The organism is Scandinavium sp. UTDF21-P1B (assembly GCF_040750395.1).
Lineage (GTDB): Bacteria > Pseudomonadota > Gammaproteobacteria > Enterobacterales > Enterobacteriaceae > Scandinavium.
Genome location: NZ_JBFLVD010000006.1, coordinates 1 through 56,622 on the forward strand (window position 1 = coordinate 1; position 56,622 = coordinate 56,622).

Here is a 56,622-nt window from a genome sequence, read left to right on the forward strand (position 1 = left end):
TCGCTGGACGTTACGCAGCAAACTGCCAGAACTGGTGCGACAGGAGTTATGGGGTGTGCTGCTGACTTACAACCTGGTGAGATACCAGATGGTAAGGATGGCGTTCGAACTGAAAGGCGATTATCTGCCTTATCAGCTGAGCTTTAGTGGCTCAATAAGTGAATTAACCCGGATGCTGATAACGTTGCCATGGGCTTCACCGGGTAAGATGCCGGGTGAGTTGAGAACGTTGTATGAGAAAGCAAAATGGCTGGTATTACCGGGAAGAAGAGAGCGAAGTTACCCTCGGGAGTTAAGAGTAAAGTCCCAGAAATACCCGGTGAGAAAAACTGCTGATCACCTTAAGTGACCAGCATTAGGGAAATGCTCCCGCCTTTTTTTGTTTAATCCTGGCGCAGCACCTTGTGCCCGTATTCCAGCAGCGCGTCCGTCACCCGGTGCATCATGCGGCTTTCCGGCGCGAAGCGGTGCCAGTAGAGCATCCGGCGCTGGAACAGGCCCGGCGTCAGATCGATAAGTTCACCACTGTCGAGCTCGCGCTCAATTTGCAGATGCGGGATCATACAGCAGGTGGTGCCCTGGCGGGCAAGCTGCACGAAGGCCTCCGAGGAGTTCACGATATGGCACGGCACGCTGCCCGGCGGCAGATCGAAGTGCTGTTGCAGGAAAGCCTGATGCATATCATCAAGATGGTCGAACGCCACCACCGGCGCTTTCAGCAGGGCAGAACGCGTTACGCCATTCGGGAAGTAGCGTTGCGCAAACGACTTTGAGGCGACGAACAGATAGTCGAGCGCGCCAAGCTGATCGACCAGGCAGCTTGGTAGCGCCTGTGGCTGAATACTCACCGCGCCGACCACTTCCCCACGGCGCAGACGTTCCTGTGTGCGGGTTTCATCTTCCACCTGAATATTGAGGCGAATCGGCGAATCGGAAAGTACGGTGGAGAGAGCGGGCAGAAGCCAGGTTGCAAGACTGTCGGCGTTGACCGCCAGCGACAGCAGCAGCGGCGTGGAGCCGGTTTGCTCGTCGCCAAGCCACTCTTCTTCCAGCAGCTCCACCTGACGCAGCAGCGCCAGCAGCTTTTGCCCTTGCTCGGTTGGACGAGGAGGCACGGTGCGCACCAGCAACGGCTGCCCGAACATGTTTTCCAGCTGTTTAATACGCTGTGAGACGGCGGACTGGGTGATACACAGCTTTTGTGCGGCGCGCTCAAATCCGCGTTCCCGAATAACCGCATCCAGCGCCTGTAGTGTTCTGTAGTCCGGACGTTTCATTGCTGTGACTGACTCCTCATTTTCTGTTACCCGCACTATGACATAAATTTACGTTTGATACAGGCCCCAAATTGGGCCGCGCCCGCCGGGCCGTGCAGGGACATTTGTGTGGTGAATAGTCTATAATGCGCGGCATCCCATCACATCACAGGCAAAAATCATGACGCAGGATGAACTGAAAAAAGCAGTTGGCTGGGCAGCACTTCAATACGTACAACCCGGGACCATCGTCGGCGTAGGCACGGGGTCGACCGCCGCGCACTTTATCGACGCGCTCGGGACGATGAAAGGTCAGATTGAAGGTGCCGTTTCCAGTTCGGACGCTTCAACCGAAAAGCTAAAGAGCCTGGGGATCCACGTTTTTGATCTGAATGAAGTGGATCGTCTGGGGATCTACGTTGACGGCGCAGATGAGATTAACGACCACATGCAGATGATCAAAGGCGGCGGCGCGGCGCTGACGCGTGAGAAGATCATCGCTTCCGTTGCGGATAAATTCATTTGTATCGCTGATGCTTCCAAGCAGGTGGCTATCCTCGGAAAATTCCCTCTGCCGGTAGAAGTCATTCCAATGGCGCGCAGCGCCGTGGCGCGTGAGCTGGTGAAGCTGGGCGGACGCCCGGAATACCGTCAGAACGTCGTCACCGATAACGGCAACGTTATCCTGGATGTTCATGGCCTGGAGATCCTTGATGCTGTGGCGCTGGAAAACGCCATTAACGGCATTCCTGGCGTCGTGACCGTCGGCCTGTTTGCCAACCGTGGTGCGGACGTGGCGCTGATCGGCACCGCCGATGGTGTGAAAACCATTGTGAAATGATCTGACGGGGGCGGTGCTCGTCCCCGTAAAAAATTTTCGCCAGGTTAAATTTGGTGACTTGTGTCACATAATCTGGCTACACCTGTTTAACAATCTACGCCATCATTCCCACCCAGCATTTTATGCTGCCATTTCGCGCTGAATGACTTTTCCTCAGGACGTCGACGCAAACGTTCATATTGCCGCAATAGTTTTTTTTGATATGTTGGCTTGGGTGAGCATCGTTCGTTCACCACAACATCGATACAAGACAGACAGGGCGGGGAAATGGCTAAGGTATCACTGGAAAAAGACAAAATTAAGTTTCTGCTGGTCGAAGGCGTGCATCAAAAAGCACTCGATAGCCTTCGTGCGGCAGGCTACACCAACATTGAATTTCACAAAGGCGCGCTCGACGCTGAGCAGCTCAAAGAGTCGATCCGTGATGCCCATTTCATCGGCCTGCGCTCCCGTACTCAGCTGACGGAAGAGATTATCCAGGCTGCGGAAAAATTGGTTGCTATTGGATGTTTTTGCATCGGTACCAACCAGGTTGACCTCAACGCGGCAGCAAAACGCGGCGTTCCGGTATTTAACGCACCTTTCTCGAACACGCGTTCCGTCGCAGAGCTGGTGATCGGCGAACTGCTGCTGCTGCTGCGTGGTATTCCTGAAGCCAACGCCAAAGCGCACCGTGGGATCTGGAACAAACTGGCCGCTGGCAGCTACGAGGCCCGCGGTAAAAAGCTGGGCATTATTGGCTACGGTCATATCGGCACTCAGCTTGGGATTCTGGCGGAATCGCTGGGGATGCACGTTTTCTTCTACGATATCGAAAACAAGCTGCCGCTCGGCAATGCCACCCAGGTTCAGCATCTCTCCGATCTGCTGAACATGAGTGATGTGGTGAGCCTGCACGTACCAGAGAATGCTTCCACCAAAAATATGATGGGCGCTGAAGAGCTGGCGCTGATGAAGCCGGGTTCACTGCTGATCAACGCCGCGCGCGGCACCGTGGTGGATATTCCTGCGCTGTGCGATGCGCTGGCGCGTAAGCACCTGGCGGGCGCGGCCATCGACGTATTCCCGACTGAGCCGGCGACCAACAGCGATCCGTTCACTTCGCCGCTGTGCGAATTCGACAACGTGATCCTGACGCCGCACATCGGCGGTTCCACTCAGGAAGCACAGGAAAACATCGGTCTGGAAGTGGCCGGTAAACTGTCGAAATACTCAGACAACGGTTCCACGCTTTCGGCGGTGAACTTCCCGGAAGTGTCGCTGCCGCTGCATGGCGGTCGTCGACTGCTGCACATCCACGAAAACCGTCCAGGCGTGCTGACCGCGATTAACCAGATTTTCGCCGAGCAGGGCGTAAACATCGCCGCGCAGTACCTGCAAACCACGCCGCAGATGGGTTACGTGGTGATCGACATCGAAGCGGAAGAAGATGTTGCTGAGAAAGCGCTGCAGAGCATGAAGGCCATTCCAGGAACGATTCGCGCTCGTTTGCTTTACTGATTATTATTTTTGCCCGGCGGCACGTTGCTTGCCGGGCCTACGAATTTTGTAGGTCGGGTAAGGCGAAGCCGCCACCCGACAATTCGCTCACCAGTACCAGAGCTTCGAAGGAGTGACCACCGCAGGCAGCGGAATATCCCATTTCTCTACCGGCAGGGCATCGACCTGCTGACAATCGTGCGCATAGCCGACCGGCTGTAGTCCATGCTGCTGCCAGTTTTGCAAAGTGCGATCGTAAAACCCGCCACCCATTCCCAGACGCTGCCCCTGTTGGTCAAATGCAACCAGAGGCGTAATCAGCACGTCCAGCTCGCTCAGCGGTAACACGTCGCGCACGTCGAGCTTTGGCTCGTGGATTTTTAGCCGGTTGACGATCAGATCAGACTGCGGGTGATAATGAAGAAACAGCAAATTGCCGGAAGAGAAGGGATGGAGCACCGGCAGATACACTTGTTTACCGCTCTTCCAGAGTTGCTCAATCAGCGGCTGCGTGTCGAGTTCACCGTCGAAGGAGAGAAATACCGCCACGGTTTTTGCCATCACCACGGGAGGATAAATCATCATGCGGTGGGCGGCCTGCCCGGCAAAAAGCTGCTGCTGGTCTGGCGTGAGCGCACGACGACGCTGCCGGATTATCTGGCGAATGTTTTGTCTGGCTGAAGAAGTATCAGAAACGAGTGTCATGATTGAAGCAGAAGGTAGGGAATCTCCGAGATGCCGCCGCAGGCTGTAACCCTTGAACCCTTGGTTCAAGGTGAATGTGTCGTCACAGTTTTAAGGCTTCTCGGACGAACCGAGCATGCTCACCAACCGTGGAGCGCCACATTCTTGTGGTATGAAATATCGGCTCAGGGGACTGGCCCGCTTGCGAACATCTCAGAGAAATTTTGTCTTCAGGGTCACTCTACCATAGTTAACCATGAAGTGTTATTCAAAGTTGGGCGCCGTCTTTTCGGTTGTGCGACCCTGATCAAGAAGTGCCTGTTCAATGGTCTGCTGGAGCATCCGAATTCGGGTTTCCATACTGGCCGCGTAATCGCGCGTTTTTGCTCTTTCCTGCGTCAGCTCATAGCTGATATTCAGGGCGGCGATAAACACCAGCTGCTCAGTATTTGTGACTCTAGTGCGTTCTTTCAGATCTTGCAACCGCTGATTCAGATCGTCCGCGGCCTGATTCAGGGCATCCCTTTGTTCAGGCGGGCAATTCACTCGCAGTGAACGGCCAAAAATTTGGATATCGACGGGTTCTGCAGACATGCCACCTTCCTGCTGTTTGACTGCGCTACCTCCACAGCCCGCACCGGGGCCCGCGAAGGGGCGACACTATAGCTACTCTGGCGTGAGCACACAAGCCCTTTTCTGGTTCACCAGGGTCCAAAGTGGTAGCATAACATGAACTTTCCCCCAACGACGACGAATGCGCATGTCTATACAGAACGAAATGCCTGGTTACAACGATGTGAACCAGTTACTTAACCAACAGGGTGTAGGCTTAACGCCTGCCGAAATGCATGGTCTGATTAGCGGCATGTTGTGCGGTGGTAACAATGACAGCAGCTGGCTGCCGCTGGTCCATGACCTGACCAACGAAGGTCTGGCGTTTGGTCATGAGCTGGCCGAAGTCCTGCGAAAAATTCACGCCTCAACCAGCGATGCGCTGGAAGATGAAGGCTTCCAGTTCCAGCTTTATATGCCTGACGGCGATGAGGTCAGCGTTTTCGATCGCGCGGATGCGCTGGCGGGGTGGGTGAACCACTTCCTGTTGGGCCTTGGCGTCACTCAGCCGAAGCTGGACAAGGTGAAAGGCGAAACCGGCGAAGCCATCGACGATCTGCGCAACATCGCCCAGCTCGGCTATGACGAAGATGAAGATCAGGAAGAGCTCGAAATGTCGCTCGAAGAGATCGTCGAGTACGTGCGTGTCGCCGCGCTGCTGTGCCACGATACCTTCACGCACCCACAGCCAACAGCTCCGGAAGTACAGAAACCAACCTTACACTAATAACAAGCATGCTCAGGAGGGTGTCATGACTCAGCAGGAATACCTTCAGCGTCGGCAGAAGCTGCTGGCGCAGATGCCAGCGGGCAGCGCGGCGCTGATTTTTGCCGCGCCGGAAGCCATTCGCAGCGCCGATACGGAATATCCCTATCGTCAAAGCAGCGATTTCAGCTACTTCACTGGCTTTAACGAGCCCGAAGCGGTGCTGGTGCTGATTAAAAGTGATGACACTCACAACCACAGCGTGCTGTTCAACCGTGTGCGAGACCTGACCGCAGAAATATGGTTTGGCCGTCGCCTCGGCCAGGACGCTGCCCCGGCCAGGCTTGGCGTGGATCGGGCGCTGGCGTTCAGCGAAATTGACGAACAGCTTGATCAGTTGCTGAACGGGCTGGAGGCGGTGTATTACGTCCAGGGCGAATACGAATACGCCGATACCATCGTATTTAACGCGCTGGAAAAGCTGCGCAAAGGCTCACGGCAAAACCTGAAGGCTCCGGCGACGCTGGTGGACTGGCGGCCGCTGGTGCACGAAATGCGCCTGTTTAAATCACCGGAAGAAATTGAGGTGATGCGCCGCGCCGGTGAAATCTCCGCACTGGCGCACACCCGGGCGATGGAAAAATGCCGTCCGGGCATGTTTGAGTATCAGCTTGAGGGTGAAATTCACCACGAGTTTAACCGCCACGGCGCGCGCTATCCTTCCTACAACACCATCGTTGGCGGCGGCGAAAACGGCTGTATTTTGCATTACACCGAAAACGAATCCGAACTGCGCGATGGCGATCTGGTGCTAATCGATGCGGGCTGTGAATATCTCGGCTACGCCGGGGATATCACCCGTACTTTCCCGGTGAATGGTAAATTCACCCCGGCACAACGTGAAATCTACGACATCGTCCTCGAATCGCTGGAAGCTGCGCTGAGCCTCTATCGTCCAGGCACGTCCATGCAGGAAGTCACCGGCGAAGTCGTGCGGATCATGGTGTCCGGTCTGGTAAAACTCGGGATCCTCAAAGGCGATATCGATCGGCTGATTACCGATAACGCGCACCGCAAATTCTTTATGCATGGCCTCAGCCACTGGCTGGGCATGGACGTTCATGACGTCGGTGAGTACGGTCCGGATCGCTCCCGCGTGCTTGAGCCTGGCATGGTGCTGACCGTTGAGCCTGGCCTGTACATCGCGCCGGACGCTGATGTACCAGAGCAATACCGGGGCATCGGGATTCGCATCGAAGATGACATCGTCATCACCGAAAACGGTAACGAAAACCTCACCGCCAGCGTCGTTAAGCGCGCGGACGATATTGAGGCGCTGATGTCGGCGCAGCAATCATGAGCGTCATTATCGTAGGCGGCGGTATGACCGGCGCGACGCTCGCGCTGGCGATTTCGCATCTCAGCGCAGGCAAAGTGCCGGTCCACCTGATTGAGGCCGTTGCGCCCGATTCACAGCAGCATCCGGGCTTTGACGCCCGGGCAATTGCGCTGGCGGCAGGCACCTGCCAGCAGCTGGCGAGAGTGGGGATCTGGCAGGCTATCCGCGATTGCGCGACGCCAATTCGGACCGTTCACGTAAGCGATCGCGGCCATGCCGGATTCGTGACGCTGGATGCCGAAGATTACCATCTGCCCGCCCTTGGGCAGGTTGTGGAACTGCATGACGTCGGCCAGCGCCTGTTTAGCCTGCTTCGTAAAGCGCCGGGCGTCACGCTGCATTGCCCGGCTCGCGTCAGCGGCTTCTCCCGCACTCAGGAAAACGTTGAGGTCGCTCTCGATAATGGCCAAACGCTGACGGGCCAACTGCTGGTCGCGGCGGACGGTTCCCGCTCTGCACTTGGCGAGCAGTGTGGTATTCGCTGGCAACAGCAGCCTTACGAACAGCTGGCGGTGATTGCCAACGTCACGACTGCCGTGCCTCATGAAGGACGCGCGTTTGAACGTTTCACCGAACACGGCCCGCTGGCGATGCTGCCAATGTCTGATGGACGTTGTTCGCTGGTGTGGTGCCATCCGCTTGATAAGCGCGACGAAGTACTGGGTTGGTCCGATGCCCGGTTCTGCAATGAGCTTCAGCAGGCGTTCGGCTGGCGTCTGGGGCGTATCACGCTTGCGGGCGGCCGTAACGCGTATCCGCTCACGTTATCCACCTCTCAGCGTTCGGTATCACACCGCGTGGCGCTGGTGGGAAACGCTGCACAAACGCTGCATCCGATTGCCGGTCAGGGCTTTAACCTGGGCCTGCGCGATGTCATGTCGCTGGCAGAAATGCTGGCCCGGGCGAGCGATCCGGGTGACTATGCGCTGCTAAGCCGCTATCAACAGCGCAGAACAAACGATAAAAACGCGACCATCGGCGTCACCGACGGTCTGGTTCATCTCTTCGCCAATCGCTGGGCTCCGCTGGTGGCCGGGCGAAATATAGGCTTGATGGCAATGGAATTATTCACTCCGGCGCGCGATGCGCTGGCGCAGCGTACCCTGGGTCAGGTAGCGAGATAAGGAGTTTTCAGTGCAAAGTGTTGATATCGCTATCGTGGGCGGAGGCATGGTCGGTCTTGCGGTGGCTTGCGGTCTACAGGGCAGCGGGCTGCGCGTGGCGGTCATTGAGCAGCACCAGCCTCAGCCCGTCGCCGCTGACTCAGCTCCTCAGCTTCGCGTTTCCGCCATTAATGCGGCCAGTGAAAAACTGCTTGCGCGCCTTGACGTCTGGAATGACATTCTGGCTGAACGCACCCGCTGTTACCACGGAATGGAAGTCTGGGATCGTGACAGCTTCGGGCGTATCGAGTTTGATGGAGAAAGCCTTGGCTACAGCCATTTAGGGCACATCATTGAAAACGGCGTGATCCACCATGCGCTGTGGCGTAAAGCGCAAAAGAGCAAAGATATTACGCTGATGGCGCCCGCCGAACTGGCGCAGGTTGTCTGGGGCGAAAACGAAGCCTTCCTCACGCTGAAAGATGGCAATATGCTGACGGCGAAACTGGTCATCGGCGCGGACGGCGCTAGCTCCTGGCTGCGTAACAAAGCGGATATTCCGCTGACCTCATGGGATTACCGTCACCACGCGCTGGTGGCGACCATTCGCACCGCCGAGCCGCATCAGGCAGTGGCTCGCCAGGCGTTTCACGGCGAGGGTATTCTGGCCTTCCTGCCGCTCAGCGATTCGCACCTGTGCTCCATCGTCTGGTCGCTGTCGCCGGAAGAAGCCGCAAAAATGCAGCAGGCCGACGAAGCCACGTTTAATCAGGCGCTGAACGTGGCATTTGATAATCGCCTTGGGCTTTGCGAAGTGGAAAGCGAACGTCAGGTCTTTCCGCTGACCGGGCGCTATGCGCGCCAGTTTGCCGCTCACCGTCTGGCGCTGGTTGGCGATGCAGCTCATACCATTCATCCGCTGGCCGGGCAGGGCGTTAACCTGGGCTTTATGGATGCCGCGGAGCTCATTGATGAGATCCGTCGCCTGCATGCGCAGGGGAAAGATTTCGGCCAGCACTTCTACCTGCGCCGCTATGAGCGCAGCCGCAAGCACAGCGCCGCGCTGATGCTCGCCGGCATGCAGGGCTTCCGTGAGCTGTTTGCAGGTGCTAATCCTGCCAAAAAGCTGCTGCGTGATATCGGTCTCAAGCTTGCCGATACGCTGCCGGGCGTCAAGCCGCAGCTGATCCGTCAGGCGATGGGTCTCAACGATCTTCCTGACTGGTTACGTTAAGCCGGTCACACTTCTCAACCCGGCCACAGGGCCGGGTCTCCTCACCTCATTTGAAATAATCTAATTTCACGTCCTATTTCGCATTAGTTTTATTCATGTCATGAAAATGCGACTACGGAAAATCAGCCCAATTTTCCGCAGTAAATATCACCTTGTACCAAACCATATGGCTAAATGTTAATTTTATGTGGCATTAGTCGCAGAAAAGCAGTCGATCGTTCTGTTATGTTTTCGGCTCTTTTTGGTCATAAGCTAATCTGATGGATGGCTTTCCCTTATGGTTTACCGCGGTTTTCAGTGGTAACGTCAGGCAAAAGAGAACGTTTGCGTCGATGCCTGGATGGGCGTCGATGTCCGGCTTCGTGGCCGCGTTGGCGTCCACAAAGCTGCAACTGCCCCGCTTATTCGATGAGGACAAGATGGCTCAACAGACGCCTTTGTATGAACAACACACGCTGTGTGGCGCGCGCATGGTGGACTTCCACGGCTGGATGATGCCGCTGCACTATGGCTCGCAGATTGATGAGCACCATGCAGTGCGCACCGGCGCCGGCATGTTTGATGTTTCTCACATGACGATTGTCGATCTGCACGGCAGCCGTACCCGCGAGCTCCTGCGCTATCTGCTGGCAAACGACGTAGCCAAACTTACCCAGCCTGGCAAAGCGCTCTACACCGGCATGCTCAATGCCTCCGCCGGGGTTATCGACGATTTGATCGTTTACTTCCTCACTGAAGACTATTTCCGCCTCGTGGTGAACTCTGCTACCCGCGAAAAAGACCTCGCCTGGATCACCCAGCACGCTGAGCCGTACGGTGTGGAAATCACCGTGCGTGATGACCTGGCGCTGATTGCCGTTCAGGGGCCGGACGCGCAGGCGAAAGCCGCCAGCCTGTTCAGCGATGAGCAGCGTAAAGCGGTGGAAGGCATGAAGCCGTTCTTTGGCGTACAGGCAGGGGATCTGTTTGTCGCGACAACGGGCTACACCGGTGAAGCTGGTTATGAAATTGCGCTGCCCAATGAAAAAGCGGCTGAGTTCTGGCATGCGCTGGTGGAAACCGGCGTCAAGCCTTGTGGTCTGGGCGCGCGCGATACGCTGCGTCTGGAAGCTGGCATGAACCTTTACGGGCAGGAGATGGACGAAGGCATTTCTCCGCTGGCGGCCAACATGGGCTGGACCATCGCCTGGGAACCGGAGGCCCGTGATTTTATCGGCCGCGAGGCGCTGGAGTCGCAACGCGAGCACGGCACCGAAAAACTGGTGGGCCTGGTGATGACCGAGAAAGGCGTGCTGCGCGGCGAGCTGCCGGTACGTTTTACGGATGCTCAGGGCAACCAGCATGAAGGCATTATCACCAGCGGCACCTTCTCTCCAACGCTCGGCTACAGCATTGCGCTGGCCCGCGTGGCTGCGGACATTGGTGAAACCGCCGTGGTGCAAATTCGCAACCGTGAAATGCCGGTCAAAGTGACCAAACCTGTTTTTGTACGCAACGGTAAAGCCGTTGTGTAATCGATTATTTTTTTCTGGAGAAATGTGAATGAGCAATGTACCTGCCGAACTGAAATACAGCAAAGAACACGAATGGCTGCGTAAAGAGGCCGATGGCTCTTACACCGTGGGCATTACCGAGCACGCACAGGAGCTGCTCGGCGACATGGTGTTTGTCGATCTGCCGGAAGTGGGTAAAACCGTTTCCGCAGGCGATGACTGCGCCGTGGCGGAATCCGTAAAAGCGGCGTCCGATATCTATGCCCCAATCAGCGGCGAAATCGTGGCCGTCAACGACGAGCTGAGCGATTCTCCTGAGCTGGTCAACAGCGAGCCGTATGCCGCAGGCTGGATCTTCAAAATCAAAGCCAGCGACGAAGGCGAAGTGGCTGCTTTGCTGGACGCCTCGGCGTACGAAGCGCTGTTAGAAGACGAGTAAAACTGTGCCGGATGGCACTGCGTTTATCCGGCCTACGGTAGCCGGGAATGCGTCAGCGTCACCAGACTTTGTAGGCCCGGTTTGTATGTAGGCCCGGTAAGCGCCAGCGCCGCCGGGCAGTTCATTTCAGAATCACCGATTCACCGCACGTTCCAGGAACCTTCGCTCATGACACAGACGTTAAGCCAGCTTGAAAATCGCGGCGCTTTTATCGAACGCCATATCGGCCCGGATGCGGCTCAGCAGCAGGAGATGCTGAACACCGTCGGCGCAGAATCATTAGACGCGCTGACCGGGCAGATCGTGCCGCAGGACATTCAGCTGGCGACGCCGCCGCAGGTCGGTGACGCCACCACAGAATTCGCGGCTCTTGCCGAGCTGAAAGCTATCGCCAGCCGCAACAAGCGCTTTAAGTCTTACATCGGCATGGGCTATACCGCTGTACAGCTGCCGCCGGTTATTCTGCGCAACATGCTGGAAAACCCGGGCTGGTACACCGCCTATACTCCCTATCAGCCGGAAGTGTCTCAGGGTCGCCTGGAAGCTTTACTGAACTACCAGACCGTTACCCTCGATTTGACCGGGCTGGATATCGCCTCCGCTTCACTGCTGGACGAAGCGACCGCCGCTGCCGAAGCGATGGCGATGGCAAAACGCGTAAGCAAGCTGAAAAATGCGAACCGCTTCTTCGTGGCTGCCGACATTCACCCGCAGACGCTCGACGTCGTGCGTACCCGTGCTGAAACCTTCGGCTTTGAGGTGATTGTTGATGATGCGGAAAAAGCCCTCGACCATCAGGACGTCTTCGGTGTGCTGTTACAGCAGGTGGGCACCACCGGCGAAGTGCATGACTACAGCAAACTGATCGACGAGCTGAAAGCTCGCAAAGTTATCGTCAGCGTCGCGGCGGATTTCATGGCGCTGGTGCTGCTGACGGCACCGGGCAAACAGGGCGCGGACATCGTGTTCGGTTCCGCGCAGCGCTTCGGCGTGCCGATGGGCTACGGCGGCCCGCACGCGGCATTCTTCGCGGCAAAAGATGAATTCAAACGCTCCATGCCTGGCCGTATTATCGGCGTGTCGAAAGACGCTGCCGGCAACACCGCGCTGCGCATGGCGATGCAGACCCGCGAGCAGCACATCCGCCGTGAGAAAGCGAACTCCAACATCTGTACCTCCCAGGTGCTACTGGCAAATATCGCCAGCCTGTACGCCGTCTTCCACGGCCCGGTTGGCCTGAAGCGTATTGCCAGCCGCATTCACCGTCTGACCGACATTCTGGCCGCAGGCCTGCAACAAAAAGGTCTGAAGCTGCGTCACGCCCACTATTTCGACACCCTGTGCGTGGAAGTGACCGACAAAGCTGCTGTGCTGGCACGTGCCGAAGCGGCAGAGATCAACCTGCGTAGCGATATCCATAATGCCGTCGGCATTACTCTTGATGAAACGACAACCCGCGAAGACGTGCTGGCGTTGTTTGCCGTGCTGCTGGGCGACAACCACGGCCTGAACGTGGAGACGCTGGATAAAGACGTAGCGCACGACAGCCGCTCCATTCCGCAGACGATGCTGCGTGAAGACGCGATTCTTACGCATCCGGTGTTCAACCGCTACCACAGCGAAACCGAGATGATGCGCTACATGCACTCGCTGGAGCGCAAAGATCTGGCGCTGAATCAGGCGATGATCCCGCTGGGATCCTGCACCATGAAGCTGAACGCCGCCGCAGAGATGATTCCGATCACCTGGCCGGAATTCGCCGAGCTGCATCCGTTCTGCCCGGCCGATCAGGCGGAAGGCTACCACCAGATGATCAACCAGCTTTCCGACTGGCTGGTGAAGCTGACCGGCTATGACGCGCTCTGCATGCAGCCTAACTCTGGTGCGCAGGGCGAATACGCGGGCCTGCTGGCGATTCGTCACTATCATGAAAGCCGTAATGAAGGCCATCGTGATATCTGCCTGATCCCAAGCTCAGCGCATGGCACCAACCCGGCTTCCGCGCAAATGGCGGGGATGCAGGTTGTGGTTGTTGCGTGTGACAAACAGGGCAATATCGATCTGGTCGATCTGCGTGCGAAAGCTGAGCAGAACGGGGCAAACCTCTCCTGCATCATGGTGACTTACCCGTCTACCCACGGCGTGTACGAAGAGACAATCCGTGAAGTGTGCGACATCGTGCATCAGCACGGCGGTCAGGTGTATCTCGACGGCGCAAACATGAATGCCCAGGTTGGCATTACTTCTCCGGGCTTTATCGGCGCGGACGTCTCGCACCTCAACCTGCATAAAACGTTCTGCATCCCACACGGTGGTGGCGGCCCGGGCATGGGCCCGATTGGTGTGAAAGCACATCTGGCGCCGTTCGTACCTGGTCACAGCGTGGTGCAAATTGAAGGAATGCTGACCCGCCAGGGCGCCGTTTCTGCGGCACCGTTCGGCAGCGCCTCCATTCTGCCGATCAGCTGGATGTACATCCGTATGATGGGTGCGGAAGGGCTGAAGCAGGCAAGCCAGGTGGCGATCCTCAATGCCAACTACATCGCGACTCGCCTGAAAGAAGCCTATCCGGTGCTGTACACCGGGCGCGATGGCCGCGTGGCGCACGAATGCATTCTCGATATCCGTCCTCTGAAGGAAGAGACCGGCATCAGCGAGCTGGATATTGCCAAGCGCCTGATCGATTACGGTTTCCACGCGCCGACCATGTCCTTCCCTGTCGCCGGTACGCTGATGGTGGAACCAACGGAATCCGAAAGCAAAGTGGAGCTCGATCGCTTCATCGATGCGATGCTGGCGATTCGCAGTGAAATCACCCGCGTGAAGCAGGGCGAGTGGACGCTGGAAGATAACCCGCTGGTCAACGCGCCGCACACGCAAAACGAGCTGGTGGCCGAGTGGCATCATGGCTACAGCCGTGAGCTGGCGGTGTTCCCGGCAGGTATGGCGAACAAATACTGGCCGACGGTTAAGCGTCTTGATGACGTTTACGGCGACCGCAATCTGTTCTGCTCCTGCGTGCCGATGAGCGAATATCAGTAATCGGGCTGGTGTAGTACTGTAGGCCGGGTAAGGCGAAGCCGCCACCCGGCTTTTTTATTGGGAGAAAAGAATGGGTATAGCACTGGTCACCGGCGCGAGCCGGGGCATCGGCAGGGCGACGGCGCTACAGCTGGCGCAGGAAGGCTACACCGTCGCAGTGAACTATCATCACAACATCACAGCTGCCACGCAGGTGGTGAATGAGATTGTCGAAATCGGTGGAAAAGCGTTAGCCGTACGGGCGGATATCAGCGATGAATCGCAGGTGATGACGATGTTTGACGCGCTAGACCGGGAAGGCGAACCGCTGACCGCGCTGGTCAACAACGCCGGGATCCTGTTTCAGCAAAGCACTATCGAGAACCTCACCGCCGAGCGCATCAACCATGTACTGGGGACGAACGTCACCGGCTATTTTCTTTGCTGCCGTGAAGCGGTGAAGCGAATGTCCCATAAGCACGGTGGGAAAGGCGGGGCGATTGTGAACGTCTCTTCCGCTGCATCGCGGCTGGGTGCACCGTTTGAGTATGTCGATTATGCGGCTTCCAAAGGCGCGGTCGATACGCTGACGACGGGGCTGGCGCTTGAGGTGGCGGCGCAGGGGATCCGCGTCAACTGCGTGCGCCCGGGCCTGATTTATACCGAAATGCATGCGTCTGGCGGAGAGCCTGGTCGAGTCGATCGCGTGAAGTCGATGCTGCCGATGCAGCGCGGCGGACAGCCGGAAGAGGTGGCGCAGGCTATCGTCTGGCTGCTGAGTGAGAAAGCTTCTTACGTGACGGGAAGCTTTATCGAAATGGCAGGCGGGAAATAAATGCCCGGTGGCGCTCAGCTTACCGGGCCTACAATTTTGTAGGCCGGTGCAAGCGTAGCGCCGCCCGGCATACCCGTATCCGTAGGCCGGATAAGGTGTTTACACCGCCATCCGGCAAAAATTAAAGATTTTCGCCGTTGCTGGCAATCACTGCCTTGTACCAGCTAAAGCTCTTCTTGCGCGAACGTGACATATCGCCGGTGCCGTCGTCGTGCTTGTTCACGTAGATAAAGCCGTAGCGCTTGCTGTACTGTCCGGTGGTGAAGGAGACGCAGTCGATGCAGCCCCATGGCGTATAGCCCATCAGCTCCACGCCGTCGTGGGTGACCGCCTTCATCATCTCTTCCACATGGGCACGGAGATAGTCGATGCGGTAATCGTCGTTGATGCTGCCGTCTGCCTCAACTTTATCGTATGCGCCGAAGCCGTTCTCCACGATAAACAGCGGTTTCTGGTAACGCTCATAGAGCTCGCACAGCGCATAGCGCAGGCCAACCGGGTCAATCTGCCAGCCCCAGTCGGACGCCTTTACGTGTGGGTTCGGCACGCTGCCTTCGAAGCCTGAAATTGCATCGCCGCTGCCGCCTTCAGCTTTTACCGCGTTGGTCATGTAATAGCTGAAGCCGAGGTAATCACAGGCACCTTCGCGCAGGATCTGCGCATCGCCTTCTTCCATTACGATGTTAAAGCCGCGACGCTCCCACTCGTTGAGGACGTAGGTCGGGTAGTAGCCGCGCAGCTGGACGTCGGTGAAGACATAGCGCTCACGCATGGATTCCTGAGCAAACATCATGTCTTCTGGTTTGCAGGAGAACGGGTAGAGCGGCACCATCGCCAGCATGCAGCCGACCTGCATGTCGGCATTGATCCGGCGCGCGGCTTTCACCGCCAGGGCGCTGGCAACAAACTGATGATGCAGCACCTGATACATCACCTCTTCCGGATTATCGTGTTCGGTGTAGACCACGCCGGAGCAGCAGTAGCCGAAAAGCGGCGCGCGCCAGTTGCGCTGGTTATTGATCTCGTTGAAGGTCATCCAGTATTTCACTTTGTGCTTGTAGCGCTCGAAGACCACTTCGGCGAAGCGCACAAAGAAATCAACCACTTTACGGTTGGTCCAGCCGCCGTATTCCTGTACCAGGTGCAGCGGCATCTCAAAGTGGGAAAGGGTAATGACCGGTTCGATGTTGTATTTCAGCAGTTCATCGAACATATCATCGTAGAATTTGAGCCCTTCTTCATTGGGTTGGGTTTCGTCACCTTTCGGGAAGATTCGTGTCCAGGCAATCGACGTACGGAAACATTTGAAGCCCATTTCAGCAAACAGCTTAATGTCTTCTTTGTAATGGCTGTAAAACTCCACTGCTTCGTGGTTCGGGTAGTATTTGCCCGGCACTACTTCCTGAGTGATTTCACGCGGCACACCGTGTGCGCCACCCGTCAGCACGTCGCAGATGCTTGGCCCTTTGCCGCCTTTGTTCCAGCCGCCTTCAACCTGATGCGCCGCCACCGCGCCGCCCCATAAAAAGTCTTTCGGTAAGGTTAATTTTTTCATCTTTATCGTTCCCGTGATATTGCTTATTGGGATCGAGTCTAACAAAGGAGATATAAATGTCACGATATAACAAATTCACCCGCAGGTAACTTGTTACATCCGAAAAACAGGGCGTTTTTTTATGCCAGTTTCTTCGCCAGTTTTCGTCCGAGGGTCTCGAGAATATAAATGACAGGAATTTGCGTTGTAATATCGTAAACGCCACCGATGCGAACCGGTGATATATGCCAGGAGATATTATAGTCGGCAAGTTTTGCCAGTCGGGAGTGCTCGTGGCTGGTGATGGAGAGCACCTTGCAGCGGTGAAGACTGAACTGACCGGCGAAGCGCAGGATCTCTTCCGTTTCCCCAGAAACGGAAAGCACAATTGCCAGCGCATTTTTGGCCATGTCATTCGTCACGGGAAAATAAGGGTCGTCAATATGGTTACTGAATTTCCCAACGTTTGAGAAAAATCGTGCGCCATATTTGGCTAACGCACCCGAGGTGCCCGCGCCGACAAAAATAATGCGTTCCGACGCCAGAATAATATCAACGGTGTCATCAATCAGTTTATCAAACTCATCATTATTAATACTTTTGAAAAAGCTGATCATTTCACTGGCAGCAACGTTACTTTGCTGCGTGTCATTTTGTTCCAGATAAAGCTTAAAGCGAACGCGAAATTCAGAATAGCCTTCACAGCTTAGCTTCCGGCAGAAGCGCAGCACCGTGGTGGTCGAGACACCCGCCGCGTCCGCCAGTTCGCGAATCGTCATATACATGACTTTGTCACGGTTTTTAATAACATACTGGTAGACCATCATCTCAAGATTGTTGAGACTGGCGATGGCGGCGTGGGAAAAAAGGCTCACGTTGGCAGGCACTCATCCGGCAAATTCAATACAGGAATCATATCATGGCCCCGAACGACATCACTTTTTTTCAGCGCTTTCAGGAAGACATTCTGGCCGGACGTAAAACCATCACGCTTCGCGATGCCAGTGAATCGCACTTTAAGGCCGGAGATGTGTTACGGGTGGGCCGCTTTGAGGACGATGGCTATTTTTGCACCATTCGGGTGACGGCTACTTCGCAGGTCACGATGGATACGCTGACGCAGCAGCATGCGCAGCAGGAGAATATGACGTTGACGGAGCTGAAATCGGTGATAGCCGAAATCTACCCGGGCCAGCAGCAGTTCTATGTGATTGAATTCGAGCGCATTTGATTTTAAGAAACATCTGTGAGGCGAAAATTAACTATAACTTTCTGATTTAAAAATGATTGTTGTTAAATGTATTTTTATTTTAGCGAACAGGTGTTCACTGGAATCATTCTCAGTTAGGCTAGTGATGCGTTAACGACTTTTCCTTTCGGAGCTCAGCATGGTTAGCAAACCACTCATTGCACAGGGTTACTCACCGGCGGAGGAAATCGCCAACAGCATCAGCCACGGTATCGGGCTGGTGTTCGGGATCGTTGGTCTTGTTTTACTGCTGGTTCAGGCGGTGGATGCAAACGCCAACGCTATGGCGATTACCAGCTACAGCCTGTACGGCGGCAGTATGATCCTGCTGTTTCTGGCCTCGACGCTGTACCATGCGGTGCCGTATCAGCGGGCCAAGCTGTGGCTGAAAAAATTCGACCACTGCGCTATCTATCTGCTGATTGCAGGAACGTATACGCCGTTTCTGCTGGTCGGGCTGGATTCAGCGCTGGCGCGCGGATTAATGATTGTTATCTGGAGCCTGGCGCTGCTCGGGATCCTGTTTAAGCTGACTATTGCACATCGCTTTAAAATTCTGTCGCTGGTGACCTATCTCACGATGGGCTGGTTATCGCTGATCGTGGTGTATCAGCTGGCGGTGAAGCTTTCGGTCGGTGGCGTTACGCTGCTGGCGGCAGGCGGAGTAGTCTATTCGCTGGGGGTGATTTTCTACGTCTGCAAGCGCATCCCATACAATCACGCCATCTGGCATGGCTTCGTACTCGGTGGGAGCGTGTGCCATTTCCTGGCGATTTATCTTTACGTCGGGAAGGTTTAAGCCGTTTTCAGGCGAAAAAAATCCCGATCGTCAGCCGTATACGCTCTGACGATCGGGCGGTCAATGACCATTAACAACACCAGGGGTTAATGCCAGCGACCAAAAGGCCAAAGGCACTAATTCAGACACAGGGTTAATTCAGTCGATAGGCCAGGGTATCGATTTCAATTTCAGGCGACTCGCTCAGCGAGTTGAGCACATAATCCAGCGCGTTATGCACACCCCAGATATCGATGTAGTCATAACGTTCCTGAGCGGATAGTTTCTGCGCGTGTAACTCACGCAGGCGGGCATAGTCATACCACTGACGCACGCTGCCATGGCGGTGATGCCAGTCGTGGCAGACCAGAGAGCCCTGGACAAACAGCATTCGGCAGGGCAGGTGCACAAACAGGTGCATTGCAACCCACTGGCCCCAGTGCCCCCAATGCTTAACGCTGAAATCGGGCGGGCACTTCGAGCCGCAGAATCGTGCCAGGCAGTTATTGATATGGCTGTCGCGCACCGACTCTCCTTCCTGACGTACTCGCCACACGTGCTCCGTCAGCAGATGCATCAGCGAGGCCATCTGGTAAAGCACAATAAAAGGCATCAGCAGAATCAGGAGCGTGCCGAGCGGGCCCGCGAAGTAGCCCAGCACACCCAGCGTGGCGAACCAAACCAGCGTCATCATCAGACGATAAAACGGCACGCCAACCAGGTTGGATTTCACCCGGCCATACAAAAACACCAGATGGAATTTCGGGCTGATTAACGTCAGCAGCAGGCGGGCGTACAGCGCGGGTTTCGTTTTGCCGGGCGTGAAACCGAGCTGATAAATCGCCGCCAGATCTTTATCCTCGAAGGTAGAAAACTCGCGGCCATGGTGTTCGTAAACGTGGAACTGGCGATAGGACTCATAAGGCTGAACGATAAACAGGGTCGACAGGACTTCGCACAGTGCCTTATTCACCTTCTGCGATTTATACAGATGACCGTGGACGCCATGGTGAATAATGGTTGCCACGATGTAGCGGGCGCCGGAAACGGAAAAAAGCGCGCCAACCAGCCAGCAGAGGATTTGTCCGGCGGTGTTTTGAATGTGCATTGCAGAAAGTGTGGTCAGCGCTACGCCCAATGCTACCCAGCTTAGTGACCACATTACCATTTCGGTTGAGCTGCTTTGCCAGAGAGGCTTGCGCTCTGGCAGCTCTTTTCCCGTAAGCCACGTCCACACGCCCTGTAAAGGCAGAATTTCATATGAACGCCTGATTTCCGTAGACTGGTGATATCCTTTAACTGGACGGCGCATAATCACTCCCGTTGTGACCTATTGTAGAAAATGGTTAATGAGATAAAACACTGCGAGGCTTAATAATACCGCGCTGACAATATTGCGGATTAATAAGGCAATAATGACGCTGGATATCGCCCCGAGAAAATACGGGTTGAGCGGGAATTCACGCACCACACCGTGATCCATCAAAATAATCGGCCCGCAAATTGCGGTCAGTAAACAAGGTGCGGAATACTTAAGCGCTTTATTAATAATGACCGGTATTTTCAGCGGTACATTCGGTTCCAGAAACACATAGCGATTAAAAAAGACGATGGCGGCAAGGGGCAAAATCAGAAACCAGCTCATTGTTTCTCCTTAATCATCGCCGAGATAGCCACGGAAGAGAACATGCCCGTCAGGCCCGCCAGAACGATGGCGCCCTCTACCTGGCAATAGCTCAGGATCATCGACAGCACCAGTGAAATGCCGACGCCCGCCAGGGTACTTATTTTTTTTATCATCGGCACCACAATGGTAATAAACGTGGCAACGATGGAATAATCGAGATGGTACTTATCAAGGTCAGGCACAGAAGAGGCCATGACAATACCTATCAGGCTGAAAATATTCCACGACAAATAAAAGGTCAGCCCGGCGCCGATCATATACCCCGGCGTTAATTCTGTTCGCTTATTTTTTGTTTCGCTGAGGGCGAACAACTCATCGGTTAACAGAAAGCCAATTGGCAGGCGTAATTTTGTTTTCAGGCATGAAACAAATTCCCGCAGCGTCAGGCCATAAATAAAATGCTGAGAGGTGATAAAAAAGACCGAGACAATAATCGTTAATACGCTCGCGCCGGTCATGGTTAGCCCGAGCGTCACCAGCTGTGCCGCACCCGCGAAAACAATCGCTGACATACCCACGCTTTGCCAGAACGTCAGGCCAGCCTGGATAGCCATCGAACCCGCAAGGATCCCCCACGGGATCACGGAAACGCAGAGCGGCAGCATTTCTACTGCGCCGCGCATGAAGGATGAACGCGGTGAACCTTGCAGCTCATTGTACGCGCTGGACTCAACGATGGCTTTTCTCATGGATTACGCTAACTGGCTGTAACTGACGTGCCGTTAACGCTATCGAACCTGCGAAGGGGTGTATTGAATGTTATTGCTCAGCCTCAGGCCTTAATAAATTCGCCCGGCGTCAGGCCAATGGAGTTCTTAAAATGGCGGTGGAAGTGGCTCTGATCGGTGAATCCACAAAGGATTGACGTATCAAGAATAGTGAGCCCCTGGCGCAGCAGCGTGCGGGCTTTTCGCAGCCGGGCCTGTACCAGATAAGCGTGGGGCGTCATCCCCGTAATGAGCTTGAACTGGCGCAAAAAATGCCAGTGGCTGAGCCCCGCCAGCTCGGCCAGCCGGGTCAGAGTATGGTCCTCTTCCGGACAGCTATCCATGAAGTCTTTCGCCCGCAAAATGCGTTGGGTTGCCGCAGGTAATTCAAGAGGGGGCTTGCGGGTGCGGCTATAGCGGACGCTAAGGAGGGTGAGCGACGAAAGTAGCAGAGTCTCCTTCAGCAGGTTGTTCCCTTCTTTATCGAGCATGCTAAAGGTCAGCAAAAGTTGCTCTGAAAGCCCAGGGTCGTGGATCACGGCATCCGGAAACCAGGGCACAAAATCTTTGCCGTCAGGCACCTGACGCAGAATGTTGTTCAGCATATCCGGGTGCGGATAGATCGCGCGATAAGCCCAGCCGTGCTCCAGCTCAGAGCTGCCGGTGTGCACGTCATCGGCGTTGACGATGATGATGTCTCCGCGAGGAGCAACGTGCTCTGCACCTGAACGATAAAAGCGCTGTGCGCCCTGGTCGATGACGCCGATGCAGAACGTATCGTGGACGTGACGGGCGAAGCGCTGCTTGTAATAGCGTGCCTGAAGCATGTCGAGGCCACCGAGGGCATCAACGCGGTGGAAATGGGTTTGTTCTTTGATTTTTAGTTTCATTCACCCCTCCGCCTTCGCTTTGTATAAAATTGCTGTCGCCGGGACGAAATATTCCCGGCGATGAGTCAATTACGCCTCTTCGAGTGAATACGGGAGGGGTTCAATGCGCAGTGAACCGGCATCTTCACGCACGCGGAAGACGCTGTCTGGCTCCATATCGTTATTCATGACTGCCTGAACCCGCACGCTACCGTCATCTAACTGAACGGCGGCGAGCACGGTACCGGTACGACGCCAGTTTTCACCCATTTTCAGTTCAAGATCTTCACCGGCTTCCGGCACGCGGCTGGCGCTGCCTGCCAGGGACCAGAGTGCGCGCTTGTTAGCGCCACGGAATTTGGCGCGAGCGACCATTTCCTGACCGGTGTAGCAGCCTTTCTTAAAGCTGATGCCACCGAGCGCCTGAATATTGGTGGCCTGAGGAATAAACTGCGCGCTGTTCGCGCTGTCGATCACCGGCAGGCCAGCCTCAATATTGAGGGCCAGCCACTGCTGGCTGTTGTTCAGCGCCGCTTCGCCGCGCAGCGCATCCGTCACGCGTTGTGCAGTCTCTTCACTGACAACCAGCAGGAAGCGCTCGGCAGGGTGTTCGAACCACAGCAGAGTGCTGTCGCCGTCACGCGCGGCCTGGTTTTCGCCGTCTGGCAGGGTGGAAAAGAGGTTTGCCAGCGCCGCACGGGCCTGAAAACCGGCTACGCCCAGGAGTACTCGTGCATTGTCTGGCACGATACTGACTTTGGAAAAGATGGCGTATTTATTCAGCTCGGTCAGCTGAGCGTCACGTACGTTTCGGCGTTCAATCCAGGCAAAGCCTTCTGGTTCGCGGAACAGGCGTAAATTGCTCCACATTTTGCCTTTGGCATCGCAGTGCGCCGCCAGTAAGTGCTGATGGTCCGTCATTTGTGCGACGTCCGCTGTCACCTGGCCTTGCAGATAGCTTTCGCTGTCTTTGCCGGTAATGGTCGCCAGCGCCCAGTCATCAAGAGACATCAGCGTTAACGGCAAACGGGCAGAAGAAGAGGGCTGACGAGGAGGAAAAGGAGTAAAAGCCATAATCATGTCCTGAATAGCTTAACGCAGTGTTAATGACTAATGGTAAAAGAGCTATTGCGCATTGCAAGCGCTTTCCGAAGACCATTTGTGCCATTATTCTGTTTCGCGAGGCGGCGTGGAAAATAAAGTAATTCCATGTAATCAATGTGGAATGTCTCTGGAATTGCGCCGCAATAAGCAATATTCCTGTAAAGTAAGTGAAAAAAACGCGTTAAACTACTCAATATCGACTGTCAGGAAGGACAACATGGACATCAACAACAAAGCCCGTATTCATTGGGCGTGCCGTCGGGGAATGCGTGAACTCGATATTTCGATCATGCCCTTTTTTGAGTACGAATATGAAACGCTCAGCGACGACGATAAAGCGCTGTTTATTCGCCTTCTGGAGTGCGACGACCCGGATTTGTTTAACTGGCTGATGAATCACGGCAAGCCAGCGGATGCTGAACTTCAGCGGATGGTGCAACTTATTCAGACACGGAATCGGGAACGTGGTCCTGTGGCAATCTGATCTACGCGTCTCGTGGCGCGCACAGTGGGTCTCTTTATTACTCCACGGTATGGTGGCGGCTTTTATATTGCTGATACCCTGGCCGTTGAGCTATACCCCGTTGTGGCTTCTGCTGCTGTCGCTGGTGGTGTTTGACTGCGTTCGCAGCCAGCGGCGTATTAATGCCAGCCAGGGTGAGATCAAACTGCTGATGGATTCTCGCGTGCGCTGGCAAAACCAGGAGTGGGATTTGCTCGGTACGCCCTGGGTGCTCAAGAGTGGGATGATGCTACGTTTACGTCGGATTGATGGACGCAAGCGTACGCACCTGTGGCTGGCGGCGGACAGCATGGATGCCGGGGAGTGGCGGGATTTGCGGCGGACCATTTTGCAACAGCCCGCTCAGCAGTAGCGGTATATCAGGAGAACTGCTCGGCCATTTCGCCGAGGATTTGCTCGCACCAGGCCTGAATGCGGTCGTCGCTCAGGTCATACTGGTTGGTTTCGTCCAGCGCCAGGCCGACAAACAGCTGGCCGTCCGCGATGACGGGTTTCGGGCTGGTGAATTCGTATCCTTCCGTTGGCCAGTAGCCAATGAATTTCACCGCCTTGCCGGCAAGTTTGTCATGCAGCATACCTAACGCATCCAGGAACCACTCGCCGTAGCCCAACTGATCGCCCATGCCGTAAAGCGCCACGATTTTCCCATCAAGATTAAGGTTATCCAGCTCAGCCCAAATAGCTTCCCAATCCTCCTGGATTTCACCAAAATCCCAGGTCGGGATGCCGAGGATCAGGACGTCGTACTGTTCCATCAGCTGTGGGGAATCGTCTTTCAGGTTGTGCAACGTCACCAGCTCTGCGCCAATAATGTCGCGGATCTTCTCCGCGGCCATTTCGGTATAACAGGTGCTGGAGCCGTAAAAGAGGCCAATTTTCATCGCGAAAACTCTCAGTGCTTGCTATGACTTTGCGCTAGTGTATCAGAAAGGTATTGCCTTAAGGCATAATGAGGCCGTTGGCTGGCTCCAGGAGGCACATATGGAAAAGGATCTCGCGCAAATCGAACATTTTCTCGATGCGCTTTGGCTGGAGAAAAACCTCGCCGAGAACACGCTCAGCGCCTACCGCCGCGATTTAACGATGCTCATTGAATGGCTGTACAAGCACGGCCTGAACAGCGAAACAGTGCAGCACACCGATCTGCAACTTCTGCTGGCAGAGCGTGTCGAAGGGGGCTATAAGGCCACCAGCTCGGCCCGTTTGTTGAGCGCCATGCGTCGCTTTTTTCAGCATTTGTATCGCGAAAAAGTACGCCAGGACGATCCGAGCGCGCGGCTGGCTTCGCCGAAGTTGCCACAGCGTTTGCCCAAAGATCTGAGCGAAGCACAGGTTGAAAGATTGCTACAGTCACCGCTGGTTGACCAACCGCTTGAGTTGCGCGATAAAGCGATGCTCGAAGTGCTTTACGCCACGGGCCTGCGCGTGTCGGAACTGGTGGGGCTGACGATGAGCGATATCAGCTTACGCCAGGGCGTGGTGAGGGTTATCGGTAAAGGCAACAAAGAACGGCTGGTGCCGCTCGGTGAAGAAGCCGTGTACTGGCTGGAGAATTACCTTGAATACGGTCGGCCCTGGTTGCTAAACGGTGTGTCGATTGATGTGCTGTTCCCGAGCCAGCGCGCCCAGCAGATGACGCGTCAGACGTTCTGGCACCGCATCAAACACTATGCATTGCTTGCGGGCATCGACAGCGAAAAGCTGTCGCCCCACGTGCTGCGGCACGCCTTTGCCACGCATCTGCTCAACCACGGCGCGGATTTGCGCGTGGTGCAAATGCTGCTGGGGCACAGCGATCTTTCAACAACGCAGATTTATACGCACGTTGCTACGGAACGGCTGCGGCAACTTCATCAACAGCATCACCCTCGTGCGTGAGCTGAAAACGAAACAGACAGGAAAGGTTATGAAAAAAGGTTTAGCGATGTTCTCTCTGCTGGCGGCTGCACTTTGCGGTACCGCTCAGGCTGACGATGCCGCCATTCAGCAGTCGCTGGCGAAGCTGGGCGTGCAGAGCACGGACATTCAGTCATCCCCGGTTGCAGGCATGAAAACGGTGCTGACCAACAGCGGCGTGCTGTACGTGACCGAAGACGGGAAGCACATCATCCAGGGACCAATGTACGACGTCAGCGGCGCAAGCCCGGTCAACGTGACCAACAAGCTGCTGATGGGCAAGCTGAACGCGCTGGAAAAAGAGATGATTGTCTACAAGGCTCCGCAGGAAAAGCATGTGATTACCGTGTTCACCGACATCACCTGCGGTTACTGCCACAAGCTGCATGAAGAAATGAAAGACTATAACGCGCTGGGTATTACCGTGCGCTATCTGGCTTTCCCGCGCGCAGGCGTGCAGAGCCAGCCTGAGCAGGACATGAAAGCCATCTGGTGCGCGAAAGATCGCAACAAAGCCTTTGATGACGCCATGGACGGTAAAGGCGTTCAGCCTGCCAGCTGTGACATCAACATCGCCAACCACTACGCACTGGGCGTGCAGTTTGGCGTGAACGGCACGCCAGCCGTTGTGCTGAACGATGGCTACGTGGTTCCGGGCTATCAGGCGCCGAAAGAGATGAAAGCCTTCCTCGACGAGCATCAGAAACAGACCAGCGGTAAATAAGCGGCGTGAAACAGCAGATACAACTTCGCCGCCGGGAGGTTAACCTTTCGGCGCAGCTGCCTGCGGATCTCCCGCCATTGCTTCAGCGGCTTTACGCCAGCCGTGGCGTGCTGAGCGCGGCCGATCTGGAACGTAGCGTTAAAGGAATGCTGCCGTGGCAGCAGCTCTCCGGCATAGAGAAGGCCGTTGAAATGCTTTATGACGCTCTCCGTGAAGGCGTGCGGATTGTCGTGGTGGGTGATTTTGACGCTGATGGCGCAACCAGTACCGCGCTTAGCGTGCTGGGGCTGCGCCAGCTTGGCTGCAGCAATGTCACCTACCTGGTGCCGAACCGGTTTGAAGACGGCTACGGTCTGAGTCCGGAAGTGGTCGATCAGGCCCACGCGCGTGGCGCACAGCTCATTATGACCGTCGACAACGGCATCTCTTCTCACGCAGGTGTTGAACGCGCCCATGCGCTTGGCATTCCCGTGCTGGTGACCGATCACCACCTGCCGGGCGATACGCTGCCTGATGCAGAAGCCATCATTAACCCAAATCTGCGCGACTGTGATTTCCCGTCGAAATCGCTGGCGGGCGTTGGCGTCGCTTTTTATCTGATGCTGGCGCTGCGCACCCACCTGCGTGATAAAGGCTGGTTTGAGGCGCAGGGCATTGCCATTCCGAATCTGGCTGAGCTACTGGATCTGGTAGCCCTTGGCACCGTGGCGGACGTCGTGCCGCTGGACGCCAACAACCGCATTCTGACGTGGCAGGGCCTGAGCCGTATCCGCGCCGGGAAGTGTCGGCCCGGCATTAAAGCGCTGCTGGAAGTCTCAAACCGCGATGCGCAGAAGCTGGCGGCAAGCGATCTTGGCTTTGCGCTTGGCCCGCGCCTGAACGCAGCTGGTCGCCTGGATGATATGTCCGTTGGCGTGGCGCTGTTGCTCAGCGACAACATTGGCGAAGCGCGGCAGCTGGCCAACGAACTGGATGCGCTGAACCAGACGCGCAAAGAGATTGAGCAGGGCATGCAGGCGGAAGCGCTGACGCTGTGCGAGAAGCTTGAACGCAGCAGCGAAACGCTGCCGGGCGGTCTTGCGATGTATCATCCAGAGTGGCATCAGGGCGTGGTGGGTATTCTGGCTTCACGCATTAAAGAGCGCTTCCATCGCCCGGTGATTGCGTTTGCCCCTGCGGGTGACGGCACGCTTAAAGGCTCTGGCCGTTCGATTCAGGGTCTGCACATGCGTGATGCGCTCGAGCGGCTCGACACGCTCTGTCCCGGTATGATGATCAAGTTCGGTGGGCATGCGATGGCGGCTGGTCTGTCGCTGGAAGAGGCCCGCTTTGACGAATTCCAGCTGCGTTTTGGCGAGCTGGTGACCGAGTGGTTAGATCCGGCACTCCTGCAAGGCGAAGTGGTGTCCGACGGTCCGCTTGCGGCGTCTGATATGACCATGGAGACGGCGCAGCTGTTGCGCGATGCGGGGCCGTGGGGGCAGATGTTCCCGGAACCGCTGTTTGACGGTCGCTTTAAGCTTCTTCAGCAGCGCCTGGTGGGTGAGCGACATTTGAAGGTGATGGTGGAGCCGGTGGGCGGTGGTCCGCTGCTGGACGGTATCGCGTTTAACGTCGATACCGCTTGCTGGCCAGACAACGGCGTGCGCGAAGTGGAACTGGCCTACAAGCTGGACATCAACGAGTTTCGCGGAAACCGCAGCCTGCAACTGATCATCGACAATATCTGGCCAATTTAGCGTCAGGATTCCCTATAAAAAAGGGCGGAGATCCGTTAAAATCCCGCTCTTATCACCGCATTTTGACAAGCCCAAAAAAAGATAATCGACCATGTTTGAAATTAATCCGGTAAAAAATCGCATTCAGGACCTCACGGAGCGCTCTGACGTTCTTAGGGGGTATCTTTGACTATGATGCCAAGAAAGAGCGTCTGGAAGAAGTAAACGCCGAGCTGGAACAGCCGGACGTCTGGAACGAACCTGAGCGCGCACAGGCGCTGGGCAAAGAACGTTCCTCGCTGGAAGCCATCGTCGACACGCTCGATCAGATGTCTCAGGGGCTGGAAGACGTCTCTGGCCTGCTGGAGCTGGCCGTTGAAGCCGATGACGAAGAGACCTTCAACGAAGCCGTCGCCGAACTCGATCTGCTCGACGAAAAACTGGCTCAGCTTGAATTCCGCCGCATGTTCTCCGGTGAATACGACAGCGCCGACTGCTACCTTGACATTCAGGCAGGCTCCGGCGGTACCGAAGCTCAGGACTGGGCCAGCATGCTGATGCGTATGTATCTGCGCTGGGCGGAAGCACGCGGTTTCAAAACAGAGATTATTGAAGAGTCCGAAGGTGAAGTCGCGGGTATCAAATCCGTGACCATTCGCATTCAGGGCGAATACGCATTTGGCTGGCTGCGTACCGAAACGGGCGTTCACCGCCTGGTCCGTAAGAGTCCGTTTGACTCCGGCGGTCGTCGCCACACGTCGTTCAGCTCCGCGTTTGTCTACCCGGAAGTCGATGACGACATCGATATCGAAATTAATCCAGCAGATCTGCGTATCGACGTGTACCGCGCCTCCGGTGCCGGTGGTCAGCACGTTAACCGTACAGAATCTGCGGTACGTATTACCCACATTCCAACCAACACCGTTACTCAGTGCCAGAACGACCGTTCGCAGCATAAGAACAAAGATCAGGCCATGAAGCAGATGAAAGCGAAGCTGTACGAGCTGGAAATGCAGAAGAAAAATGCTGAGAAGCAGGCGGCGGAAGAAAACAAATCGGATATCGGCTGGGGCAGCCAGATTCGTTCATACGTACTGGACGATTCCCGTATCAAAGACCTGCGCACCGGGGTTGAAACCCGCAATACGCAGGCGGTACTGGACGGCAGCCTCGACCAGTTTATCGAAGCTAGTTTGAAAGCAGGGTTATGAGGAACCAAAATGTCTGAACAACAAGCACAAGGTGCTGACGAAGTCGTTGATCTTAATAACGAACTGAAATCCCGTCGCGAGAAGCTTGCCGCGCTGCGTGAGAAGGGCATTGCCTTCCCGAACGATTTCCGTCGCGATCGTACCTCCGACCAGCTGCACGCCGAATTTGGCGCGAAAGAAAATGAAGAGCTCGAAGCGCTGAACGTTGAAGTTACCGTGGCCGGGCGCATGATGACCCGTCGTATCATGGGTAAAGCCTCTTTTGTGACGCTGCAGGACGTTGGCGGCCGTATTCAGCTGTATGTTGCGCGCGACGATCTGCCAGAAGGCGTTTATAACGACCAGTTCAAGAAATGGGATCTGGGCGATATCCTGGGCGCGAAAGGTAAACTGTTCAAAACCAAGACCGGCGAGCTGTCTGTTCACTGCACCGAGCTGCGCCTGCTGACCAAAGCCCTGCGCCCGCTGCCGGACAAATTCCACGGCCTGCAGGATCAGGAAGCACGCTACCGTCAGCGTTACCTGGATCTCATCTCTAACGATGAATCCCGCAACACCTTCAAAGTGCGTTCCCAGATCCTCGCCGGTATCCGCCAGTTCATGGTGGGTCGCGACTTTATGGAAGTGGAAACCCCAATGATGCAGGTGATCCCGGGCGGCGCGTCCGCGCGTCCGTTCATCACCCATCATAACGCTCTGGATCTCGACATGTACCTGCGTATCGCGCCGGAACTGTACCTGAAGCGTCTGGTGGTCGGTGGCTTCGAGCGCGTGTTCGAAATCAACCGTAACTTCCGTAACGAAGGTATCTCCGTTCGCCATAACCCAGAGTTCACCATGATGGAACTCTATATGGCCTACGCAGATTACAAAGATCTGATCGAGCTGACCGAATCCCTGTTCCGCACCCTGGCGCAGAATATTCTCGGCAAAACTGAAGTGCCTTACGGCGACCAGACGTTCGACTTCGGCAAGCCGTTCGAGAAACTCACCATGCGTGAGGCGATCAAAAAGTATCGTCCTGAAACCAACATGGCTGACCTGGACAACTTCGACGCGGCGAAAGCTATCGCGGCTGAGATTGGCATCAAGGTTGAGAAGAGCTGGGGTCTGGGCCGTACCGTGACCGAGATCTTCGAGGAAGTGGCGGAAGCGCACTTGATTCAGCCAACCTTCATTACCGAATATCCGGCAGAAGTTTCTCCGCTGGCCCGTCGTAACGACGTGAACCCGGAAATCACTGACCGCTTTGAATTCTTCATCGGTGGCCGTGAAATCGGCAACGGCTTCAGCGAGCTGAACGATGCAGAAGATCAGGCGCAGCGCTTCCAGGATCAGGTTGACGCGAAAGCGGCAGGCGATGACGAAGCGATGTTCTACGACGAAGACTACGTTACCGCGCTGGAACACGGTCTGCCACCAACGGCGGGCCTGGGCATTGGTATTGACCGTATGGTTATGCTGTTCACTAACAGCCACACCATTCGTGACGTGATCCTGTTCCCGGCAATGCGTCCAACGAAATAAGTCACTTTGCGTGATGAAAGCCCGGTTTGCAGAAGCCGGGCTTTTTTTATGGACGAGTCGACCGCCCTGTACACAGTTAATGCATGCTAAACATTGGCATGGCGGCAAGGGCTGGTATCATAGGCCATCCGATTGACCAACACCGAGGATTTGCTGTGCGCGCAGGACGCCTGATGAAAAAACCTATACGCCTCTTTCTGTGCCTGTTTATCGGGCTGGTTCTGGCTGGCTGCTCCGGCAGTAAATCAGGCTCTGACGGCAGCTACAGCGGGTCGATGTACACCGTTAAACGCGGCGATACGCTGTCGAAGATCTCCCGCATGACCGGTACCAGCGTGCGCGACCTCGCCCGGATGAACGGCATTTCACCGCCGTACACCATCGAAATCGGACAGCGCTTAAAGGTTAACGGCAGTTCCGGATCGAAGAAATCTTCAGGCGGTAAAACAGCGAAAGTCACGCCGTCTTCTGCCGTGCCGCAGTCGTCCTGGCCGCCGGTCGGGCAGCGCTGCTGGCGCTGGCCAACGAGCGGGAAGGTTGTTCTGCCTTACTCCACTGCCGATGGTGGCAATAAAGGCATTGATATCGCAGGCTCGCGTGGTCAGCCGATTTATGCGGCGGGCGCCGGGAAAGTGGTGTACGTAGGTAGCCAGCTGCGTGGTTACGGCAACCTGATCATGATTAAGCACAGTGAAGATTACATCACCGCTTATGCGCACAACGATAAAATGATGGTCAATAACGGTCAGTCGGTAAAAATCGGCCAGCAAATTGCCACGATGGGCAGCAGCGACGCCGATGCGGTGAAGCTGCATTTCCAGATTCGCTACCGTGCCACCGCCATCGATCCGCTGCGCTATCTGCCGCCTCAGGGCAGCAAACCGAAATGCTAAGTGCTCAGATTATCACCACTTAATAGTCGAAAGGCTTGTCAGTGAAGGCGTTAGGTTTATAATGCCTTCACCTTTTCGAAGGCACTCCCTGAGCGGGTGTAGTTCAATGGTAGAACGAGAGCTTCCCAAGCTCTATACGAGGGTTCGATTCCCTTCACCCGCTCCAGATTTCTCCCCTTGTGGCAAAACTTCGTTAAACTCGTTCCGCTTTCAATCAGTTATTTACTACAGGTTGTCACGTTACGGCATCGGCTTGCTGCGTTTACGGCGCATATTTTCATTGAGCGCCTCCGGAACCTGAAAGACAAGTACGATATTGCTGGTGAGCGGATGTACTCTGACAGATACCCGAAAAAATAACCGGTAGCTGTCAGATAAAGTCTGAACGAATGCGCTCTATGGGATAAGTAATAATTTGCCCGTTGTTTTTCTGCTTTCCATATCAGCATGCGCCTGTGCGGCATCAGCCAGTGCATATTCCTTCCCGATGCTGACTTTGAGGGTTCCCGCAAGTAGCCAGTCAAACAGGATATTCGTATGTTTTCTCAACAATGCTGAAGTATGAACGTGATGGTTAAACGTTGCGTAGCCTATTTTGATACTTTTAGGAAGGCTCATAATATCAATTTTATCCGGGGCTCCCAGAATGGGCCCGTACCAGCAAAATGTGCCAGCAATCCTTAAGGCGTTCAGTGAATCCTGGAATGTGACCGGGCCGGAACCATCATAAACGACATGTACGCCCTGACCCTCTGTGAGACGTATAACTTCGGCGGCGAACGTTCCTTTCGTATCGACGATAACATGATCGGCTCCAGCCTCTTTAGCCATGGCGACTTTACTCTCAGAGGATACGCGACCAATAACCCGCCCTCCACGGTGCTTGATTATCTGGGTCAGCAGTAAACCAACACCACCAGCAGCGGCATGCACCAGAGCAATATCACCGGGCTGTATTGGGTAAAACTCGGTAGCGAAATGGCTGGCGGTCAACCCCTGCATCATCACAGACGCTGCTGTTTTATCGTCAATGCTATCAGGAATTAAAACCAGGGCGGAGGCTGGAATGACCACTTCCTCAGCATAGCTCCCTGGTGCATAAACCCAGGCAACCCTTTGTCCAGGCACAAACTCACTGACGTCGTCACTCGTACGCAATATTACCCCGGCACCTTCTACTCCAGGGATTCGGGGCCAGGGGATGTCCTGCCATACCGTACCTTTCCTGACACCGATATCCATGAAATTTACGCCAGCTGCACTGACCCTGACCACGACTTGCCCGCTGCCAGGCTGTCGTTCCGGGCATTCCTGATATTTCAGTACTTCTGGTCCACCAGCTTGTTCTGTCACTATCGCTTTCACAAGTTACACTCCTGTCTTGAACAATCATTCCAGAATTGGGTAAAAAAACAGGCTCATTTCAGAGCCTGGATTGCCAATGTCTTTATCACATGAAGGCTGCTTTCATCTGCTCCTCCACGAGCGGCCATTCTGATCCCTGCAATATTCGCAACCAGAAACAGGGCTACCTGCTCCGGAAGCGTGCTGGAGGAAATATCACCTTCAACTTGTGCCTGACTGATTTTACCTTTCAGTACTTCAAACATCCCTTTTGCTGCCCGATCGCGTATCGCCTGAAGATCGGTTTCGCGATTAGCAAACTCACTGATTGAACTCAGTCCAAGACATGGAGAGGTGGCTTCAGCGATCACCCGTTCCAGCATCGCCTCAATGCCATTGATAGCGCTTCCCTCTTTTTGCAGCATGGAAATATGCGCGGCGGTTTCATCTGCCGAGTACCTCTCGACCGCTGAACAGTAAAGTTGCCACTTTCCACCAAACGTATCATAGAGGCTCTGCCTGCCTATCTTCATCGCTGTTGTCAGCATTTGGGCAGACGTCGCAGCGTAGCCGTATTCCCGAAATACGGCAATTGCCGCATTCAGCGCGACTTCAACATCAAATTCTTTATATCTGGCCATGGAAAGGAGTGTAGCCAATTCTGGAATCATCAGTCAATAATACGTTGTGAACGTTTTGCATCTTTACTATCTTAAGTCTTCTTATGCGCTACCTTGTGCAATGTGAACCTACAGGCAAAATTTTATCTTCATGGGTACAGGCCTTTGCTCGCCCGGGCCGTACAGATATGCGCGCTCATCACTTCCATGGCAGGACCTCTCAGGGATCAAATATCCCGGCATACCATTACCGGCAGCACCAGCCCCTGAATCATCCAGCTGCCGGGTTTAACCGGCGTTATCCAGAAGAAGTTGATGCTGTCCATCATCAGCTGATTAATGATATCCGCAGGGGCGGTATCGTCCGGCGTTTTTTGCATCTGCTTGCCATGAATATGGTAGATATTGCTGTTATCCACCCGCTCAAGCGTCATGTTATAGCGTCTGTCGATGGCATAGTTTTTTTCCGGCATCAGCATCACTCCTTTATCAAACGCCGTGAGCGAACTTTCCGAGTTCATCAGCAGCAGCGTCGTCATCCTCAGTTCTATATAGTTGCCGTCAGGGTAAGTTTTCCGGGTAACCACGTCCGATTCACACTTGAGTAAAGGGGGCGTACTCTTCCATAAACCAGGCAGCGCAAAGTATGTCACTACCGTTAACAACCCTGCCAGCAGAGCTCCGGCTACCAGGAATTTTTTGATCACGGCCTACTCCCCCGTCAGACTACGAAAGGATATGCAGCTGCGATAGCCTGAATGGGAGTCCTGCAGGAAACATACTCCCATAAAAGAATTCTGCAGATTAATTTGATGAAACGTCGATAAATAAACATCAGCCGCACGCTGCAGACAGTTTATTTTGTTGTTTATTAGCCCTCTGGCCGCCTCTTCAAGAGAGTGATTGAGATCTGCTCCATTGTTTTTATTCATCACGTATATTGCACACTGATGGAAATGTCCGGCATAGGAAAGGGAGGGATCCTGCGGCAGCGTATTGCGGCTCATCCATTGCGTTACAATGCTCGACACAACGGCGCTCAGAATAATCATTAGTAATATTAGAAGAATATTTCTTACATTCTTGCGCAGCCAGTTAGAGGGAGTCTGTTCGTATAACGATTTACCGTCTGCTGTCGCCTCTTTTTTTGGCCGCACGGTATGGTGCTGGATATGCGCCGAGAGGCTAAACCCTTTCCCTCTTACCGTTGTAATTAAAGAAGGATCGTGTTCAAGCATGCGAAACGCTTTACGAATTTCACTGATGGCAACGTTCAGGCTGACGGAAGAACCCGAAAAGCCGTGATCCTCCCAGACGCGTTTAATCAGCTCATCGCGCTCCAGTAGCTTGCCATTATTAAGGATAAGAACATGCAACAATCTGGCAGCCTGATTCGATAAGCGAACAGCGGTTTCCTCGACACCTTCGAGTAAAATTGTGCCGGTATCTACTTCGTAAAGCATTGTATAGTCAATGAGATATTTCATGCGTTGCGTCTTAGTTAAAAACCGTGGGCATAAAGCGCGGCTAGTATTTAGGACAAAAATACGTGGGTCAAGGTATCAGCAACCAGGAAAAAATCTCTTCATGGCAATAGCATTTAAAGTCCAAAGATAAAATTTCACCCAGAGATTGTGTGGATGTTCTAAACAGATTAATAATAAAGTTTTAATCTTCTCATAAGATTATTATTCTTATGATTTCAATAAGTAAGAATAATGTTTTGTATTTTGAGATTATTATGCATGATTATGTTGTCGGGTCGCAGCAGCCCAGTACAGACGGCATGCGACTCAAAAATGGGTTTTCGGTACATTAAAATAGTTTCTCCGCGTGATTAATAATCGATTCTGGCTCTCCGAAGCCAGGCGGTTTAAAGCGCGGATAAATAATTTTATGAAAGGTCACACTGCAATCTTTTTTACCGGAAAGTTCGACCCTGGTATTTGTAAAATTAAATCGTATTCTGGAGTTTCTCATGCTTAAGAACATTATTTCCTTAACCGTACTGGCTGCGGCAATGACCTCTGGCGCGGCAACCGCCGCTGACCAGGCTGCGGGTGGCGTAATCAATTTCTCTGGTGCCATCACCGACACGACCTGCACCATCAACGGCGGCAAAAGTGCTGACTTTACGGTTGCCCTGGCGCCAATCTCCGTATCTGATGCGGGCACTACCGTTGGGCCGATCACTAAAAACAAAAAATCTTTCTCCCTGACCTTCTCCGGCTGCTCACCTGCGGCAGGTACCGCCGGTACGCCTCTGAAAGTCTATTTCTCCTCCGCGGATAACATCTCTACTGATGGAAAATACCTGCTGAATAATAGCGTCAACGAAAGCGACGCTGGCGTAGCTCGCAACGTTGGCTTCTCACTGGCAGAGCCGTCTTCCTCAACGCCAATCCCGCTGAATCAGCCTTACACCACCAAGGTAATGGGTGATAAAACTGCGCCGGATGCCGAAACGCTGACCCTCGACGTGTATTACTACAAAACCAACAGCGATGCGGCAAAAGTGGGTTCCCTGAGCTCCAATGTGACTTATACCGTTTCCTATCTGTAATTGTTTTTCCGCCGGGCCCGGTTCCGGGCCTGGTTAATAAGGTTTTATCATGCGCACTCTTTATCTTCTGGCTACCATGCTGCTGGCGTCAGGTTCTGCATGGTCCAATGTTATTATTAACGGTACCCGAATTATTTATCCTGAAAATACCAAAGAAACGGTTGTTCAGCTTATTAATAACGGGGACGATCCTTCCCTGGTACAGGCATGGATTGACGATGGCGATATTAATTCCACGCCAGAAACGGCAAAAGTCCCGTTTCTGCTCACGCCACCGGTCGTAAAAGTAAACGGTCATAACGGGCAGCAGCTGCGTATTAAAAAATTACCGGCTAGCCTTCCTGGCGATCGTGAATCCGTATTTTATCTGAACGTGCTGGATATTCCTCCCAAGCCTGAAAATATGCAGGGCCTGAATACCATGCAGCTGGCAATTAAGTCACGAATTAAGGTTTTTTATCGTCCGACAGCCCTTAAAGGCACGCTCGAGCAGGCGATAAATCAACTCAGGCTGAATGCCGATGCCCGCGGTTTCACCATTATCAATAACAGCCCGTTCAATATCACGATTGCCAACATCGAAGGCTCAGGCGAAAGCAAGCTGCTGGAAAACTCCCTGATGGTTTCTCCCTTCAGTCAGGACACGGCTATCAGCAAGAAAAGCGTCAGAAAAGGCCAGTCGTATCGCGTGATGTACGTCGACGATGCCGGAGCCTACCAGACCAAAGCCCTGATCACCGAGTAAACGGAACTCTCACTCATGAAACGCAAACAAAACAGACTCTGGCTGTTGGCGGCATGCTCATGCCTGCTGCCCCAGCCCTCCCGCGCGGTAACTTTTGATACGTCCTTACTGGCCGGTGCATCGCGTGAGTCCGATCTGTCTCGCTTTTATGAGGATAACGACATGCCTGCGGGCAATCAGGAGATGGATATCTACGTCAATGGCGACTGGCAGGGGCGCTATACGGTGACGTTTGGTAAAGCCAAAGACGACATCTTCCTTGACCGCACCAGTGCCGGACTGCTGGGGATCGATATGAGTCAGCTTAACCTGATGGATCAAGATGGCGTCCAGTTGAAAAAGCTGGTGCAGGGCGGTCGCGTTGCTGTCGACCCCGGAACCCTGAGCATTCAACTGACGGTGCCACAAAGCTTTATGCTGCATCATGAGCAAGGCTACGTCGATCCGCGCCTCTGGGACCAGGGCATTCCGGCGTTGATGCTCTCTTACAACACAACTTATTACAACACGCGCTCGAAAACGGGTAGCCGGGACAGCGATGACGATCTTTACGCCGGGCTGGATTCCGGGATCAACCTGCTGGGCTGGCAGTTTCGCGACAGCAGCACCTGGAGCAAGCACTCAGGAGAGAGTGGCCAGTGGCAGAATAATACCCGCTATCTTCGCCGTCCCATCCCAACGCTGAAGTCGAATCTGATGATGGGCGGCTTTTATACTCCCGGCGATCTGTTTGATTCGCTTCGGGTACGCGGCGTCTCTCTGGGATCGGATATCAATATGCGACCGAACTCCCAGCAGGGTTTTTCGCCCGTCGTACACGGTGTGGCACGGACTAACGCCCTGGTTAAGGTCATGCAGAGCGGTAACGTTATCTGGCAGGAGAACGTTCCACCGGGCGCGTTCACGCTCGACAATATTCAGCCCACCGGCTCGGCAGGGGATCTGCTGGTCGTGGTACGTGAAGCGGATGGTTCTCAGCAGTCTTTTTCTGTCCCGTTCTCCGCCGTACCGGGCATGCTGAAACAGGGCATCAGCCAGTACAGCCTGGTCGCGGGTAAAGTGCATCAGGCCAATACCGATTATCAGCCAGCGTTTATTCAGGGCACGCTGCGCCATGGCTTCAACAACCTGGTCACTGGCTATGCAGGCTCAATTCTCAGCGCAAACTACGCCTCCGGCCTGCTCGGTGCAGGCTGGAACCTGCCGGTAGGTGCCGTTTCGCTGGACGTCACTCATGCCAGAACACAGCTGCAAAACCGAAGCGACAGCGGGCAAAGCTTCCGTATCGCCTACAGTAAATTCGTCAGCACTACCGCGACTAACTTTACCCTGGCGGCCTATCGCTACTCGACCAAAGGTTACTATAGCTTCAGTGACGCCATTTATTCCCGCGAAGGCTACCATCGGCTGGAAAAAGAGTATGACAAGATGAAAGATGTCTATGGCTTCAGCCCGGACATCGATCTCAATACGTGGGATGCGCTGCGTTCTGCTCGCCCTAAAAATACCTTCAACCTGGATCTTAACCAGCAGTTAGGGAAGGGCTGGGGAACGGCGTTTATCTCCGCTACCCAGCGAGATTACTGGAGCAAAGCGCAGAAAAGTCGGGAATATCAAATTGGTTACTCCAACTCGCTTGGCCAGGCCAGCTATACGCTTTCCGCCAGCCGCGTTCGCAACAGCGATCGCCAGCAGGAAACGCGCATGTACGTCTCACTCAGCCTGCCCTTCTCAATGTTTGACAGCAGCGCATGGCTTACCTCCAGCGTCTCGGCAGCGGATTCACACTACCAGCAGACCAACCTTAGCCTGAGCGGCAACGCCATGGATTCGAATCGTCTGAGCTATTCCCTTTCCGGCAGCAATCAGCACGGTGGGAGCAATACCGCCAGCGCCAGCGCCGCATACCGTTCTGATATCTCAACGGTTGGTGGCTCCTGGAGTGAATCCTCTGACTACCGGCAGGCTGGCCTCAGCAGCCGCGGTAGCATCGTTGCCATCCCTGGTCACGTGCTGATGTCCAACGAAGTGGGCCGGACGATGACCATCGTGGAAGCGCCAGGGGCAAAAGGCATGATGGTGAACGGAGATGACAGCATCGTCACCAACCGCGACGGGCTGGCGCTGGTGCCTTATGCAACCCCGTACCGCCGCAATGCCATTACCCTGTCCAGCACCAGTGACAGCGTTGGCGCGGAAGTGATGGGTAACATCGCCAATACGGCTCCCTGGGACGGCGCCGTCAGCTATCTGCGCTTCGAAACCGATCGCCGGACCTCCTGGGAGCTTAATGCCTTACAGGCCAGTGGGAAACCGCTGCCGTTTGGAACAGAAGTCTTTAACGATGACGGAGAGTCGGTCGGATTCGTGGGCCAGAACAGCGTGCTGTACATTCGCTCGGAGCATCAGCCAAAGAGCCTGAACGTCAAACTGCGCGATGGAAGCTGCCGGCTCGTCTCTCCGACCTATGGGATGAATGCAGCCCCTACGCGCTGTCGCTAGTTTTCTGCATGACAGGAGTTTTTATGTTCAGGTTATTTCTTTTTCTGCTGCTGGCCTGCGCCAGCGGCGTAAGCTATGCCACCTGCTCCGGCAGCGGAATCAGCTACGGTACGCCCCTCAACATCGATCTGTCGGACAAGCTCAGCATGACCAATACCCAGTGGACCACCACGGTCATGACGCAGTACGTTGGCTCCTTTAACTGCACCACCGGTAATAGTGAATTTGCCTATACGCCGATTTTGTCCACCGACAGCAGCAAGGCCACGATTCTTTCCTTTGGCAAATATAACGTGCGCGCAGAGATCGTGAATACGCCGGCAAACCCAAAACTTGCCAGCTCCGGTCGACACACTGCTTCAGAGCTTAACACGGCAATGAATCTGCGCTTTACGCTGGTCAGCAGTACCGGCACGGCAGTGGCTGGTAACACGGTAAGCATCAGCGATGTCATGTTTGTCAGCGACATGAGCGGCATGTCGTTATGGGAAATTCTGACGTGGCCGCTAACCCAGGCGGCGAAGATCCTGACCTGGTTGTTTAATGGTTTCCACTGGCCGTACGATAATCGCGATATGTACGGTCAGCCGATGACAATTAAGTATGCACCGGCGGAAACCACCTGCGCTTTTGACAACGCCGGGCTGACGGTTGTATTGCCAAAAGTCGGGATTTCACAGCTGGACTCCTCAAGCCAGCCGGGTATCACACCCTTCACGCTGAATATGAGCTGCCAGAACCTGAACACGGACAGCACCTCAACGCGTGCGGTGGATATGTTCCTTTCCAGCAATAACCTGCTGCCTGCCGACAGTAGCGTACTGGTAGACAGCAGTACTTCAGCGGCTAAAGGCGTTGGCATTCGGGTCGTAAAAACCAGTAATGCAGGTAAACCCGTCGTGTTTTCTACCTCTACTACCAGTCGGGGAACCGCCACATCTCTTTTCAGCGTGGCGCAGGGCGGTGCCATGACGCAAACTATTTCCATTCCCATGGCGGCTTATTACTACGTATATAATACTAGAGCTGTCGCTCAGGGTAATATAAATACATCAGCTGTACTGAATATCATTTATCCCTAAATAGCGATCTTTTACGCCAAACCAGATGACATTTACTCTTAAGTAGATGTCATTTACTCTTAAGTGAGTATCATTCATTCTTGATTTCTATAGTTCAATAACAATAAATCAACCTCATCAATCATTCTCTTTGATTCCATCGAGGATGTCTGTATAACTTTAATGAAGTGAGCGCAAGTAAGCGCTTTCTCAATGTTCACCAGATAGGGGGGGGAGTGAAATATCTCATTGATTACAGGATGCTTTATGAGGTTGATACTGCCCTTGTTTTGCTTATAGATGAACCAGAAGTAAACATTAAGTTATCAAATCAGGCAGGACGGTTATTATATCAGCTGGTTATTAACAGCGGTCATGAGCTGACGCGGGAAGCGTTAATTGAAACGGTTTGGGAAAATCAGGGGTTTACGGGTTCCTCGGTTAGCCTTAACGTTGCTATCAGTGAAATCAGAAAGGCATTTCGCCAGCTTGGACACGATCCTGGATTAATTAATACCATCCGCAAAAAAGGCTTTTGTCTTAATGCACACATTGAGCACCACACGGTGCGCCCCGTAGCCCGTGCGGCTGAGGTTAAGGCTGAGAGTGAGACTGAGTCTTCAGAACTTCAGCAGGTTCCTGAAGTCACGGTGCAGCGTAATCCTCTTATGCTGATGCTGGCTATCCTGCTGATCGCCATTATTGCCGGAGTCGCGTTGATGCTGCTCTCGTGGTTCGGCAATGCCGATACCTTCGAACCCACAGAACTGGTTTTTTTGGGACAGCATGAGCAGTGCGGGCTCTGGCTTATTGGCAGCCGTCGGGATCCCGATAACCCGGACGTTCTGTTAAAGGCGATAGACCATCAGCTAAATACCTGGCAGATCGATTGCCGGAAAAATAAAGCTGACGTCTTTTTTTCCAGCACCGAGCAGATTGTCTTTAAGAACAGCTTCACTGGCGTATGCTTCAGAAATGAAAAAGATACAGGTTACCGGAGCTGCCGATCTCTGCGTAAGTTAGGGGAGATACAGAACATTGACTCGTAAGAAATGGTTTACGCATGGAATTGCGATCTTCTTTATTACGCTTTTTGTTATTTCAGCAGGCAGTAAACTCCTTCGTAACAAAAATGCCACGTTTGAATGTAAATCAGACATTATTACGCGTAAAAGCTACGTTACAGGTGGTTCCGTTGAACTCAGGTTAGCTGGCGTGTTTCTTTATGATGGTAAAACGTCCCTTAACGCTGTTTATCAAGGGCTAATGAAGACCGAATCGCAAACGCTGATTATCAATCGCACGTTCAGTCTCAAAATAAAAAAAATGCACGGCAGCAATATTTATCAGATAGTCGAAAGAAAAATTGATCGTTTGCCTGATGATACTGCACCGCCAGGCATTGTGGATCAGCTTCAGCTGGACAATATAGATTATTTATATATAACGCAGGTAAAAGATAACGCCCTGCTAATACAAAGCGTGATACTACCGTCAATGATTTGTACAAGAATATGAACCACATAAGCGGGTCAGATCTTATGGCGGCACTGTTCAGCCTGAAGCGTGCCGCCATTGAAGGTTCTCTGGTACCCCGCCATTTTATCGTCCAGACTTACTTCAAAGGCATAGTCTGTGCAGGCATTGTGCATTACACTGCGCGCTGCAAAATTGAGTAGATGAAGAATGAGGCGGTAATGGCGATGAACGGAACAATCACAACCTGGTTTGAAGACAAAGGGTTTGGGTTTATCAAAGATGAAAACGGCGACAATCGCTATTTTCACGTGATTAAGGTCGCCAACCCGGAGCTGATTAAAAAAGATGCGGCGGTAACGTTTGAGCCGACAACCAACACCAAAGGCCTGTCCGCATTTGCGGTGAAGGTATTGCCGGAAAGCAAATATATCTACATTGCGGGCGAGCGCCTGAAGCTCAGCTCGATCAAAACGTATCTGGTCTACAGCGAAGAAGAGCCTGTCGACAGCAAAATAGACAAAGAGAATGCGGTGCTTTCCGTGGGCCTGCTGATGAACAGTATTCGCCCTAAAGCGACGGTCAAAGCGGGTGAAATGCGCTCCGTGAAGAAGCTGGCGATCACCACTTTCCAGAAAAAAACGCTGATTTTTTCTGAAGATGAAATCGACATCGAAGCCACAGTGAAAATGCTTAAGGTGTGATTTTTACGGGCCGGTGGCGATGTGGCGCCAGCGCTTTTATGTTGCGTTAGTGTTAATTTTTGCGTAGGCTCCACTTTTTCGGAGCCGTAAAATGTCCGTCACTGATTCCCTCCTTGCCTTTACCTTCGCTGCAACTCTGCTCACCCTGACGCCTGGTCTCGATACCGCCCTGATCCTGCGAACCTCCGTTGCGGAAGGGGGCAAAAAAGCCGTTCAGGCGGCGCTCGGCATTGACGTTGGCTGTTTCATCTGGGGCGCGCTGGTGGCGTTTGGTCTCGGGGCGCTGCTGGCGGTCTCTGAACTGGCGTACAGCTTACTGAAGTGGTGCGGTGCGGCTTATCTGTGCTGGCTTGGCGTTCAGCTTTTGTTGCGCCCGCGGCAGAGCTTTACGCTCACGCCCGGCGGTGACGCACAAAGCAGCAACGGGTTCTTACGCGGGATGTTGGGCAACGTGCTGAATCCCAAAATGGGCGTGTTTTATGTCTCTTTTCTGCCGCAGTTTATTCCTGTCGGGCACTCCCCTCTGGTCTGGACCTTTCTTCTGGTGTCGATCCACGTTTGCCTGGGGACGCTGTGGTCGCTCACATTGATTCTGGCGTCAGGCTATGCCGCGTCCATGCTAAAAAATCCCTCGGTCGTCAAATGGCTGGAGCGGGCCACCGGCACCGCGTTTTTGCTCTTTGCGGCACGACTGGCTCTCAGTAAGCGCTGACCCAGCGCCAGCCCAGCGCAATGGTGGCAACGATAATGGTGGCGATGGCCGCCAGGTGCATCAGGAAATCCTCAGGATGCAGATGTACCGGGTGGCAAAACATCAGCAGCGAAAGCGCCATGCAGGCCACGGCTGTGCCCGATAACGCCAGGCTTTGCAGCGGCTTCAGGGTGCGGGTATGGCGCAGATAGCCAATCACCAGCGCGATCATCGGCACGCTGACGGTCACCATAAACGTGTAGCAGCGCGTATCCGTCAGGCTACTTGCCGTCAGCGGCTGGTAGCCGAGGCTCATCAGGACCGATGCCAGCCACATCCCTGCCAGCAGGAGCAGCCAACGCATTTTCGCTGGGCGTTGCCCGGCTATGCTGAGCGTAAACGCCGAATGGATAGCCAGCAGTCCCAATACAAAAATGACGATCAGCTGCGCTATTGCCAGCCAGGCTCCCGGCTGCGTCCAGTCCGTTGCCGTACGCTCCAGCAGCAGGCTAGCGAGCGCTCCCGCGGGCAGCGCCATGAGTACCCAGCTTGCCACACGCCAGCGCACCGGTAAGATACGGTTGACCGGGGTGGCGCGATGGCTCAGTTTTTCAATTAACGCATCATGACTGTCCATGACTGGCTCCAGAACGGCGAAGGGTGTTTAACGCCCGGTGTAATAATGATTTCACGGCGGAGACGCTCAGATTATTGGCCTGAGCGGCTTCAGCGAGGCTCATCTCCTGCAAATGAACGTGCTCGACAAGCTGGCGCTGCCGGGCGGGAAGCTGATTCAGGAAACCATCCAGCTCCTCACCGACGTCCAGCCGTTCCGCTCTGAGAGCAAACGAAGGATCGGCCATCTCAAGGAGCGAATCATCGTCCGCCACTTCCCGTCGGGCGCGCCGCCCGTGCCGCCTTAAGGCATCAATGGCCCGGGCATGGGCAATCGCCATCAGCCAGGGCAGAAACGGGCTGCCCGGATCGTAGGTGTGGCGGATCCGGTGCAGGGTTAACAGCACGTCCTGAATCACGTCTTCGGTCAGCTCCTCGTCGTCCACCTGTTTGCGGACAAGCGCGCGGATAACCGGCACCAGTGTCTGCAACAGCTGCGCATACGCCTGCCGGTCACCGGCCTGGGCACGCGCCATAAACGCGGGCCAGGCTTCACGCGGGACAACCACCTTATCCATATTCCGCCTTGCAGCACGACGCCGGAAAAGCCGGGCGTGCCGCCGTTACGGTCATCACGCTTTTTTTCCGGACGCCTGATTAAGGGCATTCACCACGATAGTCGGGGTCAATACCTGAGGGAGTACCTTCGGTGCGCCACCGTCGGCAGGATAGACCACATACAGCGGTAATCCTCCCTGGCCAAACTGGCTCAGCGCGTCATCGACATCTGGATTAAATTTAGTCGAATCTGCCACCATATACAGCGTACCGGTACGGGCCATCGCCTCTTTTACCGCCTGGGTTGAGAGTGATGTTTTGTCGTTGACCTGACAGGTAATACACCACGAGGCGGTAAAGTTTACGAAGATAGCTTTGCCATGACCACGCTGTTCTGCCACCGCCTGCGGCGTCCATTTAACCGTTGCGGTGCTTGCCATGACGTCAGCCGTTGCCGCAGGCTTCATGATGCCCGGCAGAGGTAAAAGAATCGCGACTATCAGCACAGCCGTCACCGCATACATTACCCGATATCCCCGGCCAGCCAGCTGGCGTCGTTGGGCGATGCCGTACAGCCACGCGGCGAAACTCAGGGCTACCGAACCTGCCAGCATTACGCCAAGCGCGGTCGTACCTGCCTGCTGAGCCAGCACCCAGACCAGCCAGGCGAACGCACCAAGCATAGGGAATGCCAGCGCATGCTTAAGCACGTTCATCCACGCCCCCGGCCTCGGCAGACGTTTAGCCAGCGCCGGGAAGAGTGATATTAGCGTGAACGGGGCGGCAAAGCCCAACGCCAGCGCGAAGAAAATGGCCAGAGCGACCGTAGGCGGTTGTATCAGCGCATAGCCGATAGCGCTCGCCATGAACGGTGCAGAGCAGGGGGTGGCGACGATGATCGCCAGCGCGCCGGTCAGCGCGGAGCGTACGAATGCCCCACGCCCGACGGAAATTTCCCCGGCGCGCTGTAGCGAAAGTCCCACTTCAAATACGCCGAGCAGGTTCAGGGCGGCACCAAGAATCACCAGCGCCAGCAGCGAAATCACCAGCGGCGACTGAAGCTGGAAGCCCCAGCCGACGGCAGCGCCGCCTGCGCGGGCCGCCAGCAAAACCCCGGCAAGCAGCATCATGGTGACAACCACGCCGAGCAGGAACGCCAGGCCTTCGCTGCGGGCGCTGGCAGTATTGCCGTCGTGGCGCAGCAGGCCAAACGCCTTCAGCGAAACCACCGGGAACACGCAGGGCATAAAGTTGAGAATAATGCCGCCGAGGAAGGCGGCGAACAGGGCGGTTAGCATAGCGCGTCTCTGTCTGTTATCAGGAGTGTGACTGGGCGTATTTCTTCACGGCATCCATGGTTTTCTGGATGTGCTCGTCCGGGTTACGGTCGGTGTAGCTCAGCAGTATTTTGCCATCTGGCGCAATCACAAACGAGGTGCGGTCCGAGAGCGTTTTACCGCCCATCTGCATCTGCGTCTGGTATTCGGCGGCAACTTTTGCGCCCGGATCGGCGGCAACGGCAAACTTATTGCGGCACTCGAGCTGCGAGAACTTCGCGACCTGGTCGGTATTCCCGGCGGTGACGCCAATCACCGTGGCGCCCAGCTTTTTAAAATCGTCGGTGGCTTCGGCAAAGTCATGAGCCTCAAGCGTGCAGCCTGCGGTGAATGCAGCCGGGAAGAAATAGAGCACCACCGGCCCTTTTTGCAGCGCCTGCTGCAGTGAGAAGGTCAGGGGTTTACCGCCAAGCGCGGCATCCAGCTTGAAGTCAGGCGCGCTTGCGCCAACGGGAAGTGCAGCTGCGGCGTTAAAGGCCATCAGAGACAGGCCAAATACGGCGGCGCTGGCAAGCAGGGATAAATGGTGTTTCACAGCAATCATGGTCGGCTCCGGTCATGTTGAGTTAAAGGGTCTTCCCTTAACAGTTCGCCGGAGGTGAGAGAAAAGTTGCGCGAGTGTGAAAAAATTTTTGTGGGCTTAGAAGAGAAGTGCCTTCAGGCTGGCCGAAGGCACTCAGAAAGCCTTAGTGCTGCGCCGTCTGCGGCAGATTGTTCAGCACGTCCAGCGCGGCCTGTGGCAGCGTCAGGTGCGCCGCGGCCAGGTTTTCATTCAGGTGGCCGAGCGAAGAGGTGCCCGGGATCAGCAGAATATTTGGTGCGCGCTGCAGCAGCCAGGCCAGCGCCACCTGCATCGGCGTGGCGTTCAGGCTTGCGGCGATCTCATTAAGTTCCTGAGACTGCAGCGGTGAGAAGCCACCCAGCGGGAAGAAGGGCACGTAAGGAATGCGCTTAGCCGCCAGGGCGTCGATCAGCGCATCGTCATGGCGATTAGCGACGTTGTAGAAGTTCTGTACGCAGACGATTTCCGTCTGCTTCATGCCGTCTTCTACCTGCTTCGCGGTGACGTTGCTCAGACCGATGTGGCGGATTTTTCCCTGCTTTTTGAGATCAATCAGCGTAGAAAGCGGCTCTTCCAGCGAACCTTCTGCCGGGCCATGGACGCTAATCATGCTGCGCAGGTTGACCACGTCCAGCGCTTCCAGGCCGAGATTGCGCAGGTTGTCTTCCACCGCCTGAGTCAGCTCCGGTGCAGAAAGTGCAGGCAGCCAGTTACCCTGCTCGTCACGGCGGGCGCTGACTTTCGTGACGATTGTCAGTGACTCCGGATACGGATGCAGCGCTTTTTTGATGATTTGGTTAGTGACGTGCGGGCCGTAAAAATCGGAAGTGTCGATGTGATTCACGCCCGCTTCAAGCGCGGCCTGCAGAACTTTAACCGCCATCTCCGGATCTTTTGGTGGACCGAACACGCCGGGACCGGCGAGCTGCATCGCGCCATAACCAAGACGCCAGACTTCGCGATCGCCAAGAGTAAAGCTGCCGGACTGTGTAACGCTGGACATAACTGTTTCCTCATAATGGCTTAACCGAATCAGTGTAAACCGATTCGCTGAGGAGAGAGGGGAATAAAGTTTAACGGAATGTGCGGCAGGCAAGCCTGCCGCGGCGGTGTTTAACTGAAGAACATCACTGAGACGCAGAGCAAACCCACAATCAGCGTGATGAGGCTGCCCGCCGAGCGGTAAGGCTTGAGGGCCGGAATCAGGTACGTGGAGAGCGTCGGCATAATAAAGAGGATCATCGCAATCAGCGGGCCGCTGATGGCATAGATCATTGAGATGGCATTCGGGTTGATGCAGCAGACGATAAAGGTCACCGTCGACACCAGCAGAATGGAGATGGCGCGATTAAACGCGCGGCTCTTGCGGATGCCCGCGACATTCAGCGTCGCGCGGACCATTTCACTCGCCCCTTCAATCACGCCAAAGTAGGTGCCGAGGAACGACTTCGACATCGCCACAATCGCCACAATAATCCCGGAAACCGCCAGCCAGTGCGGCGCAGCGGGCATCATTGCCAGCGCGGAAAGAATGGTGACGCCTTCATTTTTGGCATTCACGATGTAGCTTTCCGGAATGGCCAGCAGGCAGCTGAACACGAAGAAAAGCACGCTCAGGCAGATAATCAGATAGGCAATCCGCATAATTTTTTTGCATTTATCCATGGCCTGCTCGCCGAACTTCTCGCGCCGGTCGATGGCGAAGGTCGAGATAATCGGCGTATGGCTAAAAGCGAAAACCATCACGGGAATAGAGAGCCAGACCTGGTGCAGCGTTTGCGGCGTAAACGTCAGCCCCTCGCTAAACATGGTCGGCTGCCAGTCGCCTGTCAGGTAGAGCGACAGGAACAGGAAATACGCAATCAGCGGGAAGACCAGAAAGCCCATCACCTTCAGCGTGGCGTGACGGCCCATCAGGAAGATCAGGTTCAGCACCAGGACCACCACCAGGCTGACCGCCATGCGGATGCCGAGGGTGACGGTCATCTGTTTCGCCAGCTGTTCCGTCAGCGAGTTAGTAATGGCAACGGCGTAAATCAGCACCACCACAAAGAAGGCGATGAAATAGAGCGCGGTAATAAGATTACCGATCTTCTTGCCGTAGTAGTGACTGACGGCGCCGGTGATGCCAACGTTAGCGGGCAGGTTAGCGGAGAGGATAAAGCGGCAAAGCGCGCGGTGTGGCCAGTAGGTTAACGGCCAGGCCACCAGGGCCGTAATCAGTAACACCATGGCCCCTGCGGACCCTAACTGAATCGGCAGAAACAGGGTGCCCGCCCCTACCGCAGTACCATATAAGGCGAAACTCCATAGGGTTTCGTCTTTTGACCATAATTTCGACATTTTTTGAATCTTTAAACCAGATAACGAAAAAACAGCGGCGAGTTTACTCCATTTCAGCCCCCCCAGGGGGAGGAGATTTGTTTTAATCGGTGAGATGGCAGATGAATGTTAAGTGAAGGAAAATCCCTTTGTGATAAAACTCACTTTTCGTAAACAATTGCGATAATAGTTGATAACAATGCTCTACTATAGCGCTGTTTATTTGCGCAGAGGTCGGGATGAAAGACGTCGTTATCGTAGGTGCTGTACGTACGCCTATCGGCTGTTTCCAGGGCGCGCTCTCGCGCTTTACCGCGGTCGAATTGGGTAGCGTCGTGGTGAAAGCGCTGGTTGAACGCACCGGGCTGGATCCGCTGGCGGTCGATGAGGTGATCCTCGGGCAGGTGCTGACGGCCGGTGCCGGGCAGAACCCTGCGCGTCAGTCGGCCATCAAGGGCGGATTGCCGAATACCGTTTCGGCCATCACCATAAACGACGTATGCGGCTCTGGCCTGAAGGCGCTGCATCTGGCGACCCAGGCGATTCAGTGCGGTGAAGCCGATGTGGTGATCGCGGGCGGCCAGGAGAACATGAGCCGGGCGCCGCATGTGCTGACCGACAGCCGCACGGGCGCACGACTGGGCAACAGCCAGCTGATAGACAGCCTGGTCCACGACGGCCTGTGGGATGCCTTCAATGATTACCATATGGGCGTGACGGCGGAAAATCTCGCCCGGGAATACGGCATATCGCGTGAGCTGCAGGACGCCTGGGCGCTCAGCTCCCAGCAAAAAGCGCGACGAGCCATTGATTCAGGCCGCTTTCGCGATGAGATCGTGCCGGTGGTGAATCTGCAAAAAGACGGGCTGGCGCAGGTGGTGGACACCGACGAACAGCCGCGTACCGACGCCAGCGCTGAAGGCCTGGCGCGTCTGATGCCGGCGTTTGATTCGCTCGGTTCAGTGACCGCCGGGAACGCCTCATCCATCAACGATGGCGCGGCGGCGGTGATGATGATGAGTGAATCGAAGGCGCTGGAGCTGAACCTGCCGATCCTCGCGCGCATTCGTGCGTTTGCCAGCGTCGGGGTCGACCCGGCGCTGATGGGCATTGCCCCGGTTTATGCCACGCGCCGCTGCCTGGAGCGGGTGGGCTGGCAGCTCGCCGATGTCGATCTGATTGAGGCCAATGAGGCATTTGCCGCCCAGGCCATTTCAGTAGGTAAGGTACTGGAGTGGGATGAAAAGCGCGTCAATGTTAACGGCGGAGCCATTGCGCTCGGGCATCCGATTGGTGCGTCCGGCTGCCGTATTCTGGTATCGCTGGTGCATGAAATGATCAAGCGGGATGCCCGCAAGGGGCTGGCGACGCTGTGTATCGGCGGCGGTCAGGGCGTTGCGCTGGCAGTAGAGCGCGAGTAGTTTTTTCTTTTTCCCCATCGGGCCTCCAGCGGAGGCCTTTTTGTTTGGGCAAAAAAAAGCCCTTCACGAGAAAGGGCAAGGCCAGTTACAGAAACACTCAGCTCACTTCTGGTGATGGCTGGGGTACATATGAATCAGCCAGCAACTTATCAAAACGCTGTTTTATTTTTCGTGATGCTTTACGCAATTTTCCTAATTTTCTCCTCTCCTTTGTTTTCATGTCGGTTTTCCTGCTTTCACTGTTCTTTTTTAAAGATGCGATAATTTACTGTTTTTAAATGTTTTTTACCTTTTGCGTTGCGCTGAGTCCCTGCACGAACGTGATCGATTCTGCATTTTAGGGATTTTAATGCAGAAAATGTGAAACGCTGTTTTATTTATAATTGAAAACGGCCCGGTGGAGGACTAAGATGGCCTCAACGGAAAAGCGAAACTGCTTTTCAAAATGGATAACCCTATACCGGAGGTCAATGTGGACATCAGACAAAGCATCCACAGCGCACACGCCAAATCCCTCGACACGCAGGCGATACGGAACGAATTTTTAGTGGAGCAGGTGTTTGTCGCCGACGAGTACACGATGGTTTACAGCCATATCGATCGCATTATCGTGGGGGGCATTAAGCCTGTGACGAAAAGCGTTTCCGTCGGCGGCGAAGTGGGTAAACAGCTGGGGGTGAGCTATTTCCTCGAACGCCGTGAGCTGGGCGTTATCAACATCGGCGGGCCGGGCACCATTACCGTTGATGGGAAATGCTATGAAATCGGCCATCGCGATGCGCTGTACGTTGGCAAAGGGGCGAAAGAAGTGGCGTTTGCCAGCATCGATGCCGCAAAACCCGCGAAGTTCTATTACAACTGCGCCCCGGCGCACACCACCTATCCGACCAAAAAAGTGACGCCGGCGGACGTCGCCCCGGTGACGCTTGGCGATAACCTCACCAGCAACCGTCGCACCATCAACAAGTATTTCGTGCCGGACGTGCTGGAAACCTGCCAGCTCAGCATGGGGTTGACCGAACTCGAACCGGGCAACCTGTGGAACACCATGCCGTGCCACACCCATGAGCGCCGGATGGAAGTCTATTTCTACTTCAATATGGCCGATGACGCCTGCGTATTCCACATGATGGGACAACCGCAGGAGACGCGGCATATCGTTATGCACAACGAACAGGCGGTGATCTCGCCGAGCTGGTCGATTCACTCTGGCGTCGGCACCCAGGCCTACACCTTCATCTGGGGCATGGTGGGTGAAAACCAGGTCTTTGATGATATGGACCACGTTGCCGTGAAAGACCTGCGCTAAGCCGCAGACAGCCAACCCTTTGCCTGTCTGAATCAGGCGCGAAATGAGTAAGGAAATTTTATGATTCTCGATACATTTTCTCTGGCAGGTAAAGTTGCCGTGGTGACCGGCTGTGATACCGGTCTGGGTCAGGGCATGGCGATTGGCCTGGCGGAAGCGGGCTGCGATATCGTCGGCATCAACCTCGTAGAACCGACAGAGACCATTGAGCAGGTCACTTCACGCGGACGTCGTTTCCTCAGCCTCACCGCTGACCTGCGTCACATCGACAGTATTTCACAGCTGCTGGCGCGTGCGGTAGCGGAGTTCGGTCATATCGATATTCTGGTTAATAATGCCGGATTGATTCGCCGTCAGGACGCGCTGGAGTTCAGCGAAAAGGACTGGGACGATGTGATGAACCTGAACATTAAGACCGTATTCTTTATGGCGCAGGCCGCGGCGAAGCACTTTATCAGCCAGGGCAATGGCGGCAAGATCATCAATATTGCTTCCATGCTGTCGTTCCAGGGCGGGATCCGCGTGCCGTCCTACACCGCTTCCAAGAGCGGCGTGATGGGCGTGACGCGCCTGCTGGCAAACGAATGGGCTAAGCACGGCATCAACGTCAATGCGATTGCACCGGGCTACATGGCGACCAACAATACCCAGCAGCTGCGCGCCGACGAGCAGCGCAGCGCGGAAATTCTGGACCGCATCCCGGCCGGACGCTGGGGCCTGCCGTCAGATTTGATGGGGCCGGTGGTGTTCCTGGCCTCCAGCGCGTCTGATTACATCAACGGCTACACCATCGCGGTAGACGGCGGCTGGCTCGCCCGGTAAGGCCATCGATATCCTGAAAGGTAACCCTGCTTAGCGGCAGGGTTTTTTATATTCACAAAATATATTAATAAACATAATAAATTACCCTGTTTATCAAATACGATGACCGTGAACAGGTCATTCGCTCTGGCTATAAATTTTATATCACACCGTATTTCAACTGCCGATATTGGTAGGTTTCCTGAAATAATGCTGATATTCATCAACCTTCTTCTCATCGGATATAGCCAAGCGAAGCTTATTTTTTCATCATGGTGAAAGAAATGGTTTTCAGAATAATCCGAGAGGGATATATTAACCCGCAAGTGCTTCTACAAAAAAAGACCTACTTATCATGTCAACTATGGATGTTAAACCGCAAGAGGACGCGATCGTCTCCTTCCCTCGTCCTGCGCTACCGGCTCGTCAGCCGCAAGAAATCGATCTGCTGGCGCTGACAGAAATTCTCTGGAAAGCCAAAAAACGTATCCTGAGCGTGGTCTTCTGCTTTGTTTTATTGGGGCTTGCCGTGAGCCTGATCCTGCCGCAAAAATGGACCAGCAGTTCGGTTATCACTCCCGCTGAACGCAATCAACTGGTGCCGCTTGACCGGCTGCTGGCGACGGTTCAGGTCCTGGATGTCGATCTCAGTATCGACAGCACCAATATCTTTGAGATGTTTATCAAGAAGTTTAATTCGTCCGTATTGCTTGAAGAGTATGTCAAATCCTCCCCTTCGCTGATGAGCCAGTTTGACGATGTGGATGTTGACCCCAGAGAGTTACACCGTGCCATTGTGGCGGTATCCGAGCGTATGAAAGCCGTAGATGATGCAGGCAACAAAAAAGAGCCCGTTACGCCTTACCATTCCTGGACGCTCTCTTTTACGGGCCCGCAGGCTGAAGAAGCACAGTCAATCCTTGCTGGCTACATGCAGTTTGTGGAGGATAAAGTGGTCTTACAGACCATGGCTAATATCCATGACACCGTGATGATGAAAGTGCAGGTAGAAAAGCAGCGCCTGGCGCTCGATCGTGCTCAGCTGGAAAATGCCAAAAAGGCAAAAATTAAGCGTCTGAATTATTCTCTGCAGGTGGCCAAAGCGGCGGGGATTAATAAGCCGGTCTACAGTAATGGTCAGGCGATTAAGGACGATCCGGATTTTTCCGTGACCCTGGGGACTGAGGGGATCAATAAAAAGCTGGAAATCGAAAAGTCGATTACGGACGTCTCTGAGCTGAATGCGGAAATCCTTAACCGTGAATATCGCCTGCAGCAGCTTGAAGCCCTGAATATCAAAGATATCAAGTTCCCGGTAGTGAATTATCAGCTTTCTCCTTCTTTACCGATGAAAAAAGAGGGACCTGGCAAGGCGCTGATTATTCTGCTGGCGGCGATCGTCGGCGGTCTGCTGGCAAGCGGCGGCGTGCTGTTGCAGCAGGCCGTTCGTTCCCGCCACGACCTGGCGTTATTGGACGGACAGGCGTTGTGATACCGGCCGCCCGGTTTATTTAACGAAAAGGAGGCGTTTGCCTCCTTTTTTCTGCCTGCATGGCAGTGGTAAGGTTGTTTGACCGTGATAAACACTCAGAAAGGATCGTCCATGAAAACCATCGGCCTGCTTGGCGGCATGAGCTGGGAATCCACCCTCCCTTACTATCGTTTGATTAACGAAGGCATAAAGCAGCGCCTGGGCGGTCTGCATTCCGCGAAAATCCTGATGCACAGCGTTGATTTCCACGACATTGAAGCCTGCCAGTCGGCGGGGGAGTGGGACAGGGCCGGGGAGATGCTGGCGCAGGCGGCGGCAGATCTCGAAAGCATTGGTGCAGAGGGTATCGTGTTGTGTACCAACACGATGCATAAGGTCGCTTCGCATATTGAATTGCGCTGCGCTGTACCTTTTTTACACATTGCTGATGCGACCGGTCGCGCCATTGAGAAACAGGGCGTGCGCAACGTGGCGCTGTTAGGGACCCGTTACACGATGGAACAGGATTTTTATCGTGGGCGCCTGGAACAGGAGTTTGCGCTGAACACGCTGATCCCCAATGCGGAAGAGCGCGCACGTATCAACCAGATCATCTTCGAGGAGCTGTGCCTTGGCACCTTTAGCGAAGCGTCCCGCGCGTACTATGTGCAGGTGATTGAACGCCTGATGAGCGAAGGCGCTGAAGGCGTTATTTTTGGCTGCACGGAGATTGGCCTGCTGGTGTCGGAAGATCGCAGCCCGCTGCCGGTGTTCGATACTGCTGCGCTGCACGCTTCTGACGCCGCCGATTTTATGCTTTCCTGACGCCGCTGAGCGTCTCTTCCAGAGATTCAGCCAGCGTCCGGACGCTGCCTTGCAGGTGCGCTATAAAGGCATCGACCAGGGCGGAACCGGGCCGGTGCTGCGGGCGGATCAGGCTGACGGTAAACGGCACATCCACGCTCAGGCGGCGAATGACAACGCCGCTACTTTCGCCGCTCCAGGCATAATCCAGCGCGGTGAAGGGGTTCACCACGGAAATCCCTACGCCCGCCCGCACCATCGCGCAGACTGACGCTGCGCTGTGCGTTTCTACGACCATCCGACGATGAACCTCATGCCCGGTGAACAGGCTATCCAGCAGCTGGCGATAGCTGTCCGTTCGTGACAGGCTGACGTAGTTCTGACCGTCGAAATCCTGAGGCGTCAGCACTTCTTTTGCTGCCAGCGGGTGCTTCGCGGGCAGCACGCAAACTTCATTCATGCTCAGCAACGGCGTGCGTTCGGTGCCCGGCGGCGTATGCAGCGTTTCGGTTAAGCCTAAATCGTGGCGCTGGGCGGAAAGCCACTCCTCCAACAGCGGCGACTCCTGCGGCACAATTTGCAGACTGACGCCCGGGAAGCGGGCGAGAAACGGCTGCAGCAGCGCCGGTAAGAAGGACTGTGAAAATACCGGCAGACAAACGACGGAGAGCTCGCCCTGGCGAAACTCACGCAGGCTTTCGGCGGTGCTCAGAATTCTGTCCAGCCCGTACCAGGAGCGCTGAACCTCTTCAAACAGACGCAGGCCTTGCACGGTCGGGTGCAGGCGACCGCGAGTACGATCGAAGAGCTTCAACCCCAGCACTTTTTCAAGTCTCGCCAGCTCGCGGCTGACCGTTGGCTGCGAGGTGTGCAGCATCGCAGCGGCTTCGGTCAGGTTGCCGGTGGTCATCACGGCATGAAAAATCTCGATGTGGCGCAAATTGACCGCGGGCATCGCGAACTCCTTTCAGAACGTTATCCATATCAATTTTGCATGAAGTCAGGATAAAGCGATATTTTTTATTCTTCCCGGGCTGTGGCGTAATCATTGAAAAGCGATTTAACCGGAGTTCACCATGCCACGCCCACTCAACAGTACCGATACCGACCTGAATGCTGAAAACCTGCTGCGCCTGCCCGCGGAGTTTGGCTGCCCGGTCTGGGTTTATGATGCCGCCATTATTCGCCAGCAGATTGCCAAACTCGGCCAGTTCGACGTGGTGCGTTTTGCCCAGAAGGCCTGCTCGAATATTCATATTCTGCGCATTATGCGCGAGCAGGGCGTGAAGGTGGATTCTGTCTCGCTGGGCGAAATCGAGCGTGCGCTGGCGGCGGGTTACGATCCGGTTGCGCATCCGGACGACATTGTTTTTACCGCTGATACGATTGACGAAGCGACGATTGCTCGCGTTGCTGAACTGAAGATTCCGGTGAATGCGGGCTCCATCGATATGCTGGCTCAGCTTGGCGCCGTCTCGCCAGGGCATCGCGTCTGGCTGCGCGTGAACCCGGGCTTTGGTCACGGCCATAGCCAGAAAACCAACACCGGCGGTGAAAACAGCAAGCACGGCATCTGGTACAGCGATATGCCGCAGGCGCTGGAGGCGATTCAGCGTTACAAGCTGAAGCTGGTCGGGATCCATATGCACATCGGATCCGGCGTGGACTATGGGCATCTGGAGCAGGTATGCGGCGCGATGGTGCGCCAGGTGATCGAGTTTGATCAGGATCTTGAGGCCATCTCCGCCGGTGGGGGGTTATCCATTCCATATCGTGATGGTGATGAAACCATTGATACGCAGCACTATTTCGGCCTCTGGAACACGGCGCGCGAACAAATTGCTCAACACTTTGGGCATGCGATTAAACTGGAGATCGAACCGGGTCGCTTCCTGGTGGCGGAGTCCGGCGTGCTGGTGTCACAGGTGCGCAGCGTGAAGAACATGGGTCGTCGCCATTTTGTTTTGATCGACGCCGGGTTTAACGATCTCATGCGTCCGTCAATGTACGGCAGCTATCACCATATTTCCGCGCTGGCGGCAGATGGCCGCGACCTGACTCAGGCCCCGCGGGTGGAAACCGTTGTTGCAGGCCCGTTGTGTGAATCGGGCGATGTCTTTACCCAGCAGGAAGGCGGCAAGGTGGAAACGCGTGAACTGCCGCAGGTTGCACCGGGGGATTATCTGGTACTGCA

58 protein-coding genes, 1 tRNA gene, 1 other RNA gene and 1 pseudogene (1 of these 61 only partly in view) are annotated in these 56,622 nt (G+C 54.8%); 37 read left to right on the forward strand and 24 right to left on the reverse strand.

The genetic code is table 11. The features are described 5' to 3' along the window. A pseudogene (locus tag AB1287_RS02800) lies at positions 1–349 on the forward strand (IS4 family transposase); the annotation flags it as partial. A 34-nt stretch (positions 350–383) separates the two neighbouring features. Here the strand turns inward: AB1287_RS02800 and argP are convergent. Next, on the reverse strand, positions 384–1,277 hold the full coding sequence (gene argP, locus AB1287_RS02805; RefSeq protein ID WP_435616879.1) for a DNA-binding transcriptional regulator ArgP: 894 nt from the start codon (positions 1,275–1,277) through the stop codon (positions 384–386). Positions 1,278–1,437: 160 nt separating this feature from the next. Between argP and rpiA the strand changes: the two genes are divergently transcribed. Both rpiA and serA read left to right on the forward strand, forming a co-directional pair. After that, on the forward strand, positions 1,438–2,097 hold the full coding sequence (gene rpiA, locus AB1287_RS02810) for a ribose-5-phosphate isomerase RpiA (protein WP_312628638.1): 660 nt from the start codon (positions 1,438–1,440) through the stop codon (positions 2,095–2,097). 267 nt (positions 2,098–2,364) lie between these two features. Then, the gene (gene serA / locus AB1287_RS02815; RefSeq protein ID WP_312628637.1) at positions 2,365–3,597 is read left to right on the forward strand and encodes a phosphoglycerate dehydrogenase; all 1,233 of its coding nucleotides are present in this window, start codon (positions 2,365–2,367) and stop codon (positions 3,595–3,597) included. A gap of 87 nt (positions 3,598–3,684) precedes the next feature. Here serA and AB1287_RS02820 read toward each other — a convergent pair whose 3' ends face one another. From AB1287_RS02820 to zapA, 3 genes are all read right to left on the reverse strand, one after another. Beyond that, entirely contained in the window at positions 3,685–4,281 is a 597-nt protein-coding gene (locus AB1287_RS02820) for a 5-formyltetrahydrofolate cyclo-ligase (RefSeq protein ID WP_312628636.1), read from the reverse strand. A gap of 18 nt (positions 4,282–4,299) precedes the next feature. Beyond that, positions 4,300–4,483: non-coding RNA, 6S RNA (gene ssrS, locus AB1287_RS02825), on the reverse strand. Positions 4,484–4,524: 41 nt separating this feature from the next. Continuing rightward, on the reverse strand, positions 4,525–4,854 hold the full coding sequence (gene zapA / locus AB1287_RS02830) for a cell division protein ZapA (RefSeq protein ID WP_312628635.1): 330 nt from the start codon (positions 4,852–4,854) through the stop codon (positions 4,525–4,527). A gap of 166 nt (positions 4,855–5,020) precedes the next feature. Here zapA and AB1287_RS02835 point away from each other — a divergent pair, with 166 nt between their 5' ends. From AB1287_RS02835 to AB1287_RS02870, 8 genes are all read left to right on the forward strand, one after another. Further along, the gene (locus tag AB1287_RS02835) at positions 5,021–5,599 is read left to right on the forward strand and encodes a YecA family protein (protein ID WP_312628634.1); all 579 of its coding nucleotides are present in this window, start codon (positions 5,021–5,023) and stop codon (positions 5,597–5,599) included. 25 nt (positions 5,600–5,624) lie between these two features. Next, positions 5,625–6,938 (forward strand): Xaa-Pro aminopeptidase, encoded by a 1,314-nt coding sequence (pepP, locus tag AB1287_RS02840; protein WP_435616880.1) that lies wholly within the window; start codon positions 5,625–5,627, stop codon positions 6,936–6,938. After that, positions 6,935–8,101 (forward strand): 2-octaprenyl-6-methoxyphenyl hydroxylase, encoded by a 1,167-nt coding sequence (ubiH, locus tag AB1287_RS02845; RefSeq protein ID WP_435616881.1) that lies wholly within the window; start codon positions 6,935–6,937, stop codon positions 8,099–8,101. The genes pepP and ubiH overlap by 4 nt, the downstream gene beginning before the upstream one ends. Positions 8,102–8,111: 10 nt before the next feature. After that, a complete protein-coding gene (gene ubiI, locus AB1287_RS02850) occupies positions 8,112–9,314 on the forward strand; it encodes an FAD-dependent 2-octaprenylphenol hydroxylase (protein ID WP_435616882.1) in 1,203 nt (400 codons plus the stop codon). A 419-nt stretch (positions 9,315–9,733) separates the two neighbouring features. Next, positions 9,734–10,828, forward strand: coding sequence for a glycine cleavage system aminomethyltransferase GcvT (gene gcvT, locus AB1287_RS02855; RefSeq protein WP_435616883.1), 1,095 nt, complete (start codon positions 9,734–9,736; stop codon positions 10,826–10,828). 28 nt (positions 10,829–10,856) lie between these two features. Next, positions 10,857–11,246: a glycine cleavage system protein GcvH gene (gcvH, locus tag AB1287_RS02860; protein ID WP_312628624.1), complete on the forward strand. Its 390-nt coding sequence runs from the start codon at positions 10,857–10,859 to the stop codon at positions 11,244–11,246. 168 nt (positions 11,247–11,414) lie between these two features. Beyond that, positions 11,415–14,288, forward strand: a complete 2,874-nt coding sequence (gene gcvP / locus AB1287_RS02865) for an aminomethyl-transferring glycine dehydrogenase (protein WP_435616884.1) — start codon at positions 11,415–11,417, stop codon at positions 14,286–14,288. A gap of 70 nt (positions 14,289–14,358) precedes the next feature. Further along, entirely contained in the window at positions 14,359–15,102 is a 744-nt protein-coding gene (locus AB1287_RS02870) for an SDR family oxidoreductase (protein ID WP_435616885.1), read from the forward strand. A 121-nt stretch (positions 15,103–15,223) separates the two neighbouring features. On the opposite strand, the gene AB1287_RS02875 is transcribed toward AB1287_RS02870, so the two are convergent. Both AB1287_RS02875 and AB1287_RS02880 read right to left on the reverse strand, forming a co-directional pair. Further along, the gene (locus AB1287_RS02875; protein ID WP_312628621.1) at positions 15,224–16,657 is read right to left on the reverse strand and encodes a 6-phospho-beta-glucosidase; all 1,434 of its coding nucleotides are present in this window, start codon (positions 16,655–16,657) and stop codon (positions 15,224–15,226) included. A 119-nt stretch (positions 16,658–16,776) separates the two neighbouring features. After that, complete coding sequence (locus tag AB1287_RS02880; protein ID WP_312628619.1) at positions 16,777–17,511, reverse strand: MurR/RpiR family transcriptional regulator; 735 nt, start codon at positions 17,509–17,511, stop codon at positions 16,777–16,779. 44 nt (positions 17,512–17,555) lie between these two features. On the opposite strand from AB1287_RS02880, the gene yqfB reads away from it, so the two are divergent. Further along, positions 17,556–17,867 carry a N(4)-acetylcytidine aminohydrolase gene (yqfB, locus tag AB1287_RS02885; protein WP_312628617.1) on the forward strand — a complete coding sequence of 104 codons (312 nt, stop codon included), beginning with the start codon at positions 17,556–17,558 and terminating at the stop codon, positions 17,865–17,867. A gap of 157 nt (positions 17,868–18,024) precedes the next feature. Further along, entirely contained in the window at positions 18,025–18,684 is a 660-nt protein-coding gene (gene trhA, locus AB1287_RS02890) for a PAQR family membrane homeostasis protein TrhA (protein ID WP_312628615.1), read from the forward strand. Between the two features lie 133 nt (positions 18,685–18,817). Here trhA and AB1287_RS02895 read toward each other — a convergent pair whose 3' ends face one another. The 5 genes from AB1287_RS02895 to ygfZ all read right to left on the reverse strand — a co-directional run bounded on the left by AB1287_RS02895 (position 18,818) and on the right by ygfZ (position 23,000). Continuing rightward, positions 18,818–19,975 (reverse strand): hypothetical protein, encoded by a 1,158-nt coding sequence (locus tag AB1287_RS02895; protein WP_435616886.1) that lies wholly within the window; start codon positions 19,973–19,975, stop codon positions 18,818–18,820. 18 nt (positions 19,976–19,993) lie between these two features. Next, positions 19,994–20,308 (reverse strand): AzlD domain-containing protein, encoded by a 315-nt coding sequence (locus tag AB1287_RS02900; protein ID WP_435616887.1) that lies wholly within the window; start codon positions 20,306–20,308, stop codon positions 19,994–19,996. Then, the gene (locus AB1287_RS02905) at positions 20,305–21,039 is read right to left on the reverse strand and encodes an AzlC family ABC transporter permease (RefSeq protein ID WP_436799816.1); all 735 of its coding nucleotides are present in this window, start codon (positions 21,037–21,039) and stop codon (positions 20,305–20,307) included. Before AB1287_RS02905 ends, AB1287_RS02900 begins: the two co-directional genes overlap by 4 nt. An 83-nt stretch (positions 21,040–21,122) precedes the next feature. Further along, the gene (locus AB1287_RS02910; protein ID WP_312628612.1) at positions 21,123–21,947 is read right to left on the reverse strand and encodes an AraC family transcriptional regulator; all 825 of its coding nucleotides are present in this window, start codon (positions 21,945–21,947) and stop codon (positions 21,123–21,125) included. A gap of 69 nt (positions 21,948–22,016) precedes the next feature. Further along, complete coding sequence (gene ygfZ, locus AB1287_RS02915) at positions 22,017–23,000, reverse strand: tRNA-modifying protein YgfZ (RefSeq protein WP_435616888.1); 984 nt, start codon at positions 22,998–23,000, stop codon at positions 22,017–22,019. A gap of 247 nt (positions 23,001–23,247) precedes the next feature. Here ygfZ and sdhE point away from each other — a divergent pair, with 247 nt between their 5' ends. Beyond that, positions 23,248–23,514 (forward strand): FAD assembly factor SdhE, encoded by a 267-nt coding sequence (gene sdhE / locus AB1287_RS02920; RefSeq protein WP_312628610.1) that lies wholly within the window; start codon positions 23,248–23,250, stop codon positions 23,512–23,514. Then, entirely contained in the window at positions 23,495–23,905 is a 411-nt protein-coding gene (locus tag AB1287_RS02925; protein ID WP_312628609.1) for a protein YgfX, read from the forward strand. The genes sdhE and AB1287_RS02925 overlap by 20 nt, the downstream gene beginning before the upstream one ends. 7 nt (positions 23,906–23,912) lie before the next feature. On the opposite strand, the gene fldB is transcribed toward AB1287_RS02925, so the two are convergent. Continuing rightward, a complete protein-coding gene (gene fldB, locus AB1287_RS02930; protein ID WP_312628607.1) occupies positions 23,913–24,434 on the reverse strand; it encodes a flavodoxin FldB in 522 nt (173 codons plus the stop codon). 100 nt (positions 24,435–24,534) lie between these two features. On the opposite strand from fldB, the gene xerD reads away from it, so the two are divergent. From xerD to AB1287_RS02965, 7 genes are all read left to right on the forward strand, one after another. Then, positions 24,535–25,431 (forward strand): site-specific tyrosine recombinase XerD, encoded by an 897-nt coding sequence (xerD, locus tag AB1287_RS02935; RefSeq protein ID WP_312628605.1) that lies wholly within the window; start codon positions 24,535–24,537, stop codon positions 25,429–25,431. Between the two features lie 28 nt (positions 25,432–25,459). Then, positions 25,460–26,173 carry a bifunctional protein-disulfide isomerase/oxidoreductase DsbC gene (dsbC, locus tag AB1287_RS02940; protein WP_312628604.1) on the forward strand — a complete coding sequence of 238 codons (714 nt, stop codon included), beginning with the start codon at positions 25,460–25,462 and terminating at the stop codon, positions 26,171–26,173. Positions 26,174–26,178: 5 nt separating this feature from the next. Next, complete coding sequence (gene recJ, locus AB1287_RS02945) at positions 26,179–27,912, forward strand: single-stranded-DNA-specific exonuclease RecJ (protein ID WP_435616889.1); 1,734 nt, start codon at positions 26,179–26,181, stop codon at positions 27,910–27,912. Between the two features lie 91 nt (positions 27,913–28,003). After that, a protein-coding gene (prfB, locus tag AB1287_RS02950) for a peptide chain release factor 2 (protein WP_312628600.1) occupies positions 28,004–29,102 on the forward strand; the annotation gives its coding sequence in 2 pieces (ribosomal slippage) (positions 28,004–28,078 and positions 28,080–29,102; 1,098 coding nt in all). Between the two features lie 9 nt (positions 29,103–29,111). Beyond that, positions 29,112–30,629 (forward strand): lysine--tRNA ligase, encoded by a 1,518-nt coding sequence (gene lysS / locus AB1287_RS02955; RefSeq protein ID WP_435616890.1) that lies wholly within the window; start codon positions 29,112–29,114, stop codon positions 30,627–30,629. A 173-nt stretch (positions 30,630–30,802) separates the two neighbouring features. Then, positions 30,803–31,522: an amidase activator ActS gene (gene actS / locus AB1287_RS02960; protein WP_409438253.1), complete on the forward strand. Its 720-nt coding sequence runs from the start codon at positions 30,803–30,805 to the stop codon at positions 31,520–31,522. A 92-nt stretch (positions 31,523–31,614) separates the two neighbouring features. Next, positions 31,615–31,688: transfer RNA gene (locus AB1287_RS02965), tRNA-Gly, on the forward strand. 230 nt (positions 31,689–31,918) lie between these two features. Here AB1287_RS02965 and AB1287_RS02970 read toward each other — a convergent pair. The 4 genes from AB1287_RS02970 to AB1287_RS02985 form a co-directional block, all read right to left on the reverse strand. Beyond that, entirely contained in the window at positions 31,919–32,887 is a 969-nt protein-coding gene (locus AB1287_RS02970) for a quinone oxidoreductase (RefSeq protein ID WP_435616891.1), read from the reverse strand. 53 nt (positions 32,888–32,940) lie between these two features. Further along, positions 32,941–33,537 carry a TetR/AcrR family transcriptional regulator gene (locus tag AB1287_RS02975; protein ID WP_435616892.1) on the reverse strand — a complete coding sequence of 199 codons (597 nt, stop codon included), beginning with the start codon at positions 33,535–33,537 and terminating at the stop codon, positions 32,941–32,943. A gap of 176 nt (positions 33,538–33,713) precedes the next feature. Further along, positions 33,714–34,193: a hypothetical protein gene (locus tag AB1287_RS02980; protein WP_312628591.1), complete on the reverse strand. Its 480-nt coding sequence runs from the start codon at positions 34,191–34,193 to the stop codon at positions 33,714–33,716. Positions 34,194–34,196: 3 nt separating this feature from the next. After that, a complete protein-coding gene (locus AB1287_RS02985) occupies positions 34,197–34,973 on the reverse strand; it encodes a winged helix-turn-helix domain-containing protein (RefSeq protein WP_312628590.1) in 777 nt (258 codons plus the stop codon). 491 nt (positions 34,974–35,464) lie between these two features. Between AB1287_RS02985 and AB1287_RS02990 the strand changes: the two genes are divergently transcribed. From AB1287_RS02990 to AB1287_RS03030, 9 genes are all read left to right on the forward strand, one after another. After that, entirely contained in the window at positions 35,465–36,049 is a 585-nt protein-coding gene (locus AB1287_RS02990) for a fimbrial protein (RefSeq protein WP_435616893.1), read from the forward strand. A gap of 49 nt (positions 36,050–36,098) precedes the next feature. Further along, a complete protein-coding gene (locus AB1287_RS02995; protein WP_312628586.1) occupies positions 36,099–36,794 on the forward strand; it encodes a fimbrial biogenesis chaperone in 696 nt (231 codons plus the stop codon). 15 nt (positions 36,795–36,809) lie between these two features. Next, a complete protein-coding gene (locus tag AB1287_RS03000; RefSeq protein WP_435616894.1) occupies positions 36,810–39,296 on the forward strand; it encodes a fimbria/pilus outer membrane usher protein in 2,487 nt (828 codons plus the stop codon). Between the two features lie 23 nt (positions 39,297–39,319). Then, on the forward strand, positions 39,320–40,378 hold the full coding sequence (locus tag AB1287_RS03005) for a fimbrial protein (RefSeq protein WP_312628584.1): 1,059 nt from the start codon (positions 39,320–39,322) through the stop codon (positions 40,376–40,378). A 215-nt stretch (positions 40,379–40,593) separates the two neighbouring features. Then, entirely contained in the window at positions 40,594–41,406 is an 813-nt protein-coding gene (locus AB1287_RS03010; protein WP_435616895.1) for a transcriptional regulator, read from the forward strand. Then, the gene (locus AB1287_RS03015; RefSeq protein WP_435616896.1) at positions 41,396–41,875 is read left to right on the forward strand and encodes a hypothetical protein; all 480 of its coding nucleotides are present in this window, start codon (positions 41,396–41,398) and stop codon (positions 41,873–41,875) included. The genes AB1287_RS03010 and AB1287_RS03015 overlap by 11 nt, the downstream gene beginning before the upstream one ends. Before the next feature lie 23 nt (positions 41,876–41,898). Next, positions 41,899–42,036: a hypothetical protein gene (locus tag AB1287_RS03020; RefSeq protein ID WP_312628578.1), complete on the forward strand. Its 138-nt coding sequence runs from the start codon at positions 41,899–41,901 to the stop codon at positions 42,034–42,036. Between the two features lie 18 nt (positions 42,037–42,054). Further along, entirely contained in the window at positions 42,055–42,537 is a 483-nt protein-coding gene (locus tag AB1287_RS03025) for a cold-shock protein (protein WP_435616897.1), read from the forward strand. 91 nt (positions 42,538–42,628) lie between these two features. Beyond that, positions 42,629–43,249: a LysE family translocator gene (locus AB1287_RS03030; protein WP_435616898.1), complete on the forward strand. Its 621-nt coding sequence runs from the start codon at positions 42,629–42,631 to the stop codon at positions 43,247–43,249. Here AB1287_RS03030 and AB1287_RS03035 read toward each other — a convergent pair. The 6 genes from AB1287_RS03035 to AB1287_RS03060 form a co-directional block, all read right to left on the reverse strand. Continuing rightward, positions 43,236–43,865, reverse strand: a complete 630-nt coding sequence (locus AB1287_RS03035; RefSeq protein ID WP_435616899.1) for a DUF1109 domain-containing protein — start codon at positions 43,863–43,865, stop codon at positions 43,236–43,238. The two genes, AB1287_RS03030 and AB1287_RS03035, sit on opposite strands and share 14 nt — an antisense overlap. Beyond that, the gene (locus tag AB1287_RS03040; protein WP_435616900.1) at positions 43,852–44,421 is read right to left on the reverse strand and encodes an RNA polymerase sigma factor; all 570 of its coding nucleotides are present in this window, start codon (positions 44,419–44,421) and stop codon (positions 43,852–43,854) included. The genes AB1287_RS03035 and AB1287_RS03040 overlap by 14 nt, the downstream gene beginning before the upstream one ends. A 54-nt stretch (positions 44,422–44,475) precedes the next feature. Then, positions 44,476–45,699 carry a protein-disulfide reductase DsbD family protein gene (locus AB1287_RS03045; RefSeq protein WP_435616901.1) on the reverse strand — a complete coding sequence of 408 codons (1,224 nt, stop codon included), beginning with the start codon at positions 45,697–45,699 and terminating at the stop codon, positions 44,476–44,478. Positions 45,700–45,718: 19 nt separating this feature from the next. Next, entirely contained in the window at positions 45,719–46,282 is a 564-nt protein-coding gene (locus tag AB1287_RS03050; protein WP_312628571.1) for a peroxiredoxin, read from the reverse strand. A gap of 142 nt (positions 46,283–46,424) precedes the next feature. Beyond that, positions 46,425–47,303 carry an aldo/keto reductase family oxidoreductase gene (locus AB1287_RS03055; protein ID WP_435616902.1) on the reverse strand — a complete coding sequence of 293 codons (879 nt, stop codon included), beginning with the start codon at positions 47,301–47,303 and terminating at the stop codon, positions 46,425–46,427. A 110-nt stretch (positions 47,304–47,413) separates the two neighbouring features. Further along, positions 47,414–48,643, reverse strand: coding sequence for an amino acid permease (locus AB1287_RS03060; RefSeq protein ID WP_435616903.1), 1,230 nt, complete (start codon positions 48,641–48,643; stop codon positions 47,414–47,416). Positions 48,644–48,861: 218 nt separating this feature from the next. Between AB1287_RS03060 and AB1287_RS03065 the strand changes: the two genes are divergently transcribed. Beyond that, complete coding sequence (locus AB1287_RS03065) at positions 48,862–50,043, forward strand: acetyl-CoA C-acetyltransferase (RefSeq protein WP_312628567.1); 1,182 nt, start codon at positions 48,862–48,864, stop codon at positions 50,041–50,043. 97 nt (positions 50,044–50,140) lie between these two features. Here the strand turns inward: AB1287_RS03065 and AB1287_RS03070 are convergent, their stop codons facing one another. After that, the gene (locus AB1287_RS03070) at positions 50,141–50,263 is read right to left on the reverse strand and encodes a hypothetical protein (RefSeq protein WP_435616904.1); all 123 of its coding nucleotides are present in this window, start codon (positions 50,261–50,263) and stop codon (positions 50,141–50,143) included. A 252-nt stretch (positions 50,264–50,515) separates the two neighbouring features. Between AB1287_RS03070 and kduI the strand changes: the two genes are divergently transcribed. From kduI to AB1287_RS03090, 4 genes are all read left to right on the forward strand, one after another. Beyond that, on the forward strand, positions 50,516–51,352 hold the full coding sequence (gene kduI / locus AB1287_RS03075) for a 5-dehydro-4-deoxy-D-glucuronate isomerase (protein ID WP_435616905.1): 837 nt from the start codon (positions 50,516–50,518) through the stop codon (positions 51,350–51,352). A 60-nt stretch (positions 51,353–51,412) separates the two neighbouring features. Next, positions 51,413–52,174 carry a 2-dehydro-3-deoxy-D-gluconate 5-dehydrogenase KduD gene (gene kduD / locus AB1287_RS03080; RefSeq protein WP_435616906.1) on the forward strand — a complete coding sequence of 254 codons (762 nt, stop codon included), beginning with the start codon at positions 51,413–51,415 and terminating at the stop codon, positions 52,172–52,174. A 334-nt stretch (positions 52,175–52,508) separates the two neighbouring features. Then, positions 52,509–53,645, forward strand: a complete 1,137-nt coding sequence (gene wzz(fepE), locus AB1287_RS03085) for an LPS O-antigen length regulator Wzz(fepE) (protein WP_435616907.1) — start codon at positions 52,509–52,511, stop codon at positions 53,643–53,645. Positions 53,646–53,756: 111 nt separating this feature from the next. Continuing rightward, complete coding sequence (locus AB1287_RS03090) at positions 53,757–54,449, forward strand: aspartate/glutamate racemase (protein WP_435616908.1); 693 nt, start codon at positions 53,757–53,759, stop codon at positions 54,447–54,449. On the opposite strand, the gene AB1287_RS03095 is transcribed toward AB1287_RS03090, so the two are convergent. After that, a complete protein-coding gene (locus AB1287_RS03095) occupies positions 54,436–55,383 on the reverse strand; it encodes a LysR family transcriptional regulator (RefSeq protein ID WP_435616909.1) in 948 nt (315 codons plus the stop codon). The two genes, AB1287_RS03090 and AB1287_RS03095, sit on opposite strands and share 14 nt — an antisense overlap. Before the next feature lie 121 nt (positions 55,384–55,504). On the opposite strand from AB1287_RS03095, the gene lysA reads away from it, so the two are divergent. Beyond that, positions 55,505–56,622, forward strand: the 5' portion of a protein-coding gene (gene lysA / locus AB1287_RS03100) for a diaminopimelate decarboxylase (RefSeq protein ID WP_435616910.1). 145 nt of this gene lie beyond the right edge of the window; 1,118 of the gene's 1,263 nt are visible here — the first part of the coding sequence; the start codon lies at positions 55,505–55,507; the stop codon falls past the right edge of the window.

Excerpts from the sequence above, each read along its gene's own strand:
- argP (WP_435616879.1), bottom strand. The coding sequence starts at position 1,277 with ATGAAACGTCCGGACTACAGAACACTACAGGCGCTGGATGCGGTTATT.
- rpiA (WP_312628638.1), top strand. The coding sequence starts at position 1,438 with ATGACGCAGGATGAACTGAAAAAAGCAGTTGGCTGGGCAGCACTTCAA.
- serA (WP_312628637.1), top strand. The coding sequence starts at position 2,365 with ATGGCTAAGGTATCACTGGAAAAAGACAAAATTAAGTTTCTGCTGGTC.
- AB1287_RS02820 (WP_312628636.1), bottom strand. The coding sequence starts at position 4,281 with ATGACACTCGTTTCTGATACTTCTTCAGCCAGACAAAACATTCGCCAG.
- zapA (WP_312628635.1), bottom strand. The coding sequence starts at position 4,854 with ATGTCTGCAGAACCCGTCGATATCCAAATTTTTGGCCGTTCACTGCGA.
- AB1287_RS02835 (WP_312628634.1), top strand. The coding sequence starts at position 5,021 with ATGTCTATACAGAACGAAATGCCTGGTTACAACGATGTGAACCAGTTA.
- pepP (WP_435616880.1), top strand. The coding sequence starts at position 5,625 with ATGACTCAGCAGGAATACCTTCAGCGTCGGCAGAAGCTGCTGGCGCAG.
- ubiH (WP_435616881.1), top strand. The coding sequence starts at position 6,935 with ATGAGCGTCATTATCGTAGGCGGCGGTATGACCGGCGCGACGCTCGCG.
- gcvT (WP_435616883.1), top strand. The coding sequence starts at position 9,734 with ATGGCTCAACAGACGCCTTTGTATGAACAACACACGCTGTGTGGCGCG.
- gcvH (WP_312628624.1), top strand. The coding sequence starts at position 10,857 with ATGAGCAATGTACCTGCCGAACTGAAATACAGCAAAGAACACGAATGG.
- gcvP (WP_435616884.1), top strand. The coding sequence starts at position 11,415 with ATGACACAGACGTTAAGCCAGCTTGAAAATCGCGGCGCTTTTATCGAA.
- AB1287_RS02870 (WP_435616885.1), top strand. The coding sequence starts at position 14,359 with ATGGGTATAGCACTGGTCACCGGCGCGAGCCGGGGCATCGGCAGGGCG.
- AB1287_RS02875 (WP_312628621.1), bottom strand. The coding sequence starts at position 16,657 with ATGAAAAAATTAACCTTACCGAAAGACTTTTTATGGGGCGGCGCGGTG.
- yqfB (WP_312628617.1), top strand. The coding sequence starts at position 17,556 with ATGGCCCCGAACGACATCACTTTTTTTCAGCGCTTTCAGGAAGACATT.
- trhA (WP_312628615.1), top strand. The coding sequence starts at position 18,025 with ATGGTTAGCAAACCACTCATTGCACAGGGTTACTCACCGGCGGAGGAA.
- AB1287_RS02895 (WP_435616886.1), bottom strand. The coding sequence starts at position 19,975 with ATGCGCCGTCCAGTTAAAGGATATCACCAGTCTACGGAAATCAGGCGT.
- AB1287_RS02900 (WP_435616887.1), bottom strand. The coding sequence starts at position 20,308 with ATGAGCTGGTTTCTGATTTTGCCCCTTGCCGCCATCGTCTTTTTTAAT.
- AB1287_RS02905 (WP_436799816.1), bottom strand. The coding sequence starts at position 21,039 with ATGAGAAAAGCCATCGTTGAGTCCAGCGCGTACAATGAGCTGCAAGGT.
- AB1287_RS02910 (WP_312628612.1), bottom strand. The coding sequence starts at position 21,947 with ATGAAACTAAAAATCAAAGAACAAACCCATTTCCACCGCGTTGATGCC.
- ygfZ (WP_435616888.1), bottom strand. The coding sequence starts at position 23,000 with ATGGCTTTTACTCCTTTTCCTCCTCGTCAGCCCTCTTCTTCTGCCCGT.
- sdhE (WP_312628610.1), top strand. The coding sequence starts at position 23,248 with ATGGACATCAACAACAAAGCCCGTATTCATTGGGCGTGCCGTCGGGGA.
- fldB (WP_312628607.1), bottom strand. The coding sequence starts at position 24,434 with ATGAAAATTGGCCTCTTTTACGGCTCCAGCACCTGTTATACCGAAATG.
- xerD (WP_312628605.1), top strand. The coding sequence starts at position 24,535 with ATGGAAAAGGATCTCGCGCAAATCGAACATTTTCTCGATGCGCTTTGG.
- dsbC (WP_312628604.1), top strand. The coding sequence starts at position 25,460 with ATGAAAAAAGGTTTAGCGATGTTCTCTCTGCTGGCGGCTGCACTTTGC.
- lysS (WP_435616890.1), top strand. The coding sequence starts at position 29,112 with ATGTCTGAACAACAAGCACAAGGTGCTGACGAAGTCGTTGATCTTAAT.
- actS (WP_409438253.1), top strand. The coding sequence starts at position 30,803 with ATGAAAAAACCTATACGCCTCTTTCTGTGCCTGTTTATCGGGCTGGTT.
- AB1287_RS02975 (WP_435616892.1), bottom strand. The coding sequence starts at position 33,537 with ATGATTCCAGAATTGGCTACACTCCTTTCCATGGCCAGATATAAAGAA.
- AB1287_RS02985 (WP_312628590.1), bottom strand. The coding sequence starts at position 34,973 with ATGAAATATCTCATTGACTATACAATGCTTTACGAAGTAGATACCGGC.
- AB1287_RS02990 (WP_435616893.1), top strand. The coding sequence starts at position 35,465 with ATGCTTAAGAACATTATTTCCTTAACCGTACTGGCTGCGGCAATGACC.
- AB1287_RS02995 (WP_312628586.1), top strand. The coding sequence starts at position 36,099 with ATGCGCACTCTTTATCTTCTGGCTACCATGCTGCTGGCGTCAGGTTCT.
- AB1287_RS03000 (WP_435616894.1), top strand. The coding sequence starts at position 36,810 with ATGAAACGCAAACAAAACAGACTCTGGCTGTTGGCGGCATGCTCATGC.
- AB1287_RS03005 (WP_312628584.1), top strand. The coding sequence starts at position 39,320 with ATGTTCAGGTTATTTCTTTTTCTGCTGCTGGCCTGCGCCAGCGGCGTA.
- AB1287_RS03020 (WP_312628578.1), top strand. The coding sequence starts at position 41,899 with ATGGCGGCACTGTTCAGCCTGAAGCGTGCCGCCATTGAAGGTTCTCTG.
- AB1287_RS03025 (WP_435616897.1), top strand. The coding sequence starts at position 42,055 with ATGGCGATGAACGGAACAATCACAACCTGGTTTGAAGACAAAGGGTTT.
- AB1287_RS03030 (WP_435616898.1), top strand. The coding sequence starts at position 42,629 with ATGTCCGTCACTGATTCCCTCCTTGCCTTTACCTTCGCTGCAACTCTG.
- AB1287_RS03035 (WP_435616899.1), bottom strand. The coding sequence starts at position 43,865 with ATGGACAGTCATGATGCGTTAATTGAAAAACTGAGCCATCGCGCCACC.
- AB1287_RS03040 (WP_435616900.1), bottom strand. The coding sequence starts at position 44,421 with ATGGATAAGGTGGTTGTCCCGCGTGAAGCCTGGCCCGCGTTTATGGCG.
- AB1287_RS03045 (WP_435616901.1), bottom strand. The coding sequence starts at position 45,699 with ATGCTAACCGCCCTGTTCGCCGCCTTCCTCGGCGGCATTATTCTCAAC.
- AB1287_RS03050 (WP_312628571.1), bottom strand. The coding sequence starts at position 46,282 with ATGATTGCTGTGAAACACCATTTATCCCTGCTTGCCAGCGCCGCCGTA.
- AB1287_RS03055 (WP_435616902.1), bottom strand. The coding sequence starts at position 47,303 with ATGTCCAGCGTTACACAGTCCGGCAGCTTTACTCTTGGCGATCGCGAA.
- AB1287_RS03060 (WP_435616903.1), bottom strand. The coding sequence starts at position 48,643 with ATGTCGAAATTATGGTCAAAAGACGAAACCCTATGGAGTTTCGCCTTA.
- AB1287_RS03065 (WP_312628567.1), top strand. The coding sequence starts at position 48,862 with ATGAAAGACGTCGTTATCGTAGGTGCTGTACGTACGCCTATCGGCTGT.
- AB1287_RS03070 (WP_435616904.1), bottom strand. The coding sequence starts at position 50,263 with ATGAAAACAAAGGAGAGGAGAAAATTAGGAAAATTGCGTAAAGCATCA.
- kduD (WP_435616906.1), top strand. The coding sequence starts at position 51,413 with ATGATTCTCGATACATTTTCTCTGGCAGGTAAAGTTGCCGTGGTGACC.
- AB1287_RS03090 (WP_435616908.1), top strand. The coding sequence starts at position 53,757 with ATGAAAACCATCGGCCTGCTTGGCGGCATGAGCTGGGAATCCACCCTC.
- AB1287_RS03095 (WP_435616909.1), bottom strand. The coding sequence starts at position 55,383 with ATGCCCGCGGTCAATTTGCGCCACATCGAGATTTTTCATGCCGTGATG.